At 65.7% G+C, this 55,439-nt stretch carries 53 protein-coding genes and 1 pseudogene; 12 read left to right on the plus strand and 42 right to left on the minus strand.

Annotated features, from left to right (window positions below):
- The 4 genes and pseudogenes from V9K97_RS21700 to V9K97_RS21715 form a co-directional block, all read right to left on the minus strand.
- Positions 1-272, minus strand: a pseudogene (locus V9K97_RS21700) (hypothetical protein); the annotation flags it as partial.
- A gap of 294 nt (positions 273-566) precedes the next feature.
- Positions 567-1,544, minus strand: a complete 978-nt coding sequence (locus tag V9K97_RS21705) for a Bug family tripartite tricarboxylate transporter substrate binding protein (RefSeq protein WP_337320593.1) — start codon at positions 1,542-1,544, stop codon at positions 567-569.
- Positions 1,545-1,593: 49 nt separating this feature from the next.
- A complete protein-coding gene (locus V9K97_RS21710; RefSeq protein ID WP_443303922.1) occupies positions 1,594-2,577 on the minus strand; it encodes a Bug family tripartite tricarboxylate transporter substrate binding protein in 984 nt (327 codons plus the stop codon).
- 64 nt (positions 2,578-2,641) lie between these two features.
- The gene (locus tag V9K97_RS21715) at positions 2,642-3,595 is read right to left on the minus strand and encodes a 2-hydroxyacid dehydrogenase (protein ID WP_337320595.1); all 954 of its coding nucleotides are present in this window, start codon (positions 3,593-3,595) and stop codon (positions 2,642-2,644) included.
- A 122-nt stretch (positions 3,596-3,717) separates the two neighbouring features.
- Between V9K97_RS21715 and V9K97_RS21720 the strand changes: the two genes are divergently transcribed.
- The gene (locus V9K97_RS21720; protein WP_337320597.1) at positions 3,718-4,875 is read left to right on the plus strand and encodes a citrate synthase family protein; all 1,158 of its coding nucleotides are present in this window, start codon (positions 3,718-3,720) and stop codon (positions 4,873-4,875) included.
- A 334-nt stretch (positions 4,876-5,209) separates the two neighbouring features.
- Here the strand turns inward: V9K97_RS21720 and V9K97_RS21725 are convergent, their stop codons facing one another.
- Positions 5,210-6,280 (minus strand): alpha/beta fold hydrolase, encoded by a 1,071-nt coding sequence (locus tag V9K97_RS21725; protein ID WP_337320599.1) that lies wholly within the window; start codon positions 6,278-6,280, stop codon positions 5,210-5,212.
- A 233-nt stretch (positions 6,281-6,513) separates the two neighbouring features.
- Between V9K97_RS21725 and V9K97_RS21730 the strand changes: the two genes are divergently transcribed.
- Entirely contained in the window at positions 6,514-8,397 is a 1,884-nt protein-coding gene (locus V9K97_RS21730) for a CocE/NonD family hydrolase (RefSeq protein WP_337320601.1), read from the plus strand.
- A 17-nt stretch (positions 8,398-8,414) separates the two neighbouring features.
- Positions 8,415-9,410 carry an acyltransferase family protein gene (locus tag V9K97_RS21735; RefSeq protein WP_337320603.1) on the plus strand — a complete coding sequence of 332 codons (996 nt, stop codon included), beginning with the start codon at positions 8,415-8,417 and terminating at the stop codon, positions 9,408-9,410.
- 402 nt (positions 9,411-9,812) lie between these two features.
- Here the strand turns inward: V9K97_RS21735 and V9K97_RS21740 are convergent, their stop codons facing one another.
- The 6 genes from V9K97_RS21740 to V9K97_RS21765 form a co-directional block, all read right to left on the minus strand.
- Complete coding sequence (locus tag V9K97_RS21740) at positions 9,813-10,562, minus strand: SDR family NAD(P)-dependent oxidoreductase (RefSeq protein WP_337320605.1); 750 nt, start codon at positions 10,560-10,562, stop codon at positions 9,813-9,815.
- Positions 10,563-10,577: 15 nt separating this feature from the next.
- A complete protein-coding gene (locus V9K97_RS21745) occupies positions 10,578-12,071 on the minus strand; it encodes a catalase (protein WP_337320607.1) in 1,494 nt (497 codons plus the stop codon).
- A gap of 62 nt (positions 12,072-12,133) precedes the next feature.
- The gene (locus tag V9K97_RS21750; RefSeq protein ID WP_337320609.1) at positions 12,134-12,679 is read right to left on the minus strand and encodes an Ohr family peroxiredoxin; all 546 of its coding nucleotides are present in this window, start codon (positions 12,677-12,679) and stop codon (positions 12,134-12,136) included.
- 36 nt (positions 12,680-12,715) lie between these two features.
- The gene (locus V9K97_RS21755; protein ID WP_337320611.1) at positions 12,716-13,297 is read right to left on the minus strand and encodes a YceI family protein; all 582 of its coding nucleotides are present in this window, start codon (positions 13,295-13,297) and stop codon (positions 12,716-12,718) included.
- Positions 13,298-13,377: 80 nt separating this feature from the next.
- Complete coding sequence (locus V9K97_RS21760; protein ID WP_337320613.1) at positions 13,378-14,133, minus strand: SDR family oxidoreductase; 756 nt, start codon at positions 14,131-14,133, stop codon at positions 13,378-13,380.
- A gap of 67 nt (positions 14,134-14,200) precedes the next feature.
- Positions 14,201-14,680 (minus strand): carboxymuconolactone decarboxylase family protein, encoded by a 480-nt coding sequence (locus tag V9K97_RS21765; RefSeq protein ID WP_145747635.1) that lies wholly within the window; start codon positions 14,678-14,680, stop codon positions 14,201-14,203.
- A gap of 287 nt (positions 14,681-14,967) precedes the next feature.
- Here V9K97_RS21765 and V9K97_RS21770 point away from each other — a divergent pair, with 287 nt between their 5' ends.
- Entirely contained in the window at positions 14,968-15,264 is a 297-nt protein-coding gene (locus V9K97_RS21770) for a hypothetical protein (RefSeq protein ID WP_337320617.1), read from the plus strand.
- Positions 15,265-15,339: 75 nt separating this feature from the next.
- Here V9K97_RS21770 and V9K97_RS21775 read toward each other — a convergent pair whose 3' ends face one another.
- The 11 genes from V9K97_RS21775 to V9K97_RS21825 form a co-directional block, all read right to left on the minus strand.
- Positions 15,340-15,975 (minus strand): peroxiredoxin-like family protein, encoded by a 636-nt coding sequence (locus V9K97_RS21775; protein WP_337320619.1) that lies wholly within the window; start codon positions 15,973-15,975, stop codon positions 15,340-15,342.
- Positions 15,976-16,038: 63 nt separating this feature from the next.
- Entirely contained in the window at positions 16,039-16,296 is a 258-nt protein-coding gene (locus V9K97_RS21780) for a ubiquitin carboxyl-terminal hydrolase 14 (protein WP_337320621.1), read from the minus strand.
- Positions 16,297-16,394: 98 nt separating this feature from the next.
- Positions 16,395-18,077 (minus strand): electron transfer flavoprotein-ubiquinone oxidoreductase, encoded by a 1,683-nt coding sequence (locus tag V9K97_RS21785; protein ID WP_337320623.1) that lies wholly within the window; start codon positions 18,075-18,077, stop codon positions 16,395-16,397.
- A 12-nt stretch (positions 18,078-18,089) separates the two neighbouring features.
- A complete protein-coding gene (locus tag V9K97_RS21790; RefSeq protein ID WP_337320625.1) occupies positions 18,090-18,989 on the minus strand; it encodes a glutathione S-transferase family protein in 900 nt (299 codons plus the stop codon).
- 222 nt (positions 18,990-19,211) lie between these two features.
- Positions 19,212-19,631: a cupin domain-containing protein gene (locus tag V9K97_RS21795; RefSeq protein ID WP_337320627.1), complete on the minus strand. Its 420-nt coding sequence runs from the start codon at positions 19,629-19,631 to the stop codon at positions 19,212-19,214.
- Positions 19,632-19,769: 138 nt separating this feature from the next.
- Positions 19,770-20,963 carry a bifunctional alpha/beta hydrolase/OsmC family protein gene (locus V9K97_RS21800; RefSeq protein WP_337320628.1) on the minus strand — a complete coding sequence of 398 codons (1,194 nt, stop codon included), beginning with the start codon at positions 20,961-20,963 and terminating at the stop codon, positions 19,770-19,772.
- Between the two features lie 16 nt (positions 20,964-20,979).
- Complete coding sequence (locus V9K97_RS21805) at positions 20,980-21,366, minus strand: OsmC family protein (protein ID WP_337320630.1); 387 nt, start codon at positions 21,364-21,366, stop codon at positions 20,980-20,982.
- Positions 21,367-21,382: 16 nt separating this feature from the next.
- Positions 21,383-22,354 carry a pirin family protein gene (locus tag V9K97_RS21810; RefSeq protein ID WP_337320632.1) on the minus strand — a complete coding sequence of 324 codons (972 nt, stop codon included), beginning with the start codon at positions 22,352-22,354 and terminating at the stop codon, positions 21,383-21,385.
- A gap of 42 nt (positions 22,355-22,396) precedes the next feature.
- Positions 22,397-22,756, minus strand: coding sequence for a hypothetical protein (locus tag V9K97_RS21815; RefSeq protein WP_145747625.1), 360 nt, complete (start codon positions 22,754-22,756; stop codon positions 22,397-22,399).
- Positions 22,757-22,770: 14 nt separating this feature from the next.
- Complete coding sequence (locus tag V9K97_RS21820) at positions 22,771-23,388, minus strand: glutathione S-transferase N-terminal domain-containing protein (RefSeq protein WP_337320635.1); 618 nt, start codon at positions 23,386-23,388, stop codon at positions 22,771-22,773.
- 319 nt (positions 23,389-23,707) lie between these two features.
- Complete coding sequence (locus tag V9K97_RS21825; protein WP_337320637.1) at positions 23,708-24,910, minus strand: MFS transporter; 1,203 nt, start codon at positions 24,908-24,910, stop codon at positions 23,708-23,710.
- Positions 24,911-24,924: 14 nt separating this feature from the next.
- Here V9K97_RS21825 and V9K97_RS21830 point away from each other — a divergent pair, with 14 nt between their 5' ends.
- Positions 24,925-25,803 carry an AraC family transcriptional regulator gene (locus V9K97_RS21830; protein WP_337320639.1) on the plus strand — a complete coding sequence of 293 codons (879 nt, stop codon included), beginning with the start codon at positions 24,925-24,927 and terminating at the stop codon, positions 25,801-25,803.
- Here V9K97_RS21830 and V9K97_RS21835 read toward each other — a convergent pair.
- The 15 genes from V9K97_RS21835 to V9K97_RS21905 form a co-directional block, all read right to left on the minus strand.
- The gene (locus V9K97_RS21835; RefSeq protein WP_337320640.1) at positions 25,800-26,255 is read right to left on the minus strand and encodes an acyloxyacyl hydrolase; all 456 of its coding nucleotides are present in this window, start codon (positions 26,253-26,255) and stop codon (positions 25,800-25,802) included. The two genes, V9K97_RS21830 and V9K97_RS21835, sit on opposite strands and share 4 nt — an antisense overlap.
- A gap of 232 nt (positions 26,256-26,487) precedes the next feature.
- Complete coding sequence (locus V9K97_RS21840) at positions 26,488-27,606, minus strand: iron-containing alcohol dehydrogenase (protein ID WP_337320642.1); 1,119 nt, start codon at positions 27,604-27,606, stop codon at positions 26,488-26,490.
- Between the two features lie 123 nt (positions 27,607-27,729).
- Positions 27,730-28,653: a LysR substrate-binding domain-containing protein gene (locus V9K97_RS21845; RefSeq protein WP_337320644.1), complete on the minus strand. Its 924-nt coding sequence runs from the start codon at positions 28,651-28,653 to the stop codon at positions 27,730-27,732.
- Between the two features lie 90 nt (positions 28,654-28,743).
- Positions 28,744-29,373: an NAD(P)H:quinone oxidoreductase gene (gene wrbA / locus V9K97_RS21850; protein ID WP_145747619.1), complete on the minus strand. Its 630-nt coding sequence runs from the start codon at positions 29,371-29,373 to the stop codon at positions 28,744-28,746.
- A 50-nt stretch (positions 29,374-29,423) separates the two neighbouring features.
- Positions 29,424-30,374, minus strand: coding sequence for a ring-cleaving dioxygenase (locus V9K97_RS21855; RefSeq protein ID WP_337320647.1), 951 nt, complete (start codon positions 30,372-30,374; stop codon positions 29,424-29,426).
- Positions 30,375-30,408: 34 nt separating this feature from the next.
- Positions 30,409-31,089 carry a nitroreductase gene (locus V9K97_RS21860; protein ID WP_337320760.1) on the minus strand — a complete coding sequence of 227 codons (681 nt, stop codon included), beginning with the start codon at positions 31,087-31,089 and terminating at the stop codon, positions 30,409-30,411.
- Positions 31,090-31,257: 168 nt separating this feature from the next.
- Positions 31,258-32,145: a tryptophan 2,3-dioxygenase gene (locus V9K97_RS21865; protein WP_337320649.1), complete on the minus strand. Its 888-nt coding sequence runs from the start codon at positions 32,143-32,145 to the stop codon at positions 31,258-31,260.
- Between the two features lie 26 nt (positions 32,146-32,171).
- On the minus strand, positions 32,172-33,542 hold the full coding sequence (locus tag V9K97_RS21870) for an amidase (RefSeq protein ID WP_337320651.1): 1,371 nt from the start codon (positions 33,540-33,542) through the stop codon (positions 32,172-32,174).
- Positions 33,539-34,573 carry a glutathione S-transferase family protein gene (locus V9K97_RS21875; RefSeq protein WP_337320653.1) on the minus strand — a complete coding sequence of 345 codons (1,035 nt, stop codon included), beginning with the start codon at positions 34,571-34,573 and terminating at the stop codon, positions 33,539-33,541. Before V9K97_RS21875 ends, V9K97_RS21870 begins: the two co-directional genes overlap by 4 nt.
- Before the next feature lie 241 nt (positions 34,574-34,814).
- Entirely contained in the window at positions 34,815-35,435 is a 621-nt protein-coding gene (locus V9K97_RS21880; protein WP_337320655.1) for a glutathione S-transferase family protein, read from the minus strand.
- A gap of 141 nt (positions 35,436-35,576) precedes the next feature.
- Entirely contained in the window at positions 35,577-36,278 is a 702-nt protein-coding gene (locus V9K97_RS21885; RefSeq protein ID WP_337320657.1) for a dienelactone hydrolase family protein, read from the minus strand.
- 18 nt (positions 36,279-36,296) lie between these two features.
- Positions 36,297-37,160, minus strand: a complete 864-nt coding sequence (locus tag V9K97_RS21890) for a hypothetical protein (RefSeq protein ID WP_337320659.1) — start codon at positions 37,158-37,160, stop codon at positions 36,297-36,299.
- Between the two features lie 36 nt (positions 37,161-37,196).
- Positions 37,197-38,165 (minus strand): alpha/beta fold hydrolase, encoded by a 969-nt coding sequence (locus V9K97_RS21895; protein ID WP_337320661.1) that lies wholly within the window; start codon positions 38,163-38,165, stop codon positions 37,197-37,199.
- Between the two features lie 119 nt (positions 38,166-38,284).
- A complete protein-coding gene (locus tag V9K97_RS21900; RefSeq protein WP_337320663.1) occupies positions 38,285-39,328 on the minus strand; it encodes a LysR family transcriptional regulator in 1,044 nt (347 codons plus the stop codon).
- 165 nt (positions 39,329-39,493) lie between these two features.
- A complete protein-coding gene (locus V9K97_RS21905; RefSeq protein ID WP_337320665.1) occupies positions 39,494-42,364 on the minus strand; it encodes an ATP-binding protein in 2,871 nt (956 codons plus the stop codon).
- 474 nt (positions 42,365-42,838) lie between these two features.
- On the opposite strand from V9K97_RS21905, the gene V9K97_RS21910 reads away from it, so the two are divergent.
- The 7 genes from V9K97_RS21910 (at position 42,839) to V9K97_RS21940 (ending at position 49,274) form a co-directional block, all read left to right on the plus strand.
- Positions 42,839-43,591, plus strand: coding sequence for a sensor histidine kinase (locus tag V9K97_RS21910; RefSeq protein ID WP_337320761.1), 753 nt, complete (start codon positions 42,839-42,841; stop codon positions 43,589-43,591).
- 161 nt (positions 43,592-43,752) lie between these two features.
- Positions 43,753-44,139 carry a hypothetical protein gene (locus V9K97_RS21915; RefSeq protein WP_337320666.1) on the plus strand — a complete coding sequence of 129 codons (387 nt, stop codon included), beginning with the start codon at positions 43,753-43,755 and terminating at the stop codon, positions 44,137-44,139.
- The gene (locus tag V9K97_RS21920) at positions 44,136-44,957 is read left to right on the plus strand and encodes an alpha/beta fold hydrolase (RefSeq protein WP_337320668.1); all 822 of its coding nucleotides are present in this window, start codon (positions 44,136-44,138) and stop codon (positions 44,955-44,957) included. The genes V9K97_RS21915 and V9K97_RS21920 overlap by 4 nt, the downstream gene beginning before the upstream one ends.
- Positions 44,958-44,992: 35 nt before the next feature.
- Positions 44,993-45,241, plus strand: coding sequence for a hypothetical protein (locus V9K97_RS21925; protein WP_337320670.1), 249 nt, complete (start codon positions 44,993-44,995; stop codon positions 45,239-45,241).
- Positions 45,242-45,323: 82 nt separating this feature from the next.
- Positions 45,324-45,959 carry a response regulator transcription factor gene (locus tag V9K97_RS21930; RefSeq protein WP_337320671.1) on the plus strand — a complete coding sequence of 212 codons (636 nt, stop codon included), beginning with the start codon at positions 45,324-45,326 and terminating at the stop codon, positions 45,957-45,959.
- The gene (locus tag V9K97_RS21935) at positions 45,956-46,576 is read left to right on the plus strand and encodes a response regulator transcription factor (RefSeq protein ID WP_337320674.1); all 621 of its coding nucleotides are present in this window, start codon (positions 45,956-45,958) and stop codon (positions 46,574-46,576) included. The genes V9K97_RS21930 and V9K97_RS21935 overlap by 4 nt, the downstream gene beginning before the upstream one ends.
- On the plus strand, positions 46,569-49,274 hold the full coding sequence (locus V9K97_RS21940; protein ID WP_337320676.1) for an ATP-binding protein: 2,706 nt from the start codon (positions 46,569-46,571) through the stop codon (positions 49,272-49,274). The genes V9K97_RS21935 and V9K97_RS21940 overlap by 8 nt, the downstream gene beginning before the upstream one ends.
- Here the strand turns inward: V9K97_RS21940 and V9K97_RS21945 are convergent.
- From V9K97_RS21945 to V9K97_RS21965, 5 genes are all read right to left on the minus strand, one after another.
- Entirely contained in the window at positions 49,265-52,006 is a 2,742-nt protein-coding gene (locus V9K97_RS21945; RefSeq protein ID WP_337320678.1) for an ATP-binding protein, read from the minus strand. The genes V9K97_RS21940 and V9K97_RS21945 overlap by 10 nt on opposite strands.
- Before the next feature lie 224 nt (positions 52,007-52,230).
- Positions 52,231-52,587, minus strand: coding sequence for a c-type cytochrome (locus tag V9K97_RS21950; protein WP_337320679.1), 357 nt, complete (start codon positions 52,585-52,587; stop codon positions 52,231-52,233).
- 10 nt (positions 52,588-52,597) lie between these two features.
- On the minus strand, positions 52,598-54,358 hold the full coding sequence (locus tag V9K97_RS21955) for a GMC family oxidoreductase (RefSeq protein WP_337320681.1): 1,761 nt from the start codon (positions 54,356-54,358) through the stop codon (positions 52,598-52,600).
- Positions 54,359-54,371: 13 nt separating this feature from the next.
- Positions 54,372-55,121: a gluconate 2-dehydrogenase subunit 3 family protein gene (locus tag V9K97_RS21960; protein WP_337320683.1), complete on the minus strand. Its 750-nt coding sequence runs from the start codon at positions 55,119-55,121 to the stop codon at positions 54,372-54,374.
- Between the two features lie 73 nt (positions 55,122-55,194).
- A complete protein-coding gene (locus V9K97_RS21965) occupies positions 55,195-55,428 on the minus strand; it encodes a hypothetical protein (RefSeq protein ID WP_337320685.1) in 234 nt (77 codons plus the stop codon).
- Positions 55,429-55,439: the final 11 nt, after the last annotated feature.

Here is a 55,439-nt window from a genome sequence, read left to right on the forward strand (position 1 = left end):
GCACCCAGCGCACCGAACACCAGGCCGGCCGTCAGGCTGCCGCCCTGGGTCTGCGTGTAGACGATGGTCTTCGCTTCGTCGAGGTGGCGGGTGGCGTGCCGCGGCTCCTCCACGATCGCCGAATGCGCGAGCACGAATGTCGACGGTGCGCCCGTTGCGACGGGGCGATTTCTGTAGCTCGGCGGCGCCACGCAAGCTGTCAGGCCAGCCAGCGCCAGCAGCGCGAACACTCCCAGGGCGCGACGATGCGCGCGGGCCTCGAAACCGATCATGGGTTTTTCTCCTCGCTCCGTGGTCTGACAGGCCGCTCTTCGGCGGCGGGCGGATCATAGCCGCCAGATCGTGCGCAACCGTTGCCGGCCGCGCCAGCGTTCTAAGACCGCCGACCATATTCGCATCAGCGCGCATCCGAACGGTGCCGCCCGGTGCCGCCCGGTGCTCGTATCTAGCGGCCGCATGTCGGGTGTCGTACTTGGTAAACGGCGCACCAGCGCGTCTACGCAAATTCGTCTCGAGTTCGTGGGCGATCCCTCAGTGACCACGCTGTGAGCGTATCGCTTCCGGGTTTATTCCGGCTGGATCCCCGCTTCCTTCACCACCTTGCCCCACTTGGCCAGGTCGGCCTTGATTACCGCGGCGTATTCCTGCGGTGTTCCGCCTTGGATCTCGATGCCGGCAGCTTCCAGCTTGGTGCGTACGTCGGGCAACTTCAGCGCCGCATTGATTTCGGCGTTGAGCTTGGCGACGATCGCCTTGGGCGTGCCCGCGGGTGCCAGGAACCCGCCGTTCGTGTTGGCGTCGTAGCCCTTGAATCCCTGTTCGTCCGCGGTCGGCACGTCGGGTAGCGACTGCGTCCGCTTGCGCGTGGACACGGCCACCGCGCGCACATTGCCGGCCTTCACTTGCGGCTGGATGGCGCTGATGGTGTCGATGAAGAGCGCGGTGCGTCCGGCCAGCAAGTCGGGATGCGCAGCGGAGGAGCCCTTGTAGGGCACCAGCAGCATCGGTGAGCCGCTTGCCATGCGGAACATCTCGGCCGCCATCTCTTGCGCGCTGCCGCGGCCGGAGGTGGCGACCTTGGCCTCGTCCGGATGGGCCTTCATCCATGCCACGAGCTCGGGCAGCGTCTTGGCGGGGAGCTGCGGGTAAATGGCGAACACCAGCGGAACCTCGTGCGTGTAGACGATGGGCTCGAAGCTTTTCTCAGGGTCCCAGCCGAGGTTCTTGAACAGGAACTTGTTCGTGTTGTGGCTGCCGCCCACGATGCCGATGGTGTAGCCGTCGGGCGCCGATTTGGCGAGCGCATCGGTGCCGAGGTTGTTGGAGGCGCCGGGCCGGTTGTCGACGATCACCGGCTGCCCCATCGACACCGCGAGCTTGTCCCCGACCACGCGGGCAATGGTGTCGATGGCGCCGCCGGGCGGAGCGGGCACGATGATCTTGATCGCGCGGGCCGGGTAGGCGGCCTGCGCCAACGCCACGGCGGGCACTGCGGCCAGCGACGCCGAGACGGCAAGGATCTTGAACAGGGAAGCGAGCTGCATGAATGTCTCCTTATCGGGGGTCTCTTGTTGTGAAAGGCGGCTCGCGCGCTCACTCGACGGTGATCTTGCGGCTGCGGATGATCTGGGCGTAGCGGCTTCTGTCGTCGCCGATGAGCCTGGCGAACTCCTGCGGCGTGGTGGCGCGCGGCACGCCGCCCAGGCCGATGAAACGTGCCTTGACCGATTCGTCCGCGAGCACGGCGCGCACATCGGCTGCAATGCGGTCGACCACGTCCTGTGGCGTGCCCGCGGGGGCCAGCAGGCCGATCCAGGAGATCGCGTTGAAGCCCGGCGCTGCGCCTTCGGCCAGCGTGGGAACGTCGGGGAACGCGGGCACGCGCTTGTCGCCGGTGACGGCCAGTGCACGCAGCTTGCCCGCCTTGATGTGGCCGGAGGCCTCCAGCACGGTCATGAACGACAGCTGCACATGGCCGGCGAGCAGGTCGGCAATGGCCGGGCCGCCGCCGCGGTAGGGCACATGCAGGATGAAGGAGCCCGTCTGGTCCTTGAACATCTCGGCGGCCAGGTGCGGTGCGCCCCCGGCGCCCGAGCTGCTGTAGCTCATCTGGCCCGGCTTCGACTTGGCCAGCGCCACGAACTCGGCCGCGGTCTTCGCAGGCACCGACGGATGCACCATCATCGCGAGCGGCAGCTCGGCCACCAGGGACACCGGCGCGAAGGCCTTGTCGGCGTCGTAGGGCAGCTTGGCATACAGCAGGGGATTGATCGCCTGCGTGCCGATGTTGCCCAGGAGCAGCGTGTAGCCGTCCGGTTTGGCCTTGGCGACGTAGTCGGCGCCGATCTGCCCGGCGGCACCGCCCCTGTTCTCGACTATGACGGGCTGGTTCCAGCGCCGGCCCAGTTGCTCGGCAATGACGCGGCCACCGGTGTCCGTGCCGCCGCCCGGCGGGAACGGAACCACGAGCGTCACGGGGCGCAAAGGGAAGGTCTGCGCAAAGCCGGGCAGGTGCATCGCGCAGAGCGCGAGGGCGAAGGGGAGGGCGAGGGGGATCGCAAGGCGTCGAGTGAACAAGGGTGTGTCTCCTTCATTTGTTTTGAATGCGGTCGCTTTGCCGCGAGTGCAGGTGCTCGGGCGCTCAGGTGGTCAGGCTCATGGCCGGGCGCTCGCCCGAGAGGGCCTGGGCAATGCTTGCCAGCACCATCTCGCCCATGGCGGTGCGGGTCTCCCACGTGGCGCTGGCGCGGTGCGCCTGCAGCGTGGTGCGGTCTGACTGGCGCAGCGCCTGCGGCACGCGCGGTTCGTCGACGAAAACGTCCAGGCCCGCACCCGCGATGCGGCCCTCGGCCAGGGCTTGCGTCAGGTCGGCTTCGTTGACGAGGCGGCCGCGAGCCACGTTCACCAGGAAGCCGCGCGGCCCCAGTGCATCGAGCACGGCCGCATCGACAATGCCTTCGGCCTGGTCCGCGGCAGCGCACAGCACCAGCGCGTCGGATTCGCGGGCCAGGTCCGGCAAGCTCGGAATGAAGCGATGCACGACATCGTCCATCGCGCGCAGGTCGGTGTAGGCAATGGCGCAACCGAAGGCAGCCGCCCGCACGGCCACGGCGCGGCCCACGCGGCCCATCCCGACGATGCCGACGCGCATGCCGCTGAAGCGCCGCGCGAGCGGAATGGCACTGGGCTGGGGATGAAGCTCCCACTGGCCGTCCCGCACAAAACGGTCGCCCGCGCACAGGTTCCGGCACGCCGCAATGAGCAGCCCGATGGCCAGGTCGGCCACGTCTTGCGTGAGCGCGCCCAGCGTGGCCGTGACGGGCAGCGCGCGTTCGCGGCAGTACGCCAGGTCGACCGCGTCGGTGCCGACGCCGTTGATGGCCACCACCTTCAGGCTGGGCAGCTGCTCCAGCATGGCCCGCGAGATGCCTGTGTGCCCGCCAGTGATCACGGCATCGATCGCTGCGCCGTGTTGACGCAGCCAGCCCTCGGGGTCTGGCAGTTCGAAGTGCTTGTGCACGGCATAGAGCGACGCGAGCTTGTCGTTGATCGCGGGAATGAGGATCGGATTGAGTTGGAGGACTTGGGGTTTCATTTCGCTGTTCGTTTCACGCCGGCCGAAAGGGCCGGGCGTCGGACGCATGCTATTAATGGATTGATATATGCGTCAATATTGATCTATATAATCAATGTAAATTGACTCGGAACGGCACCGCGATGGCTTCCTGGATTTCGATGAACGAGGCGTGCAACCTCCTGGGTGTGCAGGCCCAGACGCTCTACGCGTACGTGAGCCGCGGCAAGCTGGAAGTCATGCCCGACCCCGCCGATACGCGGCGCCGGCTCTACCGCGCCGAAGACGTGGCTGCGTTGGCCAAGCGCAAGCAGGCCGGGCGCAAGCACGAGACGCTGGCCGCCAACACGCTGTTCGGCTCGGAGCCGAGCATTCCGACGGCGCTTTGTTCGTTCTTCCGCGGGCGGCCGTACTACAGGGGGCGCGATGCCGTGGCGCTGGCCCGCACGGCCACGCTCGAAGATGCGGCCCAGCTGTTGTGGGACGCCGGGCGCGCGGTCGATTTCTCGTGCCCGGCGCCGGTGCGCGCCGGAAAGCCGGGCCGCGATGCAGCCTTTACGGCGCTGGCAGGCCTGGCGGCCGCAGGCCATTCCACCGGGGGACGCCTCACGCGGGTGCTGCATGCCGAGGCGCAAGGCCTCGTGGGCCGGCTGGCCCATGCGTTCGGCGCCACTTCAGGCACCGAACCGCTGCATCTGCGCTTTGCGAAAGGATGGAAGCAGCCGGCCAAGGTGGCCGAATTGCTGAGAACCGCGCTGGTGCTGCTCGCCGATCACGAGCTCACCAGCTCGGCGTTTGCCGCGCGCATAGCCGCTTCGACCGGCGCATCATTGCCCGCATGCCTGCTTGCGGGATTGACCACGCTCTCCGGCCCCTTGCATGGCGATGCCTCGGGGCGCGTCCGGGCGCTGTTCAGCGAGGTGGAGCGACTGGGGGAAGACCATGTGCTGGCGCACTACCTGGCGAACGGGCTGTCGCCGGCGGGGTTCGGCCACCATCTCTATCCCGACGGCGATCCGCGCGCGGCCGCGTTGCTGGCCCTGTTCGATCCGCCGAAGGTCATCGCGCGCTTCATCGACAAGGTGACCAAGCTGACCGGGCTGCAGCCCAACATCGACGTGGCGCTGGCCGCGCTTGCGGCGCACCACCGGCTGCCGGCCGATGCGGCCTTCGGCCTGTTCGCAACGGCACGCAGCGTGGGGCTGCTGGCGCACAGCCTCGAGCAGTTGGGCGTGGGGCAAGTCATTCGCCCGCGCGGGCGCTATGTAGGCCAGATGCCCGAATCGCATGAGGGTACCTAGAGGAACAGCCAGGAGACGGACTGCGGTCCTCTGCTTGGCCAACCGACGGTAATAGGGTGTTTACGTGCCTTTGGTTATCGTAGGTTGGCGTCATGGGAAACGCTCAGAGTTCAAGCGACACGGCCGGGAGCGATCGTCGAAGCCCAAGGTTTTCCCCCTCGCGCCCGAGACCACACGCCTCTCCCCCAATCATCCGGACCTTTTTCGTCGATCCGGTGGCTTTCGTCGAGGGCTCGAGCGCTAGCGCGCCGACGTATTCTTCAAGTGCAGCTTCCGCGTGCCGTGCGAAGTCGCAAGCGGGAGGCGGGCGCGGCCGCCGCCGAGTTTTGCAAGCTCAATTCGCACGACCGCCCGCGCGAACGAGCTCGAGCACCGCATCTGCAAAAGCGCGCGGCGCTTCTTGAGGCAGGTTGTGTCCCGCTCCCGGTATCACACGGTGTGTGCGTGGCCCCGTGAACTTCGCCGCCTGCGCCGAACCGTCGGTCGGTCCATGGGCGCCATCATCGCCACCGTCCAGGGTCACCGTCCGCACCGGTATGGCGGGTAGCGACGCAAGCTTGCGATCGATCTCGGCGTAGGCCGGGTCTCCTTTGACCGCGCCGAATCGATGGCGGAACGAATGGATGGAGACGTCGACATGGTCCGGGTTGTCGAACGATGCGGCGGTGCGGGCAAAAGTCGCGTCGTCAAAGCGCCAGGTCGGTGACCATTGCTTCCAGAAAAGCCGGTTGAACTCGCGGCGGTACTTTGCGTAGCCGGCGCGTCCTTTCTCGGTCTGGAAGTAGAACTGCCACCAGAGCGGAATTTCGCTTTCGGGTTTTGCCGGAATCAATGCCGCGGCCGGGTCGGCAAACGCATAGCCGTTGCCCGACACCAACCCCGCGCACCGCTCGGGCCAGAGGGCGGCGACAGCGCTGGCGGCCTTGCCGCCCCAGTCATATCCCGCCAGCACTGCGCGCGGCAACGCCAATGCATCGAGCAGCGCCAGCAGATCCGCGCCGAACGCCGCAAACTCGCCCGAACGCAGCGTGCCTGCATTCAGGAAGCGCGTAGGGCCGAAGCCGCGCAGATAGGGGACGATCACCCGGCAGCCCGCAGCAGTCAGGATAGGGGCGACTTCCGCGTACGCCTCGATGTCGTACGGGAACCCGTGCAGCAGCACCGCCGCGGGACCATCCGCCGGACCTGCTTCGTAGTAAGCGATGTTCAGGACACCTGCATCGACGTTCTTCAAGCGTGTCTGGGCGAGGGCGGGTGACCCGATGCCCCGCGCGGATGCCACCCGGCCACCCAGCGCCAGATTCAGTCCGACGATGCCCGCACCCGCCGCGGCGCCGCGCAGCAGTCCGCGCCGCACGAAGTCCACGGGACCGTTCATGCCGGTTGGGGTTGCTGAATCCGTCATCTGAATCTTTCCGTGCGTGTTTGTGAATCCTGAAAGCCGCGTCGATCGTAGGTTCGTGCGGGGTCGCCCACTAGCCACGCGCGAGGCTGTACCGTGTTGAGCAACGGGCATCAATCGGTTCGCGGCTGCATGTACTTTTTGGCGCCAAGGTTGTCTTGCTCCGCCATCCCAACAGTGCAGCGATGCCCTAACATCCCTCCCGCCGATTCAGCAAGCACCCGAATACAAGAACCATGAAGAAGTTCATCGCCGCCGCCATCACGTTCACCACGGTGTTCGTCGCGTCGCTCGCGGCGCATGGGCAGGATGCCCCGCTGGATCCCGACACAGGCCTGCCGGCGTCGCGGCCTTTCGATTTCCCCGCGCAGGGACCGGCCGCTCCGTTCTGGGCGAAGCGTCTCACCGGCTATGTCACGACGTCCGACGGCGCCAGGCTGCGCTACAGCGTGCTCTTGCCAAAGGCATCGGGCAGGTTCCCTGTCATCTTGAGCATCAACGGCTATGACGCCGGCTCGATCGGGGGTACGCCCTATCTCCAGTACAAGACATCGATGTCGGTGGAGCTCGACAAGCGGCTCGTCGAGGCCGGATATGCGGTGATGGGCGTCAACGCCGCGGGCAGCGGATGCTCCACCGGCCCGCTCGAGTACACGCGGCCGCAACTCGGAAGGCACGGCGCCGAGGCCGTCGAATTCGCGGCCTCGCAAGCCTGGTCCGACGCCAAGGTCGGCATGGTCAACTGGTCATACGGTGGCTCTTCCCAATTGGCGACGGCGCAGCACCGGCCGCCGCATCTTCGGGCGATCGTGCCCGGCATGGTGTTGACGGACTTCCGCGATGCATTGATGCCCGGTGGCGTGCCGGCGCCCGGGTTCATCACGCCGCTGCGAGGCTCCATGCGCGCCTACTGGGAGAAGGTCGTCGCGCAGACCGCGAAGGAAGAGGGCGACGCTGCTTGCCTGGCGCAGATCCCGAAGAACCTCGCGGCCGAAGACACGAACTCCGTGATGCACCTGTTCCTGGCGCATCCCCTGCGGGACGATCACATGAAGAGCTACGACCTGGCGCCGCATGCCGACCGGGTGCAGGTTCCCGTGCTGTCGCTCGAAGCGTTCCAGGACCAGGCCATCACGCCGCGCAGCGGCTACTACCAGTCGAAGCTCGATCCGGCCAAGCTGTGGTCGGTGCAGACCAACGGCCGCCACGACATGTACCTGGCTGCGGATTTCCAGGCGATGGCGGTGCGTTTTCTCGACCGCTTCGTCAAGGGCGAGAACAACGGATTCGAACGCGATACACCGCACACCACCGTATGGATGGAGGCCGCCGAAGCAAACGCAAGCGGCAATGCGCTGGAGCGGCGCGTTTCTCCCAAGCCTCGCTGGGTCGTACAGAGGGGACCTATCCGTAGCGACGATTTGGCCGTCAAGGCGTTCCACCTGGGGGCGGGCCAGACGCTCGCCGATGCGCCTGGCTCCGGAGCCGCGGACGGCTTCGACTATCCCGGCGCGGGGGTGGCCGTCAACGACATTGCGGGACGGAGCTTCTGGGGCCCGCTGCCTGGTGACTGGAAGACCGCGGGCGTCGCCTACACATCGCCGCCGCTGGGTGAAGACTTGATGGTCTACGGGCCTGGCAGCGCCGATCTCTGGGTCACGGCCGGCGCGGGCGACGCAGACCTGCAGGTCACCGTGACCGAACTCCGGCCGGACGGGCAAGAGACCTATGTCCAGCGCGGCTGGCTGCGCTTGTCGAACCGCGCCCTGGACACCGCGCGCTCGACGCCGTTGTTGCCCGTTCGGCTCGAGCGGCCCGAGCACCCCATGCCGTTGCTGCCGGGCCGGCCGGTCCTCGCCAGAGTCGAGATCCACAAGATGGGCCATTACTTCCGCAGCGGGTCGCGGCTGCGAATCTGGATCGACACACCCGCCCAGACCGGCGGCCTGGTGTTCGATACCTTCACGCAGAAGCAGCGCATCCATGTGCTGCACAACGCGAGGTATGACTCCGCGGTGCGGCTCGGCGTGCTGAAGGACGTCAAAGGGCCGGCAAGCTACCCGGCGTGCGGCGAGACGATCCTGCAGCCGTGCCGGCCGGATCCGCTGGCCACCCGCTGAACGTCGGACAGATGCGCATGCCCTACAACCCGGCGCTTGACGGTGTTCGCGCGCTGTCCATCCTCGCGGTGGTCCTGTTCCATTGCGAACTCCCCGGTGCGCGCGGCGGCTTCGTCGGGCTCGATGTCTTCTTCGTTCTTTCAGGCTATCTCATCACTTCGCTGCTGGCGGCGGAATACCGCCATGGCAGCATCGATATCGGCCGCTTCTACGCGCGCCGGGCGTTGCGCTTGTACCCGACGCTGCTGCTCATGATCGCGGTCTACGTGGGGCTGGCCCCCATCCTCTGGCCGGCGGACGACCGCTGGCTGTCCGCCGTTCTTGCCGCACTCTACATCTACGACTATGCGCTGGCGTTCTGGGAGCTGGCCTACACCATCGGCCACACATGGTCCCTCGGCGTGGAGGAAAAGTTCTACCTGCTGTGGCCTCTCGTCCTGCCGCTGCTTCTGCGAACGCCGCGTCCTGTGGGCTGGCTGGTATTTGCGTTCGTTGCCGTGAGTGCATGGCGGTACTTCGTGGCCATGGACGGGACCTGGTCGCAGGCATATTTCCGCTTCGACACGCGAATGAGCGGCATCTTGCTAGGGGCGATTGCGGCGCTGATTCGTTTCAAGGTATCCAAGCATGCGCTCGCCATCGCGTGCATGGTGCTGCTGGTCCTCCTGGCCTTGCCTTCTCTGCCAACGAGCAACCAGACCGCAGCGGTCACGCTCCGCATCACATTGGCGGAGGTGTCGGCCTTCGTACTGATCTGCTATGCCGCAGAGCACGGAAGAGCGACCTTCCTCGCCTCGCGTCCCATGGTCTACATCGGCAGGCTGTCCTATGGCATCTATCTCTGGCACTTCCCGTTGGCGCTGCTGTTACGCGATACGCAGCCGCTGTGGATCACGCTGAGCGCGACCCTTGCGTTCTCGTTCACGATGGCGGCAATCTGCCTGCATCTGGTGGACATGCCGCTGAAGAGGTGGCGCCAGAAAGCATGGCCGGAGGTCCGCAGCACCGCGTGATCGCGCGGCATTGGTGCCGAAACTGAACCAGCGCGCGTCATCGTGCGGACCTACCGAAATGGGGGCGCTCTACCTACGATGAAAGTCTTCGAGCTTCCATCGCAAGGAACGGCGCAACGAATGAACGCTGCCGGTGCGCCAGGCCGATATGCCGGCACTTGCGCTGATGCTCTTGTCGCTTGTCGCACCCCAGCCCAAGGAGCCTCTCATGCCTTCGTCTCGCAACCCCGTTGCACATCGAGGAGCAGGGCGATGAGGCTAACGCGATACGGCAAGTGGCCGGTCTCCAGGGAAACCGTGCTTCAGTGGCCCGATCTCGCCAACGCGAAGGGATTTCTCCCTCCGCGCGCGGTGGCTCAGGCCTGACAACCAACGCCAGCGACGCAGATGCGGTGCGGCCTTTCAGGTCAGCGCCATACCGCCATCGACCTTCAGGTTGACGCCCGTGACGAACACGCTGTCGTCGCTCGCCAGGAACAGCGCTGCTTGCGCCAGATCATTCGGCTGGCCCAAGCGACCCAGCGGGATCGCTGCAGCCATGCTCTTGTCGAAATCAGGCCGTGCGGATTCCGTGATGCCCAGCTTTGCGAGGATTGGCGTGTCCACTGGGCCGGGACTCAGCACGTTGACCCGGATGCGGCGGTCCTTCAGCTCGAGTGCCCAGTTGCGAGCAAAGGCCTCGATGGCGGCCTTGCTGCCCGCGTAAACAGCGTGGTTGTCCATCACCTTGCTGCCGGCGATCGAACTTGTGAGGATGACCGATCCGCCATCGCGCATGAGCGCCAGTGCCCGGGTCACGCCGAAGAACACCGCACGTGTGTTGGTGGCGAACTGCAGGTCGTAGTTACCCACGGTAACGGCAGGAGACGGCTCGAGAATGGCCGTTCCCGCGTTCGCTACATAAATGTCGATGGCGCCGAACCGTGTCTTCACCGCAGCGACCAGGCGGTCGTGCATTGCCAGGTCGGCCACGTCGCCGACGAAGCCCATCGCGTCGGGGCCGATGGTTGCCAACGCAGTATCCACCGCGTCCTGTCGACGCCCCACGATGACGACGCGGGCACCTTCCGCCGCGAAAGCCTGTGCGCAGGCCAGGCCAATGCCGCTGTTGCCGCCGGTGATCACGGCCACTTTGCCTGAGAGTTTTTGCATGTTTCTTTTCCTTGTTCAACGCGAGAGAGAAGTCTTCAATCTAGGTCGCCCACGTGCATCCAGGGCCTCTGCCACACCCGCCCCATACGCCGGATCCGCCTTTGCGCAGTTCTCGATGTGGCGGCGCTTGATGAACTCCGGCGCATCGCCCATGGCGCGCGCGGTGTTGTCGAATAGAACCTGCTGCTGCGCCGGCGTCATCAGCCGGAACAGATCGCCGGGCTGTTTGAAGTAGTCCGCGTCGTCTTCGCGGAAGTTCCAGAAGTCCGCATCACCGCGGAGCCTGAGCGGCGGCTCACGGTAGCCGGGCTGCTCCTGCCATTGGCCGAAGCTGTTGGGCTCGTAGTGCGGCGTGCCGCCGTAGTTGCCATCTACGCGCATCGCGCCGTCGCGGTGGTTGCTGTGCACCGGGCAGCGCGCGGCGTTCACCGGGATCTGGTGGTGGTTCACGCCCAGGCGGTAGCGCTGCGCATCCGAATACGCGAACATGCGTGCCTGCAGCATTTTGTCGGGCGACACGCCGATGCCGGGCACCAGGTTGTTGGGCGCGAACGCGCTCTGCTCCACATCGGCAAAGAAGTTTCCGGGGTTTCGGTTGAGCTCCATCACGCCCACTTCGATCAGCGGGTAGTCCTTCTTGGGCCAGACCTTGGTCAGGTCGAAGGGGTGGTAGGGCAGCGCCTCGGCCTCGGCCTCTGGCATCACCTGAACGTACAGCGTCCATCTGGGGAAGTCGCCTCGCTCGACCGCCTCGAACAGGTCACGCTGGTGGCTTTCGCGGTCGCTGCCCACAATGGCCGCGGCCTCGGCATCCGTGAGGTTCCTGATGCCCTGCTGCGTCTTGAAGTGGAACTTGACCCAGAAGCGCTCGTCCTGTGCATTGACGAAGCTGTAGGTGTGCGAGCCGAAGCCGTGCATGTGGCGATAGCTGGCCGGAATGCCGCGGTCGCTCATCACAATGGTGACCTGGTGCAGCGCCTCGGGCAGCAGCGTCCAGAAGTCCCAATTGTTGGTGGCGCTGCGCAGGTTGGTGCGGGGGTCGCGCTTGACCGCCTTGTTGAGGTCAGGGAATTTGCGCGGATCTCGCACGAAGAAGACCGGCGTGTTGTTGCCCACCAGGTCCCAGTTGCCTTCTTCCGTATAGAACTTGAGCGCGAAGCCGCGGATGTCGCGTTCGGCATCGGCCGCGCCGCGTTCGCCCGCCACCGTGGTGAAGCGCGCGAACATCTCGGTCTTCTTGCCCACGGCACTGAAGAGCTTGGCGCGCGTGAACCGGCTGATGTCATGCGTGACGGTGAAGGTGCCAAAAGCGCCGGAGCCCTTGGCGTGCATGCGGCGCTCCGGAATGATCTCGCGGTTCAGGTTGGCGAGCTTTTCGATCAGCCATACGTCCTGCATCAGCAGCGGACCGCGCGGGCCGGCCGTCAGGCTGTTCTGGTTGTCGGGCACGGGAGCGCCGAAGGCTGTGGTCAGCGGCGTCTTGCGGGGGGTGTCGGATGAGTCGCTCATAAAAGGCCTTTTTCAGCGCAGGGGAGAGGCGCCGACGGAGCGTGGCGCAGGTGTGGGGATTTCTAGGCCGCCAGTGCCACGACGCTGGTGATGCCGTTGCGCGCCATCTTTGCGTAGGGGCAGAACCGTTCCGTGCTCCGCACCAGCTCTTCGGCCACGCTTTTTTCGACATCGGGCAAATGAATCCGTACATCGGCCGTGAGCATGAAAAGCCCGTCGACCGGATCGCGCCCGAAAGCGACGGACATCTGAACGTTGGCATCGTGAACCGGAATCTTCTTTTTCGCCGCCAGCAGGTTCAACGCCCCATGGAAGCACGCGGCATAGGCCGCTGCGAACAGCTGCTCCGGGTTGGTGCCGCCACCGCCGCCGCCGAGGGCGGCGGGGAGCCGCAGCTGCACGTTCAGGTTGCCGTCATCGGAGCGCGCCACGCCCGAGGCCCGTCCGTGTTCTGCTTCGCCGCCGCTCACCGTGACGACGGTCGAATAGATCGGTTCGAATTCTTGCCCCTTGTACTTGTCGAGCAGCGCAAGGGATGGCGGCTGCAATGGGCTTGGCTGCGCGGCTTCGGCCGCGGAGGCGGTGGCTGTATCTCTTTGCGTGGGCATTCCAGGCTTCCGCTCGATGGTGGGAATACGGTGCGTTCAGGCGGCCGAAGCTTCGAGTTCGAAGGCGGCGCTGATGATCAGGCCGAGTTCGTCGCCGATCATCGGGAGCGCAGCGGTAACTCCATACTCGCTACGGCGGATGCGGCCCCGAATATCAAAGCCGATCGTGTAGACCTGTTTGGCCGGGTTCATGCCAGCGCCGACGAAGCTCACGTCGAAAGTGACATCGCGCGTCACGCCGTGCAAGGCCAGTGTGCCGCTCACCTGAAACGAATTCGCGGCAAGGGAAAGGGGCGCAGCGAAGTCGAAGGTGATCAACGGAAACCGCTCGCCGTCCAGCCAGCCGGGGCTTTTGAGTTCGTCATCCAGGACCCGGCTCGTCGTTTTCACGTTCGCGACCGGTACAGACACCGCGAGTCGCGCGGGGCTTTCGTTTGCTGAAAGTGGAATGTCGAGCGTGCCGCCAGGCATGGTGAACTCGCCGTAGTAGGTCGAGATGCCGAAGTGCGACACGCTGAACAGCACATGCGAATGCACAGGGTCGATGACGTAGCGGCCACGGCTGACGTCGGCCAGGTTCGACGAAGCGAGGGTGGAAAGTTGGGAGGTGTCGGGCATGGAGTCACCAGGATCGAGAGAGCGGTCTTCGGGCGTAAGCCCCCCGCCGCATCAGGGTGCGGCCGGGGGCGGGCGTCGTGTCAGCGTGCCGGCTTGGGCAGTGCGAACCAGGCCTCGAAGCTGAGGGCGCCGATGCGCGGATTGGCGCCCGGCACCAGCGTGTCGTCCTTCAGCTCCGCGCCGAAATAGCGTGCGTGCACGTCCTGGACGACCTTGCGCGGATCGTTGGTCTTGGCAAGAAAACGCTGCACGAGATCGGAGAGGCGAACGCGCTCGGGTCCGGCAATTTCGACCACGCCGTTCACCGGGTTGCCCAGGGTGTAGTCCGCCACGGCGGCTGCGACATCGTCCGATGCGATCGGCTGTACGAAGGCCGGCGAAAGGTGCACGGTGTCACCGTCGGTGCCCGATTGCGCAATGCCGCCGAGGAACTCGAAGAACTGCGTCGAATGGACAATGGTGTACGGAATCTTCGATTCTCGGATCAGCTTTTCCTGCGCGATTTTGCCGCGGAAGTAGCCGCTCTCGGAAAGGCGGTCGGTGCCGACCACCGACAGTGCCACGTGGTGCTTCACGCCGGCCACGGCTTCCGCCGCCAACAGGTTGCGCCCCGAGGTCTCGAAGAACTCGAGCACGGCCTTGTCCTCGAACGAGGGCGAGTTGGCCACGTCCAGCACCACCTGCGTACCCTGGAGGGCTTCGGCCAGGCCTTCGCCGGTGATGGTGTTGACGCCCGAGGCGGGCGATGCGGCAACGACCTCGTGGTCGGCGTCGCGCAGCTTGCTGACGACCTTCGAGCCAATGAGGCCCGAGCCGCCGATGACAACGATCTTCATGATGATTTTTTCCTTGTGGCCCGCGAGGGGCCGTGTGGATGACGGATGGCGGTTTGTGCAGCGTGGGTCAGGCGAGCTTGGCCTTGTCCAAACCGAAGACCTTGTCGGAGCTGCCGGGCACGCTCTTGAAAGCAATGTTCAGCCGGCTCCATGCATTGGTCGACATGACGAGGAACGTGAGGTCGGAGATTTCCTTTTCCGACAGCTGCGTGCGCACGCGCTCGTAGATATCGTCGGGCACGCCTTGCTCGGGCAGCTTGGTCAGCGCTTCGGTCCAGGCCAGTGCCGCGCGCTCGCGCGGAATGAACAGCGTCGACTCGCGCCATGCGGCCAGGTGGTACAGGCGCAGTTCTCGCTCACCCTGGATCTTGGCCTGCTTGACGTGCATGTCCAGGCAGAAGGTGCAGCCATTGAGCTGCGCCGTGCGGATCGACACGAGGTTGCGGATCGGCTCTTCGATCGCGCCTTCCTTGATGGCGTTGAGGAACTCGACGAACTTCTTGAAGAGTTCGGGCGATTGCTCGACATAGTTGACACGCTGGGTCATGACTAGCTCCTGGAATGGGTGGCGGATGCCTGGACTCAGAATCGGCTGAGTCGTCCGTTTGCGAAGATCGCGTAGACAGGACGTAGCGTAGATTTGGGGAGTCGACCGCGGTAGCCATGCACAAGGCTTCACGGTGTTGCCCAACGCGCACCAATCGAATCGGGACTCGGCATGTTTCCGAAATGGCACCAGTCGAAAGTGAAAACCGGCGAAGCCGCGTCCTAGAATTTTTTTGGCCGCCGGCGGCAACGCGGTGCCATCCCATTCACTTTCGGAAAGCCAATCCCATGTTCAAGCACATCACCGTCATGACCGCCGCCTTCCTGGCCGCGACCAGCGTCTTCGCACAATCGGCGGAGAACCAGGCCATCACCGACAGCAAGCCTCAGGTGCGAGCAGAGGCCAAGGTGGCGGCGAAATCGCAGGGCGAGGTTGCCGCCCCCTCGGGCGATACGGTCAAGACCGCCGAGGGCGGCGCGATCGGAACCGACACGGCCGCTGTTGCCGGTGAAAAACGCCACCAGACGCGCGACGCGCGCAAGCCAAATCGCCGCAAGCCCGTTCCCGGCGGCACGCCCAACTGAGCAGCGAGCTCTCAAGGTCCATCGCACGAAGCCCGCCGCTCTGGCGGGCTTCGTCGCATGGAGCCACTGCAGGCGTCAGCCGCCGCCGGGCGCCGCAAGCGCACGGCCACGGACCAGGCCCTCGATCACGCGCAGCACATCGGCCGGCTCAGCGCGCTTTCGGATGTCTTCTTCGATGTGGGCGAAACGAATGCGGCCTTCCTCGTCTATCACATAGGTCGCCGGAACCGGCAACACCCACAGCCCGTTACCGTTCAGGACGGGAATGTCGGTGCCCACCGAACCGTAGAAGCTCACGAGCTCGGGAGGAAGCGTGAAGGCCAGTTCGAAGCCGTTGGCTGCTTCGAGATTGGAGTCGCTGAGCACTGTGAAACTCAATTGGTTGTCCTCGGCCGTGCGCATCGAGCGGTCGGGCGTCTGCGGCGAGATCGCCAGGAGCGTGGCACCGAGCCGTGCCAGGTCATCCGCTCGCTGGTGCCAGGCTCGCAACTGGAGGCTGCAATAGCCGCACCAGCCGCCACGGTAGAAGACCAGCACGAGCGGTCCCTTGCGCCACACGTCCGACAGACGAACCGGCTGGCCGAGACCGTCCGGCAACGTCGCGTCGGGCGCGAGGTCACCCACGCGCTTGGCCCGGGCAGCGATGCCTGTGGCATCGAACACCGCATCGGCGGCGTCGTTATGGTCAAAAGGGGAAAGTTGCGGGCTCATGGCAGGGCTTCGAAAAGTAGGGGGGCGATCGTCTGGTGCACGCCGCTGCGTCGCATCCGGGTCTCAAACGAGCGTCTTGTCGACATAGCACCACCGCCAGGATTCGCCGGGCTCCGCAGACTGCACGACCGGATGGCCGGTCTCGTGGAAGTGGCCGGTCGCGTGCTTTCCCTGCGACGAGTCGCAACATCCGACGTGGCCGCAGGTGAGGCACAGGCGCAGGTGAACCCAGCGGCCGCCGGACCGCAGGCATTCCTCGCAACCATTGGTGTTCGGCGTGACCGGGCGGACCTGGTCCAGGTGCGTGCAGCCGGCCGTCATACGCGCACCTGTGCGTGGGACAGTGACAGTGAAAGCGAGGGCATGGGAATTTTCATGGCATGGGTTCCTTGGCGTCCGCCAGCGGCGAACAGGTCGATCTACATGGCTTCATAGGTGGGACCGTCGCCGCCTTCGGGGGCGATCCACACAATGTTCTGGGTCGGGTCCTTGATGTCGCAGGTCTTGCAATGGATGCAGTTTTGCCCATTGATCTGCAGCTTGTCTTCGCCCTTGTCGTTGCGGAGGAACTCGTACACGCCGGCGGGGCAGTAGCGGCTTTCAGGGCCCGCGTAGACCCGCAGGTTGACGTCGACCGGCACCGCCGCATCGTGCAGCGTCAGGTGCACCGGCTGGTCTTCCGCGTGGTGCGTGTTGCTCAGGTAGACCGAGCTCAGACGGTCGAAGCTGCAAACGCCGTCCGGCTTCGGATAGGCGATGGGCTCGCAGCGGTCCGCGGGCTGCAGGCTCGCATGGTCAGGGCGCGTGTTGTGCAGTGTCCAGGGCGGCGCGGCGATGCCCAGCTTGGGCATCAGCCATTGCTCGACGCCAGTCATGAGCGTGCCGGCAAGCGAGCCCTTCTTGAACCACAACTTGAAATTGCGGGATTGGTGTAGCTCCGTGTGCAGCCAGCTGGCCTCGAAGGCGCGCGGATAGTCCGTGAGCTCGTCGCCCGAACGCCCTGCATGCAGCGCCGCGCAGGCGGCTTCGGCGGCCAGCATGCCGGTCTTGATGGCCGCATGGCTGCCCTTGATGCGCGCGGTGTTCAGGTAGCCCGCCTCGCACCCGACCAGGGCCCCGCCTGGGAACACAGTGCGCGGCAAGCTCTGCGGCAAGCCGTTGTTGATGGCCCGTGCACCGTAGCCAATGCGCTTGCCGCCATCGAGATGCCTGCGAATCGCGGGATGCGTTTTCCAGCGCTGGAACTCTTCGAACGGACTCAGCCAGGGATTGCGGTAGTCGAGCCCGACGACAAAGCCCAGCGCCACCTGGTCGCCATCGAGGTGATAGAGAAAGCCGCCGCCGAACGTCTCGCGGTCCATGGGCCAGCCCGCGGTGTGCACGACCAAGCCCGGTTCCGCCCGCGAGGGGTCGACGCTCCACAGCTCCTTGAGGCCGATGGCATAGCTGGCCGCATCTCGCCCGGCGTCGAGCCCGAACCTCGCGATCAGTTGCCGCCCGAGCTGCCCGCGCGCGCCCTCGGCAAAAACCGTGTATTTGCCGCGAAGCTCGACACCGGGCTGGAACGCGGCCGTCGGCTTGCCGTTGCGGCCCACACCCACGTTGCCGGTGGCCACGCCCGAGACGCGTCCTTGCGGGTCGTAGAGGATCTCGGTCGCGGCAAAGCCCGCGAAGATCTCGACGCCAAGACTCTCCGCATGCGCGCCCAGCCACTTGACCAGCAGGCCGAGGCGCACGACGTAGTTGCCTTTGTTGCGAAAGCACTGCGGTACTAGAAAGCCGGGGGTTCGCATCGCGCGCTGCTTGCCGAGAAACAGGAATTCATCCCGCGTGACGGGTTGGCTCAAGGGTGCCCCCAGCGTGCGCCAGTCAGGCAGCAGTTCGTCGATGGCGCGAGGGTCCATGACTGCACCTGAGAGCGTGTGGGCGCCGGACTCGCTGCCTTTTTCGAGCACCGCGACCGAGAGGTTCGCATCGATCTGCTTGATCCGGATGGCCGCCGCCAGTCCAGCGGGGCCCGCGCCAACGATGACGACGTCGTAGTCCATCGACTCGCGCGGCACGGGGAAGGGCGGCGTGGCTTGGGCGGGGGCAACGCTCATGGGCGACGGCGCCTAAAGATCGATCCGGATCGCGCCGTTGCTGACATAGCGCGAGAAGTTCTGGAACGGAATGGCCGCCTGTGCGCGATAGTTCTCGTCTTTCCAGCTGAATACCGTGTCCATACGGGAGACTTCTATCTCCACGAGACCGCGGCGCACTTCGAGCTCGGCGCCGTCGCCTTCGCTGTATTCCACCGTCCCGACCACTTCGGCGTGCAACGTGGTGGCCAGGTTGTCGCGGATTCGTTCGTTCAGGCGCATCAACTGATCGGAGACGCTGTGCGCGGGCTCGGTACGCGGCGCCAGGTCTTCCTCCATCACGAGAGCCGCATGCACGCCTTCGTCGGCATGCATGCGGCGAACGAAGGCCGTCAGGTGGTCGAAGCCGTGCAGGCCGACCTTCGTTCCGATGGCCCAGCGCAGCATCACAAAGAGGTAGGCATCGGCGATGGAACGCTGCCCCGTGAGCCATTCGCGCCCTTCGAGCTGGGCATTCAGCCGCCCGAGGTACTCGCGCACGTGGCCGCGCGCAATGGCCGCAAGTTGCGCCGCCAGCCCGTCGTCCGGCAGGTAGCGTTCGGGAAAGAAGATTGGCCTGAACGCCTTGTGCACATCGGAGTTCAGGAAGCCGAGCCAGCGCATCACCTCGGCCCGCGAGCGCGGCGAGCCGTCACCCACCAATTGCAGATGCGGATGCAGATCGGCGAGGTAACCGAGGATGGCGACGTTCTCGGTCAGCGTGAAGTCGCCGTGCACCAGCAGCGGCACCACGCCGGTCGGGTTGAGCGCCAGGTACTCCGGCGCCTTGATGCTGAGGCGGTCCATGCGGACAGCCTCATACGGCTGACGGGACCACTCGAGCACGATGTGGTCGGCCAGTGCGCTGGCACCGGGCATGTAGAAGAGTTTCATCGCAGGAGTCCTGTGTGCTTGTGCCGCCTTCCTGTTGCAGGAGGCAAGAGATGCCTTCCACCCGCCGCGTCGCCGTGTTGCTGGTCGGATTTACGCGGGGACACCGCGCCGACGTGAGTCTGTCCCGTGCACGAACGGGTGGAAAGTGCACGCCTCATTACAGCCGCCTCGGCGATCTGACACCCGTCATCTTCGTTGTGGCGGGTGGAATGCAACCGTGGGTTATTTCACTGGAATGAAGAACTCGGCACCCTTGTTCTTCACGAGCATGACCACGAACTTCGCGGGCTTGGTCTTGCTCGCGTTGCGGCCGACGGTGTGAATGTCATCGGGGCCTTCATAGAAGGTGTCGCCGGCCTTGAGAGTCACTTCCTTGCCGCCTTTCACGCCCATCACGATCGAGCCTTCGAGCACGTAGACGTAGCTGTGGGCGTCGTGGCGATGCACGGGGTCGGCGGCGCCCGGCGGATAGTCCACCGTGATCATCAGCACTTCCTTGCCGGGGATGTCCTTCATCTCCTGGGTCAAGAGCGGCGTCACCTTCGCGTCTTTGGGGGTGCCGTGCGCGGCGGCGTGTTGCGTCATCGCTGCGCTTGCGGCGAACAACAGCGCCAGCCCGGTATTTCGTGCAGTCTTGATCATGGTCTTGCCTTCGTTGATGTGATGGATGAATCGTAGGAGGGGGCGGCGCGGTGGGGTAGGCCTGTGAGACGGATCACGGTGTTGTCTGCAAGGCACCAATCGCGAAACGCCTGCGCACGCGGCCCCCCCCCTGCGGGCTCATGCCGGTGGGTCTTCTTCCACAGGATCGAAACGCGCGCCTCCTTCGAGGGTGCGGTGAACGGGGCATCGCTGCGCGATCTCCAGCAGTTGCTCGCGTTGCACCTGCGTAATGGCTCCGTCTATCGATACTCGTCGACTGAAGACATCGGGCGGGGAAGCCGCCTTGTCCTTTTGGTGGTTCACCGCGGTGCGGATGCGTGCGACCGGCCAGCCCTTGCTGTCGGCGTAGTGGCGCAGCGTCATGGTGGTGCAGGCGGCGAGCGCGGACGACAAAAGGTTGTAGGGCGTGGGGCCCGAGCCGAGTCCTCCCGCCGTCGCGGGTTCGTCCGCGAGCCAGCGCGAGCCACCCGAGCGCAGCGCGAGCTGGAACTTTCCGAGGCCCGTTTCTTCCGCTTCTGCATCAGCTGCGACCGGGTGGCCGCCGGGAGGCTCGGGCAGGTAGCGGGCTGCCCAGGTCGCGATGAGGCGCGCGACGCGTTCGGCGTCTTCGCGCTTCGACAGCAGGTGGTCCGCGTCATCGAGCGAGACAAAGCTCTTGGGATGCCTCGCTGCCAGGAAGATGCGGGTGGCGTTCTCGATGTCGACTGTGCGGTCTTGCGGCGCATGAAGCAGCAGCAGTGGCCGGCGCAGAGCTGCGATGCGCGCCCCCGAATCGTGTTTGCGCAAGTCGTCCACGAAGGCCTTGCCGACCGACATCGGCCGTCCGACCACCTGGACCATCGCCTGTCCCTCTGTGTCGAGCCGCGCAAGACCAGCGGGATCCAGCAGATGCAGCACCTGTGCCACGTCGAAGGGCGCGGCAATGGTCGCGATCGCATGCGCGCTGGCAATCCGGCCCGCAGCAGCCAGCATCGCAGCGCCACCGAGGCTGTGGCCGACGAGCAAGCGGGGCGGCATTCCGGCAGCCTCCATGGCCTCGGCGGCAGACACCAGATCCTGCACGTTCAGCGAGAAACTCGCGTCGGCGAAGCTGCCCTCGCTGTCGCCCAGCCCTGTGAAGTCGAATCGAAGCACCCCGATGCCCACACTGGCCAGCTCCCGCGCGATGCGCACGGCGGCGAGGTTGTTCTTGCCACAGGTGAAGCAGTGCGCGAAGAGCGCCCAGCCCCGCTGGATGCCCTCTGGCATTTCGAGGCTGCCTGACAGGCGGAGTCCGTTCTGGTTGAGAAACTCGAAGGAGCGAGTGGGCACGGGCGTGTTCCTGTGTCTAGAGCAGATGCGTACGAATCGGGATGCCCGACTTCAGCGTCAGGGTCACCGGGGTTCGCTCGGCGACGTCGGCCAGGCACGCCTTCTGCGCGTCGTCCAGGCCGAAGATGCGCAACGATCTTTCGATCACCATGGCGTTGTCTTCCCGCGCAAGATGAAGGTCGACCTGCACCGATTCGAGGGGCCAGCTTTTGAGGTCCGCATACATGCGGAGCGTGATGGCGGTGCACGCCCCCAGGCCGGCAATCACCAACTCGTAGGGCGTGGCCCCTGCGCCTTCGCCGCCGAGGACGGAGGGCTCGTCCGAGACGAGCGCGTGCCCGCTGGCGAGGTCAATGTGCGTGTGATAGTGGTCTCGTCCGATGCGGGCGGTGCCTTGGGCCATGGCCTGGACTCTTTCTTTATGCGGAAGCGGGGCGTGCGGCTGGCGTGTCCGCAGGCAGGGGAATGAACTCGCTGTCGCCGGGAACGCCCGCAAATCGCTGCGCGCGCCAGTCGTCCTTGGCCTGCGCGATACGCTCGGCGGACGATGAGACGAAGTTCCAATAGATATGCCGTGGCTCGGCAAGCGGTTCGCCACCGATCAGCATTAGGCGGGTCGCCCCGGCCCCGCGCAGCACGAGTTCGGCGCCGGGCTTGAACACCACGAGTTCGCCGGCTTCGAAGCGGCCGGCCTGGCCAAGCACCTCGAGCGCCCCAGACACCACGTAGACCGCACGTTCGACGTGCTCCGCCTTCACCTGGTAGCGCGCGGCGTCTTCGAGCACGATGTCTGCGTAGACCATGTCCGAGTACGTGCGCACTGGTGACACCAGTCCATCGCTTCGCCCCGCGATCAGCGTCAATGCAGCGCCGTCCGAATCGGTCTTGGGAATGGCCGCCGCGGCGTGATGGAAGAAGCCCGGTTCGGCCTCTTCATGCGTCTTCGGCAGCGCCACCCAGGCCTGAATGCCGAACAGCGACGCCCCGGGCCGGCGCTCGGCCTCGGGCGTTCGCTCGGAGTGCACGATGCCCGAACCGGCGGTCATCCAGTTGACCTCGCCGGGACGGATCGCCTGCACGTTGCCCAAGCCATCGCGATGCATGATCTCGCCAGCGATCAGGTAGGTGACCGTGGCCAGGCCGATGTGCGGATGCGGCCTCACGTCGAAAGCCTGGCCGGCCGTGAAGGTCGCGGGCCCTATGTGGTCGAAGAAGATGAACGGCCCGACCATCCGCCGGTGCGCAGACGGCAACGCCCTTCGAACCTTGAAGCCGTCTCCGAGGTCGCGCGTCGGCGGCAGGATGACGGTCTCGACACCAGCGACCCCGCTCTGGCGAGTGGTCGTGGCGGGACTCAGTGCGCCGTGCGCCCGAACGAGGACTTTGCTCATGTGATGGTCAAGGGAGTTGGGGGAAGACGATCGCTGGTGCGCTCACGCTTGGGGCGCGGTCGAGTCGCGCCAGCACAGCGCGGAGAGCACGGTGCCTTCGCCGTCGATCTCGAACTCTTCGGGCAGGGGCCCATCGATGCGTTCCAGTTGCACGGTACCGGACAGCCGTTCGCGCAGATCGCGCGCCCATCGGCTGCCGTGCGCCATCCAGGCGGGACTGATCTCATCGCCGTCTAGCGAGGGTTCAAGCATCACGATGACCCGCAGCGCGGGCCCGTCCGTCGCCTGGATCGCCCACAGCCGCCGAACCGCGGGCTGTTCGGCGTACCAGCGGGCCAGTGCAGTCGACGTGGCGCAGATGGGTTCGAGGGCTTCGAGAGCAGAGGTTAAGGACAGTCTCATGGCATGCCCGGGGGTTACTGCGGCATGCCGCTCTCGGCACGCAGGGCGGCTTGCACTCCGGGGTCGCCGTCCATCATCCGTACGAATCGCGCGAGGTTGTCCAGGCCTTGCATGTCGACCTTCCTGGCTGCCGACCAGCGCGAGAGCACGAAGAGGTACGGGTCCGCGATGGAGCGTTCGCCGGTCAGCCAGTCCCGGCCGTCGAGCTGGTCGTCCAGCCGCGCGAGGTAATCGCGCACATGGCCGCGCGCGTTGTCCGCAAGGACCGGCGCCATCGCCGCGTCTTTCAGGAAGCGCTGCGGCACGAAGATCGGCTTGAACGCCTTGTGCACATCCGAGTTGAGAAAGCCGAGCCAGCGCATGACCTCGGCGCGGGCGCGCGGCGACCCGTCGCCCAGCAGGCGCGCTTCGGGGTACAGGTCGGCTAGGTAGCCGAGGATGGCGACGTTCTCGGTGAGCGACAGGTCGCCGTGAGCCAGCAGCGGCACCGTGCCGCCCGCATTGATGGCAAGGTAGTCGGGCGACTTGATGCTTTCCAGGCTCATGCGCACCGGTTCGTGGTCTGCGCCGATCCACTGGAGGACGATCAGGTCGGCGAGGGAGCATGCGCCGGGCATGTGATAGAGCTTCATGGGGTATCCGTTGGGTTGAGGCGACCCGTTCGCTTTTTGGCGGACGGTCGGCATCGCGTTGTGCAGGAGAGGCTTTGCGAACGAATCAATGCTAGGCAGGCGTGCGCGGCGGCGGAAGGCATGTGTCGGGGTGCACCGTGTTGTCACCGGCGCACCAATCGCGGTGCCGGTGCATCGACGCATTGGTGCATTGGTGCGGACAGGGAAACACCGTGGTCACGCCGTGGCACCTACCGCCGCCCGCTGGGCGCGCCTACCATCCTCGCGAACCTGATACACGAAGCACGCATGCCTCGAGCCGCTCGGACATCTGCACCATTCATTTGCCAATGTGCACGGCGCGGCCCACCGACAGCCCAAGCGCACACATCGCCAGGCACAGGACCAGGCAGGCCGCCAGCGGCATTGTCCAGTTGCCTGCGGCCTCGTGCAGGTAGCCCACCAGCGTGGGACCGACAGCTGCCAGCAGGTAGCCGATGCATTGCGACATGCCGGAAAGCGACGCGGCGATCTGTTGGCTGCCCGCGCGCAGCCCGACGAAGGCCAGGCTCAGGATCAACGCCGACCCCATTCCCATGCCCAAGGCAAAGAGCCACAGCGGCGTCCACATGGGCAGGGCCAGCAGGCCTACCAGGCCACAGGCACTCAGCGCCGGCGAAGCGAAGGCAATCCAGCGCTGATCGGTCATGCGATGCAGGAGCGGCATCAGCAGCAGCGCGGGCACGGCCCCTGCGAGCTGCATCCACCCATGCAGTGTGCCGGCGCGTGCACTCGAGAAGCCGGCCTCCTGGAGAATCGAAGGCAGCCATGCAATCGCCGCAAAGTAGATGAAGCAGGTGAGGCCCAGGTACCCGGCCACCTGCCAGGCCAGTGAGGCCTTCCACACCGAGGCCCCCACCGAGGCTCTGTCCGCACCCGCGGCAAGGCCCGGTGCCGAGACGGTTCGAAAGCGCAGTTGCGGCAGCCACAGCAATGCAGCAGCGAGCGGCAGCACGGCGACGGCGCCCAGCGAGGCCGGCCATCCGGCGCCAAGCGCGTGGTCCAGCGGCACCGCCACGGCCGAAGCGAGGCCCGCGGCAGAGATCATCGCGAGTGCATACGCGACCGTGAGCTTCGCCACATGATGAGGAAAGTCCCTTTTCAGCAAGCTCGGCAACAAGACATTGGCAATGGCAATCGCGCCGCCGATCACGCAGGTTCCCGCATAGAGCGCCGAAGCTGTGCCGCCCGAGCGCACGGCGATGCCCGCGACGAGCAGGACCAGCGATGCAAAGAGCACGCGCTCCAGGCCGAATCGGTGTGCAATGGGTGCAGCAAGCGGAGACACCAAGGCGAACGCGAGAAGTGGCAGTGTCGTCAGCAGGCCGGCCTGCGAGGCGTTGAGCGCGAAGCTCTCGCGCACGGGTTCAAGCAAGGGCCCCAGCGCGGTGATGGGTGCCCTGAGGCTGGCCGCGATGAGCAGGATGCCAGCGATGAGAACCGCGGCGCGGGGCGAAGAATCTGCCGGTTGTGAAGAATGCATGGAGGTCCGAAGTGATGCGGGATGCCACGGAAGAATCTAGTGACGAAGCGCGGATTCGAATGCCTGCGGACGGGCTGAATATGAGCAAATCCGGTCAAGATGAACCGGGAGGAACACGCCGCCAAGCCCCTTGGACTTTCGACTTCGAAAAGATGGATGCCCGCGTGGCCGCCGTGCGGATCCGCACCCAGGTGCTAGCCGAGGAATTGCCGACGCACCAGCATCCGCAAGGTCAGCTGGCGATGCTGCTGCGCGGCACCGTGACCTGTGAAGTGCCCGGTGCGCTGTGGATGGTGCCGTTGCACGGTGGTTTCTGGATTCCCGGGGGCGTGCCGCACAGCCTGCGCGTTTCGGCGGACGGAAATGCCTGTTTTCTTTTTGTGGATGACGCCGCCACCGTCATGCCGCAGACCTGCTGCTCGTTGAGCATCAGCCCCTTGCTGCGCGAACTCATTCTTCACGTGGCCGCTTTGTCAGAGGGCGCGCAGCGCGACCAGCAGGCGCAACGGCTGCACGCCGTGCTGCTCGACCAACTGGTGCGCATGCCAACCGAGGCCATGCACTTGCCGGTGTCGGAGGAGCCGCGTCTGCGCCGGCTGATCAATGCTCTGATGCGCGATCCGGCAGACCGGACTACGGCAGCGCAATGGGCGTCGCGCCTGGCCATGAGCGAGCGGACCCTGACCCGCCTCGTGCAACTCGAAACGGGCATGTCCTTCGGACGCTGGAGCCAGCGCCTGCGCCTGATCGTGGCGCTGCAAAGGCTGAACTCGGGCCTCTCGGTGCAACGGGTGGCCGATGAGCTGGGCTACGACTCGGTGAGCGCCTTCATCGCGATGTTCAGGAAGGCCGTGGGCCAGCCACCGGCACGCTACCTTGCGCAGCGGCGCTAGAACCGGCGGGCGTATCGGATCTGGACGAAGTTCTCTCCGGGGTTCGGATGCTTGATGCCTGCGTTCGAGAAATGTTCGAGACGCAGCGCGATCTCGTGCCGGCGCTGCTCGCCGAAGCTTCGACCCACGGCCAGATGGGTGCTGAAGTTGAAGCTCGTCGAAAAGCTCTTCTGCCGGGTCTTGTAGACCGACGAAGTGGCGGTCACCCCCAGGCCCGTTTCGAAGAACCAAGGCGAGGCGCCATCTGCAGGGCGGTAGCGCAGCACCGGAACCAACGCGAGCTGCGAGAGGTGCGAAAGCCCGGCACGGTCGGCCGACTGGATCTGCCAGTACGCGTAAGAAGCCTCCAGGTAGCTGCTCAGCTCGCCCGGTCCCAGCTGCCATCGATAAGGCAGGTCCCAGCTGAGTCCGACGGTCAGCGTTCGTGTGCCATGGGAAGAGCCGGCTTGCACGAACGCGGAATCAGGAGGGGCAAATGCCTGCGCAGCGGTATCGCCTGCATGAGAGAGGCAGAGTCCGAGGCAGAGCCATGTGGCGGCTTTGAGGCTGCGGCGCCAAGGCGCGGAAAAGTTCGGGGAAGAAAGGGCGTTTGACATCGCCACAAGCGTAGGAAGACGGGGGCGCGATTGCATGCCCCAAAAGAGAGAGCTGGCGTCCTCCCTTTGGTCTTGCCGGGCGTGTGGGTCACCAGACGCTGTCTAGCAAGGCGTCGAGCTTGATGCTTGCGTTGTTGCCCAGGTCGGCCACTTCGTTGGGGTAGTTCTTCTTTAGCAGCTTGGCCACTTCCGGCAGCTTTGCCTTGTCGAGGTCGAAGGCACCGATGCGATTCGGCAGGCCGAGTGAGGTAACCACGGCTTCGATCCGGCCGGCCAGTTGGGCGGCGGCATCGGCGTGCGCGGAAGGGGCGCTGAAGATCTCGAGCTTGTCGCCATAGAAATCCGCGCAGGCGCGAATGACGGGCGCGAGGGTGATGCAGGAGGTCGCGCTGTGCGGCAAGCCGAAGGTGCCGCCCAGGATATGGCCGATGCGGTGGCTCAGGCCATAGATGACCGATGCAGGCGAGAAGTAGCACTGCCAGGCCGCCAGCTGCAGTTGCAGCAGATCGTCGGGTGTCACCAGTCCCTTGTCCATCGCTTCGCGCGTCGGCATGGCCTGCGGCCACTTCTGCAGGACTGTCAGGAACCGCTCCAGTCCGCTTGCCGCCATGATCGCGTGCGGGTGTTCCTTCGTCACCTTGCGCATGCCCTCCACCGCGTGGTCCATGCCCTTGATGGCCGATGACAGGAGCAGCGCACGCGGCGTGTCGAACACCAGTACCGGGTCGATCACGACCACCTTGGGCACCGTCTCGCGCACCGCGTAGCTGCGCTTGAATTTTTCGGAACCATCCGTCTCGGTGATGCCGAAATAGTGGGAGAACTCGGAACCCGAAAGCGTCGTAGGCAATGCCGCGATGGGAAGGTAGCGGCCCGTCTTTTCATGATGCAGATGGGACACGGCCTTGGCCGCGTCGAGCACTGAACCGCCCCCCAGCGCCACGATCGACTGGGCCCGGGCCTGAAGACAGGCATCGAGTCCGGCCTGCACTGCCACGTCCGGCACATGCGGCGGCAGCGCCATGAAGCTGCCCACGGCCTGCTTCAGGTTGGGCCGCACGCAATCTTCGTAGAGCTTTGTCAGCGGTTCGACGGTGAACACCATCGGCCGATGGATGCCGTGCTCGCCGAGCCGTGCCACTGCGGCTTGCAAGATGTGCTGGCCCCAAAAAATGCCGTCTTGCGGCAAGCAATTCAAATGATTCATCTCGATCGGCCTCGTGAAAGTCAAGGCCGAAAAGATAGGTCCTTCACCCGGAGCTCACAAGCCGCTCTTTGCCGGACGCAGCGTTCGTATTCGTGGACGACAGGGCTTTGCCGCCCGGTCGGTTCACTCGAAGCTGCGGGGGTGGTCGAAAGCCGTGACCACCGGCATTTCCACGGCGAGGAAGTCGACCAGTGAACGCACCGCGGGAAGCAGTCCGGTGCGGAACGGGATCAGCGCCGAGATTCGGGCATCCGCCGCCGACCAGTCGGGCAGGAGTTGCCGCAAGGTTCCGTCCCTCAGCTCCGACCTGCAGATATAGCCCGGGAGCGCAACGATGCCCAGGCTGGCGCATGCCGCCTCCTTGAGCGCGACCATGTTGTTGCTCTGAAAGCACGGGTCGATGGGCATGACGAGTTCTTCGTCGTCCGGCCCCTTCAGCTGCCACTGCTGCGGCCCGTTGCGCACCATCGCGACCGTGGCGTGCTGCGCAAGGTCCGCGGGGCTTTCAGGCACCCCCCTTTGCGCGAGGTAGCCGGGGCTGGCGAACAGGTACCAGGGAACGTTGGCAAGGGCGCGCTGCACCAGCGTGGAGTTCTGCAGCGACGCCGTGTGCCCGCGTATCGCAAGATCGAAGCCTTCGCCCACGATGTCCACATACCGATCGGTCGCAATCTCCACGACGCGCACCTTCGGATACCGGTTCATGAAGACGGGAAGAATCTCGCGAAGAGCGAACTGCGCGATCTCGACCGCCGTGGTCAGCCGGATCACGCCGCTGGGTTCGGCCAGGCGCTGGCGCACTGCTTCTTCGGCAACGTTGGAGCTGTGCAGCATCGCGACCGCGTATTGGTAGAACTCCTTGCCGATGTCGGTCATGCCGAACTGGCGCGACGTTCGGTTGAGGAGCCGTACCCCGAGGTAACCCTCGAGCTCCTGGACGCGGTGGCTCAGTGTCGACTTGGGAAGGCGAAGCGCGGACCCGGCGGCGGTGAAACCTCCGCGGTCGACGACTTGCACGAAATAGAAGACATCCTTCAGGTCCAGCATCGCAATCCTGGTGAGAGAGCAGGGAGGCCGCGCAGCAGCGGCGGCCGCCACCGAGGATAGCGCTGCAACTCCCCGCCCGCTATCCCTGCCTCAGGCCGCTTCGGCCACGGGCTGCGCTGCGCGCAGCGACCGAGCCACCGAGGCGACGCGGCGGCCCTGGTAGGTCGCGACGGCGAGGTCTTCGGCACCGGGCATCACCGAGTCACGGTTGGAGACATGGGTTGCGCCATAGGGCGTACCTGCCGCGAACATTGCCGGATCGGCATAGCCGAGCGGCACGATGATCAAGCCCAGGTGCGCCATTGGGCCGTAGAGCGACAGCAGCGTCGCCTCGTTGCCGCCATGCCTGGAAGAGGTCGAGCCGAAAACCGAGCCGGCCTTGCCGTTCAGCTTGCCCTGGAACCAGAGGCCGCCGAGCGAATCGATGTAGGCCTTGAGTTCGGCGGAAACGGAACCGAAGCGCGTCGGCGTGCCGAAGACGATCGCGTCTGCCCAGTCGGCGTCCGCCTCGGTGGGGGCCTCGTACTTGGCGTTCATTTCGCTGGCCCGCTCGGACCAATCGGGCACCTGGCGCATAACCTCCGGTGCAACGAATTCCCGCGCGCGGCGGAGCCGGACTTCCGCGCCTTCCGCCATTGCGCCCTGTGCGACAGCCTTGGCTAGAAGCTCGGTCGAGCTGTTGCGGGAATAAAAAGCGATGAGGACCTTGGGTTTGGACATGGATTACCTGTGTTGGAAAGCAAAGAAAAAAGTGGATGCCCTGCGCGCTCTCAGACGGCAATAGGCTCCAGTCGCGCAAGGAGTTCGTCCTTGCGCTCGCGCAGCCACGGCGGCAGCTGGAACTCGGCGCCGAAATGGCCGGGTTCTTCGTCGATGGCAAAGCCGATGTCGGTGGTCGCAGCCTCGAACATGACGCCGCCCGGCATCTTGAAATACATCGAACGGAAGTAGTTGCGATTGACCGATTCAGAGGTGTCGATATGCCCCATCGACATCAACTTTTCCTTGATCTGCATTTGCTGATCGACGTTGTCCACCGCAAAGGCGACGTGGTGGATCGTGCCTTCGCCGTAGATTGACGAGCCCTGCAGGCGATCCGGCTCGTGCACGAATTCGACGATGGTTCCAGGCTTGCCGTCGGCGGTTTCAAAGCGGTGGTGGGGGCCGGATTGGCCGGCGTAGTGGAAGTCCAGCGCTTCTTTCATGAAGATGATCGATTCATCGACCTCGCGCAAAGACAGCGTGATGCTGTGAACGCCGCGAATCGCGAACTGCGCCGGAATGTCGTCCGCAGTACAGGGCGGGCGCGTGTCCTTCCCGGAGGCCACCAAGTCGAACTCGATGCCGCAGGGGTGCTGGAAGCGCTGGCGCTGCTCTTCGAAGCGTTCGACGACGGCATCGTCGAAAATCACGCCGCGGGCACTGAAGCGTTCGCGCCAGAAATCCAGCGAACCCGCCGGCACCGAGTAGTTGATGACCTTGATCTGGCCGGAGCCGCGGCGTCCCTTGACGCCCTTCTGCTTGAAGGGAAACGAGGTGACCAGCGTACCGGCGTCGCCCTGTGCGTTGCCGTAGTAGAGGTGATAGACCGGCTCCTCGCCGTCCAGCAGTACCGTTTTCTTGACCAAGCTCTGTCCGAGCAGCTTGACGTAGAAGTCCACGTCTTCCTGTGCGCCGCTGACGCACGCGGTCAGGTGATGAAAGCCCTTGATGATCGACATGTGAGTGCCCTTGTGTGAATGCAGTTGGTAGTGGCTAGTGGGTGAACGAGGCGAATTGCTCGACCGGCGTTTTCTGCAGGGTCATGCAGTTCTCCGGCAAGCCGTTGTTGGCCCAGCCCATCGACATGCCGGCAATCACCATCTCGTCTTGTGGAATGCCCAGCTCCGCGCGCAGCACATGGTGTTGCAGCGACCAGATCTGCTGGGGGCAGGTGTCCAGGCCCCGGCCCTTGGCGGCCAGCATGATGTTCTGAAGAAAGCATCCATAGCAGAGAAAGCTGGCCCATTCGAGACGGCGGTCCATCGTGAAGATGATCCCGACCGGCGCATCGAAGAACAGGAACTGGCGCTCCACGTCGCGCAGGCGCCCGGTCTTATCGCTGCGGTGCACGCCTTGTGCATCGCCGAGCTGGCCGCGAAAGGTGTTGAAGCGGCTCGCGTACGGGTCATGCAGCGGCTGGGGAAAGAAGGGGTATTCCGGCGCCAGCGTCGCATGGTTGGCACGAAACTCCGCAACTGCTGCCTTGGTCACGCGGTCGCGCGCTTCGCCGGTCACGACATAGCAGCGCCACGGCTGTGTGTTGCTGGAGCTGGGGGCATGGCTCGCGGTCGACAGGATGTCTTTCACCGTGTCGAGCGGAACAGGCCGCTCCAGAAAGCCGCGCTTGCTGCGCCGCTCGCGGATGAGGTCGTCGATGGCCGGTGTTGCATTCATTTCCAGAATCTCCATCAGTAGGTTGGCTGACATGGTCGTCTCCGAAAGTTTGGGTTTGTTGTGAACTGGATGCCGCGAGGTCGAGGGAAATCGTAGGTGCGCCCCGGACGCCTGAGAAGACCTTGCTTCTTGCACGCTCGGTCCGGGAATCGCGAACGATCGGGGTCTTCATGTCCCTTGCCTGCTCATGTGCGGGCACACGGGCGGCGGGTTTCCGATGAAGGTGCGCGACGACCAAAGCTCGGGAAACGGAATCTCTTCCATCGTTGGTGCGAGCCATGCGACGCCCTCGGTACCGAAGTAGGCAGGCCGCGCGCCGAAGGTCCGCCGCGTAGCCATCAGGTGCCGGAATTTCCAGTTGCAGAAGCCCTGGGCAATGTCGGCCAGGGTCTCGCCGAGCTGCTGGAGTTCGACGTTTGCGTCGGGGTCGGCGTAGATCTGGCGCCAGACCTGCTCGACTTCCTTGCTGGGGTTGTAGGGAGCGCTCAGATCGCGCGCGAGCACCTCCGCCGGCACGTTCATTCCCTGGCGCCGGAGAAACGCAAGCACGTCGTCATAGAGGCTGGGTTCGGCGAGCGCCTTGCCGAGCTGTTCCCGGCGATGGGGCTGAGGCTCGAAGTGCTGCAGGTGCTCTGCCTGCTTGATGCCGAGCAGGTAGACCATGTGCCGATAGGTCCACCCCTGCAGCGCTGTGTCCTTGCCGTGCGTGGCGACGGCGCGCGAAAGTATCGCGAGCAGGTCGTTCGGCGTCATCCAGTCGATCGAACGCCAGATGGCGTCCAGCGGCGCGTGGTGCGCAACGACTCGCAGCAGCGTGCGCCAGGCCTGCGGCAGGTTGTCCGCACGCAGGAATGCCTGGGCCGACTGGATCTCCTTGATGATGAGCATCCAGTAGAGCTCCGACACCTGCACGTGAACGATCCAGGCCTGCTCTCCGGGATGGTCGCTGACGGTGCGCTGCAGCGAGTGCAACGTGTCGGTCTGCATCCACGCGCTGTAGGGCGTCTGGCCAGTTGGAGGACGTTCGATGGTGCCAAGGGTTGGGGTGTCGCTCATGGTGTGCTCCTGGTAGTGGGATATGTCTATGCGCCGTCGTGCAATAGGCATTCAATCTGCCGTGCGATCTGCAGAAGGGCGCCGTCGAAGCCCGGCTTCGCCACGATCTGCAGCCCGGCGGGCAACCGGCCGTCGCGTACGACGAGGGGAATCGAGATGGCGGGGAATCCCGCGACGTTGAATGGCGCCGTGTAGGTCATCAGCGCCTCGCGCACGGTGCCCGACCAATGGCCGATGTCGATCGATGACTGGCCCACATGAGGTGCGGTACAGGGGCAGGTCGGCAACACGAGATAGTCGACCGCAGACATCGCGTCATGCAGCCGGGCGGTGAAGTCGCGCCGCGTCTGCTGTGCGCGTGCGTAGTCGCCCAGCGTCATGGTCCTGGCGCGTTCCAGCCTGTCGATGGTCTCCCGGCCGTAGTAGGCTGCGATGCGATCGGCGTCGTTGCGCCGGAAGTGCTCGACGCCGCCTTCGGTGAGGACGATGTACGCAAAGGCCTCGAAGACACCAACGAACAGTCCAGGCTCATCGAGCGTCGTGCTGGCAAAGGACTTTGCGAGTGTTGCGACGGCGGCGTCGAACGCGACTGCGACTTCGGCATCCAGCGGTACAGGCGCAATGTCGCGCACCACTCCGAAGCGCACGGATGCTGGCGCGGTGCGATCCGGCATGTCGATGCGGAAGGCGCCCGCGAGCATCGCGACGTCGTCGACCGTTGCGCCAAGGAAGCCGGGATGGTCCAGCGTCGGCGCCAATGGAAAGATGCCGCGCGTGGGCAATGCACCGAAGCTCGGCTTGAAGCCAACAACTCCGCACAGCGCCGCCGGTATCCGTACCGATCCGCCGGTGTCGGTGCCGAGGCCCGCCGCCAAGGCTCTGCAGGCGATGGCCGCGGCGGCTCCGCCGCTGGAGCCGCCGGGAATGCGCGTGCGGTCCAGCGGGTTCAACGCGTCGCCGAAGGTGGCACTGGCCGTGGTCACGCCCCATGCAAATTCATGCGTGGTCGTCTTTCCGATAGGAATGGCGCCTTGCGCGATCAACGCGCTCACGACGTCGGCGTCGACGGTCGGAAGGTGCCCCAGATAGGCTGCCGAGCCGTAGCTGGTCTCGATGCCCTGGGTGTCGATCAGGTCCTTGACGCCGATGGCCATCCCCTCCAGCGCGCGTTGCCGGCCTTGCGCATAGCGTCGTTCGCTTTCCGCCGCGGCGCTGAGCGCACCGTCGCGGTCGATGGCGGCGAACGCGTGCAACTCGCGCTTGCTGGCTTCGGCCGCGTCGAGCGCCTGCCCGATCAGGCCGGAGACCGTGACGCGTCCCCCGGCAAGGGCTTCGAGCGCGAGGCGAAGACCGGGTGCGCGAGGAACCGCGCTGGGCGGGTGGCTAACGGCGTTCAAGCGCAGTTCGCCATGGCGTCCATGTAGCGGGAATGCGGCAGCGAATCGAGCGACGCCTGGATGGCTTCCTTGCACAAGGAGGGCCGCCTCGCCAGCAGGTCGAAATAGCGGGTGACGCGAGGCAGCGCGTCCCACATCGATGCCAACCCGAGATAGTTCAGGCGCACGAGGTTCACGCCCCAGAACACGTCCGCGAGCGAGAAGGCGTGTCCATTGGTGTAGGCGAAAGAGCCCGCGGCCAGGTCGCGCTCCAGATCGTTCAGCAGTTGCCCTGTCTTCCGGCGCGCAGCACGCTGAAACTCCGGATCGCGGCACACCTTCTTGCCGCCGCTTTCCTTCACGATCTTGGCGCGGTAGGCCGCTACCAGCTCGGGCTCACCGGCGTTGTCGGACACCAGACGCCGAAGCACCATGACCTTGTAGTCATAGACGGTCTGCATCGATGCCTTAAGCGCTTCGGGCCGCAGATCCGCATCCGGATGAAAGCCGTAGAGCAGGGCGCCATTGGGAACCCGGTCGACGATGTCGACCTGGCGCATTACCTCGGCGCGTGCATCGGGCGCCTCGGGAATGAGTTGGGTCGGCTCGCGCGACAAGCCATCGAGGTAGATGCAGATGCGCTTCGAATCGGCAATCACACGGCCGGCCTCGTGGTCGACGAGCAGTGGCACGACGCAGGGGTCGAAGCCCTCCGTCTCGACCGAGGTCCGTCCGCTGTAACCGCTGATGAATTCCGGGTTCAACTCTCGCGCGGCGACCAGGCGCAAGCGGATGTAGGCGGGGCTGTAATGTTCGGCCGGAACCAACCCGTCGCTTGCCATGGTGCTCAGGATCAGCATGTCGTTGGAGCGATATGAAAACGCTTTCTCATGCAGCACCGTGCGCACCTTCTGCGAGCACAGCGAACTCGCCGCATGAAAGAGGTCGAACCTGGGTTCCGCCCGTCCGCCCACGATGGCGATGCGGGTGGGGTCCGCAATGGCGGCGCGCGCGGCGGCGGTCATCTCGATCAGGGAAGCACGACTCGTCATCACATTCCTCATCAGCCTGCACGGCAGGCACATCAACCAACAATCAATGAGCGGGTTTGCGTCCGATCCGGTTCAGGATGAACGCAGGCAAATCGTAGGGAGCCCACTGGGGGTTGAGAAGGCGTCGGAGCTCGGACGCACGGTCCCGGAATTTCGAACGATCGATGGCGTGGCGATCGCGGGCGCCGCAGCCATGGCGGTTGCCACGGCCGTCACACTCGAAGCTCGATGCAGGCGCGTCTCAGGCGTCGGCCGCAGGGCCGTCTTCGGGAATCAGGCGCACCCAGCCGCGCTGCTCCTGCACGCGCACCAGCCAATCGCGGATGCCGGCGAAGCGCGCCATGTCGTAGCCGCCTTGCCCGGCCAACGCAACATAGGCCGAGAGTGCGAGGTCTGCGATGGTGTAGCTCTCGCCAACGAGCCATGTGTGCGAGAGCAGCCAATGGTCCAGCTTTTCGAGGCCTGGGTATCCCTCGGCATGCAGCCGTTCGATGTCTTGCTTCTTCGCATGGGCAAGGCCGCGCAAGTGGAGCACGCGCGGGATGGCGATGGCTTTCTGGAGGTCGGCCTGCTCAAAGAAAAGCCAACCCATGACCTCGGCCCGGAGGTACAGGTCGTCGGGCAAATAGGGCGTGCCCTCGGCCAGATGCAGCAGGATTGCGCCCGACTCGACAATCGGACGACCGTCCAGCACGAGAACCGGCACGCGAGCGAACCGGCTGATCTGGAGAAATGAAGGTTCGCGGGTCTCGCCTTTCTGCAGGTCCAGCGTGATGCGTTCGTAAGCCAACCCCAACTGGCTCAGGAGGATGCGGATCTTCCATGAGTTGCCCGATAGACGACTGTCATAGAGACGCAGCATGGTTGACTCCATCAAGTGAGGCCCGCAGGACCGGAATGTCGGCTCCGACCCTGCAGACTTGCCGCTGCGGCGATGCCGCCTTCGGGCCGTCCGCCGATTTTCCCCGTAGAAAGCAGTTGCTGTCGACGGCGCGCGGGAGCCTCAACTGCCTTGCAGATGTCGTGCCAGGAAGCTGGCGGTCCTGCCGTTGGCCAGCGCGGCTGCTTCGGCGTCGTAGCTCATGCCGCCATGGCGTGCAAAGGCGTGGCCGCAACCGGGGTAGCTGTAGGCTTGCACTTGGGGATGGTCCGCCAGGGCGGACGAAATTTTCCGCTGGGCATCGACCGGGATGTATTCGTCTTTTTCCGCGAGATGAACGATGAGCGGGCTTGCGATGCGGCTCGCCTCCTCGGCGTACTTGTCCGCGTCGCCCGGGTAGTAGGCCACCACCGCGTCGGCGCCGGCACGCGCGGCGGTGAGGAAGGCCAGCAGGCCACCGAGGCAGTAGCCGACGACACCGACCCTGCCCGTGGCACCCGCCATGCCGCGGGCGGCCTCGACGGCAGCGGCGATGTCGTTCAGACCGGTATCGATGTCGAAGGCGTTGTAAAGCGTCAAGGCGCGCGCGCGTTCAGCCTCCGTCCGGTCGGAGAGTTCGAGGCCCGGTGCGATCCGCCAGAACAGGTCGGGGCAGACAGCCAGGTAGCCCTGCGCAGCGAGTTCATCGCACGACTGGCGCATGTCGGCATTGACGCCGAAGACTTCGTGGACGACGACGATGGCCGGCGCGGGGAGCTTCTGCGGACGTGCGACGTACGCGGGAAAGCTCCCACCGGAGGTCGTGATTTGAAGTGGGTCGTGCATTTTTCCCTGCGAGCCTGCTCAGGCGTTGAGCCAGAAGGCAATGTTGCGAACGTACTGTTTGGTCGAGCGAAGCGCCTCCGAGAACCGGACGATTCCGTCCCCTGCGGGCTCCGTCACGAAGGAAGGACAGCCCGCCGACGGGTCCCAGTTGTAGTCCGCAAAGTGATGAAAGGTCGATTGGGCGATGGCCCTGCCGCCCTGTTCGGAGCGCTCGAACGCGACGGCGATGTTGTAGCGCCTGCCGGAGATGGAGCTCTGTCCTTCCATCACGACCCGGCAACTCGAATCCCCCGGGGGTACGCTGACCGTGCCTTCATGCGGATGCGCAGGCAGGTACTGGATCACCCCGGTGGCCGAGCGCCTGTCGCGCATCACCGGGTGGATGCTGCCGACCGAGCGGATGCGCTGGTAGTCGCCGTTGGCGCCCGAGTGGTAATTGGGCCACGAGATGTGACCCGAGAAAGGGTTGTCGACACTTTGGCGGCCCGCATCGGGCTCGCAGTTGCGGCTATGGAAGTGATGCGCGGCGCCGATCCCGCTCAGGTTGCAGATCGAACTGCCCAGGTCCATGTGGTCGCGCGTGACCATGAGGCCGCCGCCGCGATGCCGGAACCGGCTGATGCTCGCGCAATCCTCCGGCGTCAGGCCATCGCCTGTGTCGACGGCAAAGAGCCAGAGCTGGTCGAAGTCCGATTCGTCCAGCGTGGACAGCACGGGGTCGGGGTTCGAGCGCGGCGCGCGGTCGCGCGCCGTTACGCGGAACGCAGGCCGACCCTCGTCGTCCTGTAACTGAGAGAGAAACGAACCGAGCTGACTGAAGCGTGAAATGTTCCAGTCGTCCGGGTCTCCTTCGATCGTGGTTTGCAGCAATAGATTCAGCATGGTGCAAGGTCGGGGTCGGTCGGTCCTGTTTGCGGTTCAGCTTTTCAGGAATGCGAGCAGGTCCGCATTGATCTTGTCTTGCGACGTGGTGGTGAGCCCGTGTGGCGCGCCGGGGTAGTAGATCGCCTTGGCGCCCTTGACGAGCTGCGCGGCCTTTTTCCCCGAATGCTGGATGGGAACGATCTGGTCGTCCTCGCCGTGCATGACGAGTGTGGGCACGTTGATCTTCTTCAGGTCTTCGGTGAAGTCGGTCTCGGAGAAGGCCTTGATGCACTCATAGGCGTTCTTCTGGCCGCTCTGCATGGCCCAGAGCCAGAACTGGTCGAGCACGCCCTGCGACACTTTCGCCCCCTGGCGGTTGGCGCCGTAGAACGGAATGGCGAAGTCCTTGTAGAACTGCGAGCGGTCGCCGGCCAAGCCGGCGCGGAGGCCGTCGAACACTTCGATCGGCAGGCCTTCCGGATTCGCCGGAGACTTCACCATGATCGGCGGCACCGCGCCGATGAGCACGGCCTTGGCCACGCGCTGGCTGCCGTGACGGGTGATGTAGCGCACCACCTCGCCGCCGCCGGTGGAGTGGCCGACCATCGTGACCTTCTTCAGATCGAGTGCGTTGAATAGCACCGCCAGGTCGTCGGCGTAGCCGTTCATGTCGTTGCCCGACGACGACTGGGTCGAGCGGCCATGCCCGCGCCGGTCGTGTGCGATGACGCGGAAGCCGTTGCGGGCCAGGAAATGCATCTGTCCGTCCCATGCGTCGGCGTTGAGCGGCCAGCCGTGGGAGAAGGTGACAACGGGGCCGTCGCCCCAGTCCTTGTAGTAGATCTGCGTGCCATCCGGGGTGGTGATGGTGCTGCTCGTCATGGAAGGGCTCCGCGATGCCGTCGAACGGTTGCGGGTTGCTGCGCCGGCAGTGTCTTGCATGCCGAACGCGAGGGTTCCGGTGGCAACGGCGGCGCCTGTTGCGATCAGGTGTCGGCGCGAAGGATTCTGTGTGGTGTTCATGGTTTCTTGCGGTTGAAATTAAAACGGCGGGCCACGGTGCGCGAGTGCTGCGGAAGAGGCCGTGGAACGGTTCAGATGCTAGGTTTGGCCAGGGCGCGGGGGTAGGCCCGCGCAGGGACTCACGCTGTTGTCGCGTCGGCACCAATACCGGTGCCGGCCTGCGGCTTCGAGCCGAGATTGGAGAGGCAGTCCAGGTCTGCGGCCCGGATCTTCAGCGTCATGAAGTCGATGAACACGCGCATGCGCGAAGGCAGGTGCTGGCGGCTCAGGTAGCAGATGTAATGGCCACTGTCGTCGGGTGCGTACTGGGTCAGGCACGAGACCAGCGCGCCCGTTCTCAGCGACTCGCAGGCCATGTATCCCGGCAACTGGGCGATGCCATGGCCGTCGAGCACGGCCTGCAGCACCAGGTCCGCGTCGTTGTAGGTGAGCTTGGCCTGTGGCACGAGCTTGCGTGGCTGGCCTGCGACCTTGAACTCCCATTCGAAGATGCGACCGGATGAAAAGCGGAAGTTGATGCACTCGTGCTGGGCCAGCGCTTCCACCGTGGCGGGCAGCCCATGGGCTTCCTGGTAGGCGGGGGAGGCGCACAGCAGCAACTGCATGGGGATGATCTGCTTGGCGATGATCTGGGCGTCTTCCATGCGGCCATTACGAAATGCGATGTCCACCCGGTCCGAGGTGAAGTCGGTCGGCTTGTCGTTCAGCAGCAGGTCGATGGTGACGTCCGGGTAGGCGGCGCGAAATTCACCGAGCAGGGGGGCGACAACCCGGCGGCCGAATCCGACTGCCGCGCTGATGCGCAGATGTCCGCGCGGCGGACCCTGGCGCAGGTCGCGCATTTCTTCCACGGCCTGGACGATCCGGTCGACCCCGGTGTGGCAGTTGGCATAGAAGAGGTCGCCTTCGCGTGTGAGCGTGGTGCTTCGGGTGGTGCGCAGGAAGAGCCGGACGTTCAACTGGTCTTCCAGCTTCTGGACGCTGCGGCTCACGGCGGAGCGGCCGATACCCAAGCGGTCGGCGGCCCGGGCGAAGCTGCCCTCCGTGACCACGGCAATGAAGGCGACCACCCCCGCATAGCTGGTGGCGAAGCTGGAGGCCAGCGGGTCCGCGCGCGGCGCAAGAGGAGTGGAGGGGGGCGTAGGGAGGGCAGAGGTTGTCATGAGGCGGCTTCTCTGTTCGAGGGATCAGGCGTCCTGAATCCCCCATGAAAGCGAAGCGGCCACTCTGCGCGCAAAGCACTGCCGGGGCCAGTTAAGCCCTGTCAAGGTTTGTTATGGGCCGGCCATCCGGCACTGTGCGGCGCGCCTGATGCGGCGCGGAGTCTTTCAGTTCCGGGAGATCTCGTTGCGCAGCGCGCGGGCTTGCGCAAAGCCGGGGTGCTCGCCGCGAGGTGCCGCGCGCCCGCAGACTTCGTCCAGCAGTTCGATGGCGGCCTTCGCCTTGCCCAGGCGAGCCCACAGCCTGGCGGTGCTGGCCGCCGCACGAAACTCCCACCCCAACGCGCCTTGCTGCCTGGCGGTGTCGATGGCACGCCGGTAGAACGCCTCGGCTTCATCGTCGAGACCGCGCTGCTCGCAACGCCGGCCCGCAGCGCGCCAGGTCTCCGCTGCGCTCCATTGCCCGTGCCCGGCGCCGGCCCGCGCGATCGTCTCGTCGTCGATCCAGTCGGCGCAGAAGGTCACGAGCATCTCCTTGCGTGGCGCGTCGAAGTCGTCGAGTTGCTGCGCGACCTGGCGGATATGTCGGCCCGGGTCTTCCGCGGTGCGCGCCTGCAGGCCCAGCGCATAGCAGTGCGCCCACTGGTGCCAGTACACCAGGCCTCGGCGCTGGGCCTCGTCCAGCAGCATGCGAACCCATTTGCGTGCCAGTTCGAGCTCGCCTGACCACAGGGCGACGGGGCATGTGCCGAAGAGTGCGAAGCACAGCGACAGCGCATTGCCTCCTGCCTCGGCAAGAGCCACCGCACGGGTGGCGGTGGCCATGGCCTTCGCCGCATCGCCCTGGAGCCAGAGCGTTCGGGCCAGCAAGGCGTTCGATGCGACGGCGGCATCGACCTGGAACAGGTTGACCGGCGTCTGGCGCACGCTGCCGCCGACAAGGATCGCCGCTTCGGCGCCCGCACTCGCGGCGGAAAAATTGCCGCAGAAGTGGCTCGCCAGCGCGGTCATCCGATAGGCCAGGTTGAGAGCGGCGGCGTCCGCCGTCGATTGCGCGAACTCGAACAGCACTTGCGAGTGGTGCAGCGCGGCAGCGTACTCGCCGCGAATCGCATGCAGCACGCAAATGCCCCAGCGGGCCTGAAGCTCCAGCACGACCGACCCGGCCGAAATGGCGACAGCAAGCGCCCGATCGTAGGCGGCGCCCATTTCGGGCACCGGTCCCCGGGTGTGCCATAGCGCGTTGCCCAGTGCGATCTGCAGCCAGGCCTCTGTCTCTGTGTCCGTGCCCGGCTGTTGCGCGAGACAGGCGAGCGCGGCGATGACCCGATCGCGGTACTCCTCCACCTGGGAGACGTGAAACCACAAAGGCGCCGAGGCGATGGTGAGCGCGGCGCCGGTCTCCCAGTCGTCCTGCTGCGCCAGGCAGGCGTCAAGCGCGCTGCGCACGTCGTCCAACCGGTGCGCGTAGCGCGCGTTCCAGGCCTGCACGGTGAGTTCGCCTGAATCCGATGCCGCGGTGCTCATCAGCTCGCGCATGAAATGCGCATGGCGTCGCCGCAGCGCCGGGCCTTCATCGGTTTGCGCCAAGCGTGCGGCGGCGTAGCTTCGCGTCGTTTCGAGCAGCCGGTAGGGCGCGATGGCGTCGCTGTTGTCGAACGACACCAGCGACTTGTTGGCCAGCGAAATCAGTGCATCGAACGCTACTTCGGGGTCCATGTCCGCCTGGGTGACGCTCAGCGCCGACTCGACATCGAAACGCCCGCGGAACACGGAGAGCCGGCGAAAAAGCCGCAGTTCCGCGTCGTCCAGCAGCGCGATGCTCCAGTCCAGCGCCGCCGCGAGGGTGCTGTGCCGAGGCACAGCAGCCCTGCTGCCTGCGGAGTAAAGCCGCATGTGATCATTCAGCCTGAATGCAAGATCGCCGACTGGCTGCACGCCCAGGCGTGCGGCCACCAGTTCGATGGCCAGTGGGACGCCGTCCACCTGCCGTGCGATGGCCGCGAGCAATGGGCCGTCGGAGTCGTCGAACGCGCGAGCACCCACGGCCTTTGCACGCTCGACCAGGAGTTCGACCGCGGGCGATGCCATTGCTTCGGCGAGGTCGGCGCAATCCGCGCCGGGCACCGCGAGCGGCGACAACCGCTCGACGTGTTCTCCCTCGATTCGAATGGCCTCCCGGCTGGTTGCCAGGATGCGCAAGCCGGGCAGGGCGGCGAGCAGATCGGTGACCAGCAGTGCCAGCGCGTCCAGCATGTGCTCGCAGTTGTCGATCAGCAGGAGCACATCGCGGTCCGCCAGCCGCTGGAGGATGGCCTGCGTCGTGTCGGTGGTGTCCGCCGGTGCGCCAAGCGAGCGCGCGACCGTGCTTGCCACATGAGCCGGCGAGACCAGAGGCGAGAGGTCGACAAAGGCCAGCTGCATGGCCGTGCGTTCCGCATGGCATTCGGCCGCGCGGATCGCGGCGCGGGTCTTCCCGATGCCGCCGGTGCCGACGATGGTGACCAGCCGGCATGTGGCGAGCGCCGCCAGCACGCGCTCCATGTCGGCGTCGCGGCCAACGAGCCGCGTCAGGCGCTCCGGCAGCTTGGCGAAGGAGGCCGCGGGAAGGGCCGACGCGAGGGGCCGGTCTTCGGCCGGCATGCCGACCTGCTCGCGGAAAACCGTTCCATTGAACCGATAGCCGCGCAGCGGGATGTTCGAGATCCATTCCTTGCAGTTGTCCCCGTCTTGAGGGTCGCCCAAGGCCTTCCGTAGCGCGGAGATGTGGACCCGGACACTGGACTCCTCGACCACCACGCCGGCCCAGACCGTGGCGAGCAGTTCGTCCTTGCCCACGACTTCGCCCACGCGCCTGAGCAGTTGCAGCAGCAGCTCGAACGAGCGGGAGCCCAGGCGCACGCTTTGCCCGAGCCTTTCGAGGCGGCGCTGGGCCTCCCAAAGGATGAACGCGCCGAATCGCCAGCGGACCTCACCTGGTCCCTGTGCGGCGCCGGCATGCGCTTCCGATGAAATCAGGCGAGCTGTGATGTCGTACATGTCACCCACTCGACGGGTCCAGTAAAAAATGAAGGCCGCAACCATTCGGGTTGCGCGATGCGGGAGAAGAACTGCCTGCCGGTCGGAAGACTCGCCCCTTTGAGATGCAAGACGGCCCGACCTGGGTTTTTGTGACAGGGATCTCGATCTGCGCCTTGCATGCGCAGCGCCGCCGCTGTCGGCGATGCCGGTTATTGGATGCGATACAGGGCCATTCAGGAACCCGGCTCGCGTGAACGAAGAGTCCGCAGATCGCGAACGATGCTTCGCCAGCGGCGCTCGGCGATTGGTGTTTGTGCGGCAACACCGTGCGCTACCGCAGCGGGCTTCTGGCGCGGAATGCGGCTGCCTACGATCGGTTGCGTCGCGAGAGCCAAAGAACAACTTCGTTCATCACCGGGCCCCCTGTCGCGATGAATCCGGGGTGGCCGCATCAAGAAGCACGGATTCCTCGTGGAGCTTTATCACACCGGGGTGGCGCAAGCAGCCCTTCAGACCCCGCGCGACATTCGCGCTGCAACGAACTTGCGCTGCGCGACCCGAGACAGGGCACTGGCCGTCATCTCGCACGAACTCAGGCAGCCCCTGAGCATCATTCAGATGAACATCAGCCTGCTCCAGCGCCTGCCCGCGTCCGCGGTGCCCTTGCAACTGCAAGGCATCGCCGAGGCGATGCAGCGCGCCATCGAAAGCCAGAAGCGGCTTATTGACGACCTGCTCGATTTCTCGCGCGTACGAACCGGCAAGCTGGCGCTGCGCCGCACCGAGGTCGACTTCGGCGCGCTTGCGCTCGGCCTTGTCGCCGCGTTCGATGCGCGCTGGCCTTCGGGGCGCATCCGTGCGCAGATGCAGGCGGACTATCCGTTGATCTGCCATGCCGATGCGGTGCGGCTGGAGCAGATCGTCGGCAACCTGCTGGACAACGCAATCAAGTTCTCGCCGGCCGGCGCGGAGATTCGGGTACGCCTTTCCTCGGAGGACGGCTTTGCACGGTTCGAGGTGGCTGACAGCGGCTGCGGCATAGCGCACGAGTTTCTGCCGCATGTCTTCGGCCTGTTCAGCCAGGGCGGCAGCGGGGAGGGCGGCTCGCGCGGTGGGCTGGGCATCGGCCTCGCGCTGGTTCACGGTCTTGCGGTGGCTCACGGCGGTTTCGTGAAGGCGACCTCGGCCGGACCGGGCCGCGGCGCCGAGTTCAACGTATGGCTTCCTCTTCATCGTCGCGCCTGAGGGTGCGCTGCGCATTGATGCCGGGCATGCAACACGGAAGTACCTGCTGCATGCCTACCGCAACCGAGATGCGAAACCTAGCATTCGAACCGTACCGCGATGTTCGCGAACCGGAGCCCAGCCGTCCTGAGGCCGGGCCTTGGCGCCCTGGAGGAATCACCATGACGCAGCGCATTCAATCCCTCGCGCAATCGGGCGCACCACGCCGCACCCTCAAGGGACGCGAGCAGGCCCTGCAGGCGGCCGCCGACGCCGCGCCGCGAGGTGCGATGGACCGCGTCTTTAGCGCGGGATACATGACCGTCTCGCTGCTGGCCATTGCGGCGGCCGGTGCGATCGCAGGCGGTGAAGCGGCCAACGCAGAGCTCCGCTTTGCCACCGTGGCCACCGGTGCGACGCCGCTTGTGCAAGACACCTGCTCTGCAGGCGGTGTCCCGCGCGCCCAGCCGATGGCGCAGGCGTGCGCGAGCACCCCTTTGCGATGCATCCCGCACGGGGTGCGAAATTTTCAAGTCAGACCATTTATTCATCAAAGGAAATCAGCATGAAAAATCTCCCCAGTCTCGTACGCGCATTCACCGCCCTCGGCATCGCGGCGCTGCACCTCTCGGCGCCTGCGAGCGCGGCCACTTCGGGCGAGCCGCTGGCAAGGCCCACCGTCGTCCTGGTTCACGGCGCGTTCGCCGAATCGGCCAGCTGGAACGACGTGGCGCGCGACCTTCGTGCGCGCAGCTTTCCCGTTGTCGCGGCCGCCAATCCGTTGCGCGGCGTGAAGTCCGACGCGGACTATGTGGCGGCCATCGTGGGTTCGATCCCGGGGCCGGTCGTGCTGGTGGGCCATTCGTACGGAGGCTCGGTGATTTCCGCCGCGGCGGTTGGAAAGCCCAATGTCCAGGCGCTGGTCTTCGTTGCGGCGTTCGCTCCTGAGGTGGGCGAATCGGCCGCCGACCTGTCGGGCAAGTTTCCCGGCAGCACGCTCGGGCCTGCGCTGGCCGCGCCGGTGCTCCTTCCTGACGGCGCCAAGGACCTCTACATCCAACAGGACAAGTTCGCCAAGCAATTCGCCGACGATGTTGCACCGGCGCTTGCCCACCTGATGGCTGTGTCGCAGCGCCCCATCACCGAGAGCGCGCTGGGCGAGCCGGCGCCTGCCTCCGCGTGGAAGAACCTTCCCTCCTGGTTCATCTACGGCGATCGCGACAAGAACATCCCGCCTGCCGTGCAGGCTTTCATGGCCGAGCGCGCGAAGTCGATGAAGACGGTCGTGGTCAAGGGCGCTTCGCACGTGGTCATGATCTCGCGGCCGAAGCTCGTGGCCCGGATGATCGCGGAGGCCGCTGACGCGGTCGCGACGGCAAAGCCCTGAGTTGCGCCTCCTCGCGTTCCGACGCCCTGCACCCCATGAAGATCTCGCTGCCTCCTCGCGGCGTCTGGCTGGAATGGATCAAGAACGTTGCCTGTGCCGTGGCCGTGACAGGCGCGGCCGGTGCCGGCGCGGTGATTGCCGCCTCCGAGTCGCTGCGGCCCACGCCAGGGAATGCCATCGTCGTGCTCTGCGGCGCCATCGGACGTTGCAGGGGCGCGGTGAATCCGGCGACACCCGTTCCCGAGGGAGCGGTAGTGCAGTCCCTGGCGCATCCAGCACCTTAACAAGGCTTGACACGGCTTAACTGGCAACGGTTTTGCCGAATGAGCAGACTTCCACCCATGACTCCCAGAAGGACTTGAGCCCATGACCGCGCCGACCCAGGCCAGGCAGATCCATGTGGCAGTCGCACATCGCGACCCCTACGTAGCCGCCGGTATCGCATCGCTGCTGCGCTCCCGCGCCGACTTCGTCGTTCAATCCGGTTTTTCCAACGCCGACATCGAGAATGGCGACGACACCGTCGACGTGCTCGTCACGGACTACGCAACCGGCGTTCACAAGGCGACGGTTGTCCCGCCCGGCCGGGGCGGGCCCGCATCGAGACCTTTCCTCGTGGTCACGGACCAGAGCACCGGGTGGCAGATACGCCGCGCCGTGGACGCCGGCGTGCGCGGCTACCTTCTGCACGATTGCTCTGCCGAGGAACTGTCGGATGCGGTGCGCTGCGTTGCAGCGGGCCGCAGGTATCTCTCTTGCCCGGTGGCCGACCAGTTGCTGGACAACCTCTCGTCTGCCGCGCCAACCGCCCGCGAACTCGAAGTGCTCCAGCTCATGGCGGAGGGCTTGGCCAACAAGGACATCGGGCGGCGACTCGACATAGGTGAAGGCACCGTCAAGGCCCATGTGAAGGCGATTTTGCGCAAGCTCCGAAAGCCGACGCGAGTTGCCGCGATCAGCGAAGCCTTTCGCCGAGGACTGCTTCTGGAGGCATCGCCATGACCGGTTCCCTCGATCTGCACGTGCGTGTGTGCCACGGCGACCCGCTCGCCATGGCCGGTCTCGTCTCTCTCCTCGGCCAGGAACCCGGCTTCCACCTGCAGGCGGGGGAGGGGCCCGACGAGGCCATCGTGGACGTGGTGGTGGCGGATCACGCCCGCGCGCTGAGCCTGCTCGCTTCGGCTCAGCCACTGGATTTGCCAGGCGGAGCCGGCGGCTTTCGCGTGCCGTGCATCGTCGTATTGACCCGGCGATCCAAGGAGGGGGAGGTCATGCAGGCGATCGCCAGCGGGGTGCACGGCTATGTGTGCCAGGACGCGAATCCGGTCGAGCTGATGGATGCCATCCGCTGCGCCGCTCGAGGAGGCTCCGTCTATCTCTGCAAGCGCACGAAGACGCTTCTCAGACATGACGCGCCGCGCACAGGCTTCACCGCCCGGGAGGAAGACGTGCTGCGTTTCCTCGTGAAAGGCGATTGCAACAAGGGAATCGCCCGCAAGCTGGGCATTTCCGCCAGTACCGTCAAGACACACGTCTCCAGGATCTGCGAGAAGCTGCATGTCGGCTCGAGAGCGCAAGTGGCCGTCACGGCGAAGCAGCGCGGGCTGGTCCGTGTCTGAGATCCGCCGGTGGCGCTTCGGCGCCTTCGCGCTGTGGGAAGCCGAGCCCAGGCTCGAACGCGACGGGCAGCCCGTGCGGCTCGGATCGCGCGCACTCGGCCTGCTGGCTGCGCTCGTGGGCCGCGCCGGCGAAGTGATCAGCAAGGATGAGCTGCTCGCGGCGGTTTGGCCGGACACGGTGGTCGAGGAAGCGAGCGTTCGGGTCCATATGTCGATCCTGCGCAAGGCCCTGGGGCCGCCCGGCGCGCAGGACGGGTGCCTGGAATGGATCGCCAACATTCCGCTGCGAGGCTATCGCTTTCTGGGGCGGGTGCGCTGCGAATTCGTGCCGTCCGCTGCCGCCGCACAAGCGGCGCATGCATCCCTGCGGGATGCTCCCGCCGGCTTGCCCGCGCGCTTCTCCAGTCTCGTGGGGCGCGAGGTGGAGGTCGAGCGCCTGCTCGGCATGCTTGCGGAGAGCCGGCTGGTCACCGTCGCGGGGCCCGGTGGCGTGGGAAAGACCAGCGTTTCCATCTACGTCGCCGCGCGATACCGCGAACGGCCGCACGCCCAGGTCTGCTTCGTCGATCTCGCGCCCTTGACCTCGCAAGACCACGTGCTGACGACGATGGCGCGCGCCGTCGGTGTGCGAGGCGGCGTAACGGACATTGAAGAAGCCATCGTCCAGCGCCTCGAAGGCCAGGCGATGCTGCTGCTCGTGGATAACTGCGAGCATGTGATCGAGAGGCTTTCGCCACTCCTGGGAAGGTTGCTGGCGGCGTTGCCCAGGTTGCAGGTTCTTGCAACCAGCCGCGAGGTGCTGCGCGTGGGCGGCGAGCATGTCTTTCGTCTGGCGCCCCTGGCGGTTCGGCAGTCTCAGCCCGGATCCCTGGCGTATGCGTTGCGCTCGCCGGCGGTGCAATTGCTCGTCGAGAGAGCCTTGGCCGCGGGCGCTAGCGCATTCGACGACGCGAGCAGCGGTCCGCTCACCAGGATCTGCCAGCAGGTCGACGGAATCCCGCTGGCGATTGAGCTGGTCGCGGCACGCCTGGGGGTACAACCGGCGGGCGACCTGGCCTTTCGGCTCGACGATCACATGCGCCTGCATTCCGCCGCGAGGCGGGCCGCGCTGCCAAGACATCGCACGCTCGCTGCGACGCTGGACTGGAGCATCGGCCTGCTGGGTGATGCCGAGTTGCTGCTGTTTCGCAGGCTGTCGGTGTTCCGCGCTTATTTCGGCATTGAGGCGGCGCTCAGCGTGGCGGCCAGCGCGCTGGACCCGGACGTGGCCTCCGACGCATTGCTGAACCTGGCCAGAAAGTCGCTCGTCGTGTACGACACCGACCAGGCCGCGGAATCACCATACCGCCTGCTCGATACCACTCGCAGCTACGCGCATGCCCTGCTCGTGCGGGCAGGGGAGAGAGACGCGGTATCGAAAAGCCATGCCCTTTTCATGCTGGACCTCATGGGCATTGCCACCGCGGACCTGGCCTTGCTGGATGCCGAGGCCTGGACGCAGCGGTACCGCGGCTACCTGGACGACGTACGCGCGGCACTGGATGCCTGCATCGGCCACCATGACGACATGACGATCGGGGGCGCGCTTACCGTCGCATCGGCGCCGCTCTGGTTCCGCTTGTCCGAAGTCAGCGAATACCGGGATCGCGTTCGCGCGGCGCTGGACCACCTTGACGCGCTGAAGGTACCCGACCGCCTGACAGCCGGACGGCTGGAGATCGCTCTCTACAACGCGTTGTGGCACACCGGCGGCACGGTGCCGGAGATGACACTGGCGTGCGAGCGTGCGTTGGCCTGCGCACTGGAGTTCAAGGTGAAGACGCTTGAATTCCAGGCGAGGTGGGGCCTTTGCGCGCTGAACATCACCCGCGGCGCATACACACCGGCGTTGCGGCATGCCGAAATCCTGAGCGAGTTTGCAAGCCACTCGACCAGCGCCGTGACGCGCAACCTGTCGCACCGGATGCTGGCGCTTGCCAGTCACTTCTGCGGCGCGCTCGCCGAGGCCAGGGTGCACGCCGAAGCGGCGGCGGACGTGGACGACGCGACGCGGCGCAATCATGTCAACGCGTTTCAGCCCGACGCGCGCACCACCGCAATGGCCATTCTTGCGAGGACGCTGTGGATCCAGGGCGAGAGCCGTCTTGCCATGGCCACCGCCGTCCGATGCATGGAGGAGGCCGAGGCGATGGGGCACGCGTTGTCCCTTTGCGTTGCGCTTTTCTGGATTTGTCCCATGGCCATCTGGGCCGGCGAACAGAAGGCAGCCCGCGCATGGATCGACACGATGCTGCAGCAGACACGGTCCAAGGGCTTTGCCTACTGGCATGACTGGGCCCTTTGCTACGACGACGCCATGAAGCTCGGCGAGGTCGATGATGCCGGCGCGCACATCGATGCTGTCGCGGCAAAGGTCCTGGCCATGGATGAGCCCCGCAGGGAAATGATGGTCACGTTTTGCGACCGGTGGGTGGACGATGACCTGCTTGCCCGCGCGATGCGGGGCGAAGGGCAGTGGAGTGCCGCCGAGGTTTACCGCGCTGCCGGCCGGCGCAAGCAGCTGCAAGGCAACGACTCCGAAGCCGAGGCGTTTTATCTGCAGGCCCATGGCCTGGCGCGCGCGCAAGGCGCAGTTGCCTGGGAACTGCGTGCAGCGGGTGCGCTGGAAGAGTTGCGCGCCAGCGCGAGTCAGCGATGAACCGGCTGCGCACCCGGCAGGCGGACCCGCACCAGTGCCAGTGCGGCGCGCTTTTCCCAGGCAACAGCCCCTTGTTGCCTGGCGGCCTCGATTGCCCGAAGGTAGAAGGCGTCTGCCTCATCGGTGGCAGCGTTTTGCTCCGCGCGCCAGCCGGCGGCGCGCCAGACCTCGGCGGCAACCCATGGACTGCCTCCGCACGAGACGCGCTCGATCATCTCGTCGTCGACCCAGTCGATGCAGAAAGTCGCGAGCATCTCCCTGTGGGGTGCGTCGTAGCTTGAAAGCTGGCTTGCCACTTCACGGACATAGAGGTCCCGGTCCGGCGCGATGCTCAATTGGAGGCCTTGGGAGAACCACTCCGCATAGCGCAGCCAACCCACCAGTCCCCTGCGTTGTGCTTCGTCCGTCATCAGGTGGATCCATTGGGCGGCAAGCTCGAGCTCGCCGGCCCACAGCGCGACCGGGCAGGCGCCATACAGCGCGGAACACAGAGAGACCGACTTTCCGGCTGCCTGCGCTCGGCCCACCGCATCGCTGGCCTCTTCGAGGGCCTTGGCCGTCTCACCTTGCACCCAGAGGGTTCGGCTCAGCATGGCCTTGGCCGCGACGATGGCGTTGACGCCGACCATGTTGGCCCGGGCATGGCCCAGGCCGCCGCCCACGCGCACCGATGCTTCGCTGTGCATCCTCGCTACATCGAAGTGGCCGCAAAAGTGGTTGGCCATCGCCATCACGCGGTGAGCGAGATTGAGCGCGGCAGGGTCGGACCATGACTGCGCGGCCGCCATCAGCGTGTGCGCCTGTTCCAAGGCCGCCGCATACTCGCCGCGGAACATGTCGTGCGTGCACCGCCCCCAGCGGGCTTGCAGTTCCAGCACAGGGATCTTGACGGCAAGCGCGCCGGCCAGGGCCTGGTCCGCGGCGGCACCCAACTCGGGTGTGGACCTGCCGGTGTGGAGCAGGGCGCTTACCAGTGCCGTGTTCAGCCAGGTCGCGGTTTCCATGTCGCGCACGGGTTGGCGATCGACCAGCGCCAGGGCCGCGGCGACCCGGTCGCGGTATTCGACGACCTGGGCCAGGTGAAACCACAATGGTGCTGAGGCCGTCAGCAGCGAGGCAGCCATCTTCGCGTCCGGCTGCTGCGTCAGGCAGACTTCGAGTGCAAAGCGCACGTCGTCCAGGCGGTGTGCGTAACGGTCGGCCCAGGCCTGCTCCGTCAGGTCGGAGAGTTCCGCTGCCGCCGCCTTCATGAGATCGCACATGAGCACTGCATGGCGCCGCAGCAATGCCGGTCGTTCATCGCTCTGTGCGAGAAGTGCAGCGGCATAGCTTCGCGTCGTGTCCAGCAGCCGGTAGGGCGCGACAGCGTCGTTGCTGTCGAAGAAGACAAGCGACTTGTTGACCAGCGAGATCAGTGCGTCGAATGCCACCTCGTTGTCCATGCTGCCGGCGCTCACGCCGAGTGCGGATTCCACATCGAAGCGCCCACGAAACACCGACAACCAGCGAAAGAGCCGCAGTTCTGTATCGCCCAGCAGCGCGATGCTCCAGTCGAGCGCCGCGGCCAGCGTTCGGTGCCGTGGGAGCGCGGCGCGGCTGAAGGCATAGAGGCGCATGTGGTCGTCGAGCCTTCGCGCCAGGTCGACGACCGGCTGCACACCCAGGCGCGCGGCCACCAGTTCGATCGCCAAGGGAATGCCGTCGACCTGCCTGGTGATCTGGGCCAGCAGCGGCCCATGCGATTCGTCGAACGCACCCGCACCTGCAGCCTTGGCCCGCTCGACGAGCAATTCCACCGACGGCCAGTTCAGCGCTTGCGTGAGCGAGATCTGCTCGGCGTTCGGGATGGCAAGCGCCGGCAAGCGGAAGACATACTCGCCCGCCACGCGAAGCGCCTCGCGGCTGGTCGCCAGGATGCGCAGGTCGGGTAGCACGGAAAGCAAGCCGGCGAGCGGCGGCGCCAAGGAATCGACCACGTGCTCGCAGTTGTCGATCAACAGGAGCACGGTTCGCCCCATCAGGCGTTGCGAGATGGCCCCGATGGTGTCGGGCAGGTCTGCGGGCACTCCCACGGCGCGCGCCAGGGTGCCGAGCACGTGATCCTCGGAGATCAGCGATGACAGATCGATGAAGGCGATCTCGGTGCCGTGCGTATGCTGATGGCTCTCGGCGGCGTGGATCGCGAGACGGGTCTTGCCGATGCCACCCGTGCCTACGATCGTGACCAGCCGGTGCGATTCGAGCGCTTCGAGAACGCTCGCCACATCGGCTTCGCGGCCGACGAGCTCTGTCAGCCGAACCGGCAGCGGAGTGAAGCCGGGGTTGGGCAGTGGTTCCGGTGCCAAGAGCCTGGCCGCGGTGCCTGTCGCCTCGCGCCGGACACGTCCGTTGAAGCGGTAGCCGCGCAGCGGAACGTTGGAAATCCACTCCTTGCATTCGTCGCTGTCGCCGGGCTCGCCCAGCGCCTTGCGAAGCGTCGACATGTGGACGCGCACGCTGGCCTCTTCGACCACGACGCCGGCCCAGACCGCTGCGAGCAGGTCGTTCTTGCTCACGAATTCGCCGGCCCGCTTGATCAGCTGCAGCAGCAGATCGAAAGAGCGTGGCCCCAGCCGCACGGCGTTGCCCAAGCGCTCGAACCGGCGCTGCGCCTCCCAGACAACGAAATCGCCGAAGTACCACCGGACTTCCGCCGACGCCGGGTCAGGTGACTTCTCGGACTGCGCTTGCATGGTCAGTTCGCCTATCAGCCTTCTCACGTCGCCGGGAGCTGGGCACGGGCCACGCAAGGCTGTTGACCGGATAGGCGGATCGGGCGGGCGGTTTCCATGCGTTGAGACTTAAGTTTCTGTTCGAGATCGTAGCGCGGCATCGCGCGACGTCGGGCTCTAGTCCCTGAAATCCATAAGTCATAGGGGCATGCAGCCCGAGGCCGTCAGTGAACGAAGGTAGCCTGCTATCGCAGCGTCTTCAGGTACTTGACGAGTTCCGCAACTTCACCGGGATCGGTAACGCCCGCGAAAGGCATTCTGTTGCCCGGCACGGCTTGCTGCGGGTCGCTCAGGAAGGCCGCCAGGGATTTGTCGTCCCAGGTGATCTGTGCATTCTTCATGGCTCGGCTGTAGCCAAACCCCGGCGATGAGCCGGCCTTTCGGCCCACTACGCCGGCGAGCGGCGGCCCGATGGAGGCAGCGCCTTGCGCCGCGTGGCATGCCGCGCAGGTTGTCCATGTCTTGGGCGGCTGCACGGCCGATTGCCCGTGTGCCAGGTTCACGAATGCCGCGGCGCAGGCTGAGAGAAGGAGTGTTCGCATTTCGGGCTCCTCAAAGCATGCGCGGTTGCTTGGCATAGCGCACCAGGTCGTCGCCAAGCCGCAGTGCCAATGCCGCGAGCGGACCGGTCGGGTTGTAGCCCGCGTTGTGTGCGTACACGGATGCGCCGACCACGAAGAGGTTTTGCGCATCCCAGTGCTGCAGGCGGGGTGACACCACGCTCGTCGACGGGTCGGCGCCCATGACGGTGCCGCCCGTGGTGTGCGTCGTCTGATACTGCCGGGCGTCGAAGTCGCCGCGCCGGGGTTGCGGTGCGCCGACTGCCGTGGCACCCATGGCGCGCGCGATACCGGCGGCCTTGTTCGTGACGTACTCGCTCATCCGATGGTCGTTCTCGTGGAAATTGAACGTCATGCGCAGCAGCGGCGAGCCGTAGGCATCGCGGTACGTCGGATCGAGGTCGAGGTAGTTCTGGCTGTGCGGGTAGTTGCTGCCATGCACCGCGACGTTGAAGGCGTGCGCATACCAGTCGGCGTTGGCCTGTTTCCACGCGGACCCCCAGCGCGGCGTTCCGGCCGGATGAAGCCGGGCATTGATCGGGCGGCCGTTCGTCACGTTCGAGTAGATGTAGCCGCCGCCGAAGAAGCCGAGCCCTGCGTGGTCGAAGTTGTCGCCGTTGAATTCGTCCACCACCATCTGAGAGGCGCCCGACGCCATGAAGGGGTTGATCCAGCGGTCCTTGAAGAACACCGGCACCGAAGACATCACCTGGTAGCAGAAGTTCTTGCCGACCACGCCCTTGCCGGTCTTCGGGTCGTAGGGGCGTCCGATGCCGCTCGTGAGCAGCAGCTTGGTGTTTGTCATGGTGAAACCGGACAGCACGACGACATCGGCCGGTTGCTCGTACGTTTGGGCGGTCTGCAGATCGATGAACCGCACGGCCGTCACGCGCCGCGCGCGCTTGTCATAGACGAGGCCGGTCACCTGCGAGTGAAGACGGATCTCGAAATTCCGCTGTTTCAGCAGCTGGGGGTACAGCAGCACCGCCGGACTGGCCTTGGCATTGGCCTCGCAGATGAAGCGCTCGCAGTGGCCGCAGTACTGGCACGGCGCAAGGCTCGCGCCGTCGGGGTTGGTGTAGGCGCGCGGAGAGTTGGCCGCGGGCAGCGGGAACGGTTTGTAGCCGAGGGTTTGCGCGGCGGCCTTGAAGATCCGCCCCGACTCGAGGATTTCGAGCGGCGGCTGCGGAAAGCCGCGCTTTCGGGGCGCCTCGAAGGGGTTGCCGCCTTCGATCAGTTGCCCGCCGATATTGCCGGCCTGGCCCGCGATGCCGAAGAGCCGCTCGAACAGGTCGTGGTACGGCTCCATCTCTGCATAGCTGACGCCCCAGTCTTGCACCGTCATTTCGCGGGGAATCGCGGCCTTGCCGTAGCGGGACTCCAGGCGTGTGCGTAGAGCCGGGTCGTACTCGGCCCACCGCCAGGTCTGGCCGTTCCAGTGATTGGCCGCGCCGCCCATGCCTTCGCCTGGAAGGAAGGCTTCCATTCGGCGTATGGGCAGCGCGCTTTCGTTGGCGGCATGACGCAGCGTGTAGGTTTCGTTGGCCCAGTTCTGCACCAGGCTGTTACGCACGCCCCAACGCAATTCGTCGCGTTGGTTGGGCAGTGTGGCAGCCGCACTGCCGGCAAGATCGCTACCGCGCTCGAGCACCAGCACGTCGATGCCGGAGTTCATCATCTGCCGCGCAGCCAGACCGGCGGTGAGGCCGCCGCCGACGAAGACCACGGCGCGTTTGGGAAGTTTGTGAGTCATGGGTGTTGGGCCTTCAGCTAAAGTCCTCGATTGACTGCGGCTTGGCCGCACCGGGAAAGGGCAGGCCGCGGTACTGGACCACGTTGCGGCCGTGAAAGGCGGGCAGGCCGGGGAAGCCCACAGCGCGCCAGAAGGCCTTGTCGCGATTGCCGCCGTACATCGGATCGGCAAAGCAGGCCTGAACGAACAGCGGATAGAAAAAGTCGTTGAACCACGCACCGAGCGCATAGCGCTCGCCGTCCATCCGGCCGGCAGCGACCTCCTGCAGCATGGCGTCGAGCGGACCAGCCTCGAGCTGCTCGATCGCCTTGCCCGTACGTTGTTGAGCCTCGCGGCGCACCACTGCAAGGCCGGCCTTGAAGTGCTGCTCGGGTGTGAGGGGCGACTGGTAGCCGTGCTGCGGCTTGCCAGGACGCCAGGGGCCCTGTCGATAGAGCTGGTCGCCGCGCCCCCAGGCGCCGGCCAGCTGACGATCGATGTACAGGTGCAAGCCGCAATCCACGCCGTTCGGTGTCACTGCATCGGCCGGGCACATGACGTTGACGAGGGCCTCGGCGCAGGCGGCCTCCTGCGGGCCCAGCGACAAGTAAGCCGAAGAGTGAGCGTTGTCGGCAGGGCGGGTAGCGGCGTCCTGCGCCGAAGCGAGCGGACTGGCGAGGCCACCCAGCAGTGCGGGCCCCGCGAGCGCTGCAGCACCGGAGGCGCTGCCGATCTGGCGCAGGAAGAGACGCCGCGGAGGCGGTTCTCGGTCATTGAGGGACATGGGTATCTTTCTTCGAGGGACAAGAATCGCGCAAAGAGGTTGCGCGAAGGACGCGTGCCTTTCAGCGCTTCGATCAGAAGGGCTCGAATTTCGCGGCGCCCACTGTTTCGGTCGGTGTGATTGGCGTGAGGTCCAACGGCTCCTGGGGCGTCGGATAGGAGAGATCGGGCGAGGGGAACGGGACTGCGACCGAGGCATCGCTCGTTGCCTGGGGAATGGCGACAGCACCGGCCGGCTGGATCGCATAGATCGAGACCGAGGCCGTGAGACTGACCAGCAGTGCCGCAAAGAAGACTCTTTTCGTCATCAACTACTCCT

It is taken from the genome of Variovorax sp. CCNWLW186 (assembly GCF_037203865.1).
GTDB lineage: Bacteria > Pseudomonadota > Gammaproteobacteria > Burkholderiales > Burkholderiaceae_C > Variovorax.

What these genes read in the sequence shown, in the direction of transcription:
- V9K97_RS21735 (WP_337320603.1), top strand. Translation starts at nt 8,415, where the DNA reads ATGCCCTACAACCCGGCGCTTGACGGTGTTCGCGCGCTGTCCATCCTC.
- V9K97_RS21865 (WP_337320649.1), bottom strand. Translation starts at nt 32,145, where the DNA reads ATGAGCGACACCCCAACCCTTGGCACCATCGAACGTCCTCCAACTGGC.
- V9K97_RS21790 (WP_337320625.1), bottom strand. Translation starts at nt 18,989, where the DNA reads ATGAAACTCTTCTACATGCCCGGTGCCAGCGCACTGGCCGACCACATC.
- V9K97_RS21855 (WP_337320647.1), bottom strand. Translation starts at nt 30,374, where the DNA reads ATGTCGATCATCAAGGGCTTTCATCACCTGACCGCGTGCGTCAGCGGC.
- V9K97_RS21765 (WP_145747635.1), bottom strand. Translation starts at nt 14,680, where the DNA reads ATGACCCAGCGTGTCAACTATGTCGAGCAATCGCCCGAACTCTTCAAG.
- V9K97_RS21815 (WP_145747625.1), bottom strand. Translation starts at nt 22,756, where the DNA reads ATGAGACTGTCCTTAACCTCTGCTCTCGAAGCCCTCGAACCCATCTGC.
- V9K97_RS21755 (WP_337320611.1), bottom strand. Translation starts at nt 13,297, where the DNA reads ATGCCCGACACCTCCCAACTTTCCACCCTCGCTTCGTCGAACCTGGCC.
- V9K97_RS21705 (WP_337320593.1), bottom strand. Translation starts at nt 1,544, where the DNA reads ATGCAGCTCGCTTCCCTGTTCAAGATCCTTGCCGTCTCGGCGTCGCTG.
- V9K97_RS21955 (WP_337320681.1), bottom strand. Translation starts at nt 54,358, where the DNA reads ATGACTCACAAACTTCCCAAACGCGCCGTGGTCTTCGTCGGCGGCGGC.
- V9K97_RS21845 (WP_337320644.1), bottom strand. Translation starts at nt 28,653, where the DNA reads ATGCTGGACCTGAAGGATGTCTTCTATTTCGTGCAAGTCGTCGACCGC.
- V9K97_RS21880 (WP_337320655.1), bottom strand. Translation starts at nt 35,435, where the DNA reads ATGCTGCGTCTCTATGACAGTCGTCTATCGGGCAACTCATGGAAGATC.
- V9K97_RS21960 (WP_337320683.1), bottom strand. Translation starts at nt 55,121, where the DNA reads ATGTCCCTCAATGACCGAGAACCGCCTCCGCGGCGTCTCTTCCTGCGC.
- V9K97_RS21965 (WP_337320685.1), bottom strand. Translation starts at nt 55,428, where the DNA reads ATGACGAAAAGAGTCTTCTTTGCGGCACTGCTGGTCAGTCTCACGGCC.
- V9K97_RS21795 (WP_337320627.1), bottom strand. Translation starts at nt 19,631, where the DNA reads ATGATCAAGACTGCACGAAATACCGGGCTGGCGCTGTTGTTCGCCGCA.
- V9K97_RS21930 (WP_337320671.1), top strand. Translation starts at nt 45,324, where the DNA reads ATGACCGCGCCGACCCAGGCCAGGCAGATCCATGTGGCAGTCGCACAT.
- V9K97_RS21920 (WP_337320668.1), top strand. Translation starts at nt 44,136, where the DNA reads ATGAAAAATCTCCCCAGTCTCGTACGCGCATTCACCGCCCTCGGCATC.
- V9K97_RS21915 (WP_337320666.1), top strand. Translation starts at nt 43,753, where the DNA reads ATGACGCAGCGCATTCAATCCCTCGCGCAATCGGGCGCACCACGCCGC.
- V9K97_RS21950 (WP_337320679.1), bottom strand. Translation starts at nt 52,587, where the DNA reads ATGCGAACACTCCTTCTCTCAGCCTGCGCCGCGGCATTCGTGAACCTG.
- V9K97_RS21840 (WP_337320642.1), bottom strand. Translation starts at nt 27,606, where the DNA reads ATGAATCATTTGAATTGCTTGCCGCAAGACGGCATTTTTTGGGGCCAG.
- V9K97_RS21885 (WP_337320657.1), bottom strand. Translation starts at nt 36,278, where the DNA reads ATGCACGACCCACTTCAAATCACGACCTCCGGTGGGAGCTTTCCCGCG.
- V9K97_RS21720 (WP_337320597.1), top strand. Translation starts at nt 3,718, where the DNA reads ATGGCTTCCTGGATTTCGATGAACGAGGCGTGCAACCTCCTGGGTGTG.
- V9K97_RS21730 (WP_337320601.1), top strand. Translation starts at nt 6,514, where the DNA reads ATGAAGAAGTTCATCGCCGCCGCCATCACGTTCACCACGGTGTTCGTC.
- V9K97_RS21785 (WP_337320623.1), bottom strand. Translation starts at nt 18,077, where the DNA reads ATGAGCGTTGCCCCCGCCCAAGCCACGCCGCCCTTCCCCGTGCCGCGC.
- V9K97_RS21935 (WP_337320674.1), top strand. Translation starts at nt 45,956, where the DNA reads ATGACCGGTTCCCTCGATCTGCACGTGCGTGTGTGCCACGGCGACCCG.
- V9K97_RS21715 (WP_337320595.1), bottom strand. Translation starts at nt 3,595, where the DNA reads ATGAAACCCCAAGTCCTCCAACTCAATCCGATCCTCATTCCCGCGATC.
- V9K97_RS21745 (WP_337320607.1), bottom strand. Translation starts at nt 12,071, where the DNA reads ATGAGCGACTCATCCGACACCCCCCGCAAGACGCCGCTGACCACAGCC.
- V9K97_RS21770 (WP_337320617.1), top strand. Translation starts at nt 14,968, where the DNA reads ATGTTCAAGCACATCACCGTCATGACCGCCGCCTTCCTGGCCGCGACC.
- V9K97_RS21760 (WP_337320613.1), bottom strand. Translation starts at nt 14,133, where the DNA reads ATGAAGATCGTTGTCATCGGCGGCTCGGGCCTCATTGGCTCGAAGGTC.
- V9K97_RS21860 (WP_337320760.1), bottom strand. Translation starts at nt 31,089, where the DNA reads ATGAATGCAACACCGGCCATCGACGACCTCATCCGCGAGCGGCGCAGC.
- V9K97_RS21810 (WP_337320632.1), bottom strand. Translation starts at nt 22,354, where the DNA reads ATGAGCAAAGTCCTCGTTCGGGCGCACGGCGCACTGAGTCCCGCCACG.
- V9K97_RS21820 (WP_337320635.1), bottom strand. Translation starts at nt 23,388, where the DNA reads ATGAAGCTCTATCACATGCCCGGCGCATGCTCCCTCGCCGACCTGATC.
- V9K97_RS21890 (WP_337320659.1), bottom strand. Translation starts at nt 37,160, where the DNA reads ATGCTGAATCTATTGCTGCAAACCACGATCGAAGGAGACCCGGACGAC.
- V9K97_RS21830 (WP_337320639.1), top strand. Translation starts at nt 24,925, where the DNA reads ATGCGGGATGCCACGGAAGAATCTAGTGACGAAGCGCGGATTCGAATG.
- V9K97_RS21750 (WP_337320609.1), bottom strand. Translation starts at nt 12,679, where the DNA reads ATGCCCACGCAAAGAGATACAGCCACCGCCTCCGCGGCCGAAGCCGCG.
- wrbA (WP_145747619.1), bottom strand. Translation starts at nt 29,373, where the DNA reads ATGTCCAAACCCAAGGTCCTCATCGCTTTTTATTCCCGCAACAGCTCG.
- V9K97_RS21925 (WP_337320670.1), top strand. Translation starts at nt 44,993, where the DNA reads ATGAAGATCTCGCTGCCTCCTCGCGGCGTCTGGCTGGAATGGATCAAG.
- V9K97_RS21905 (WP_337320665.1), bottom strand. Translation starts at nt 42,364, where the DNA reads ATGTACGACATCACAGCTCGCCTGATTTCATCGGAAGCGCATGCCGGC.
- V9K97_RS21900 (WP_337320663.1), bottom strand. Translation starts at nt 39,328, where the DNA reads ATGACAACCTCTGCCCTCCCTACGCCCCCCTCCACTCCTCTTGCGCCG.
- V9K97_RS21945 (WP_337320678.1), bottom strand. Translation starts at nt 52,006, where the DNA reads ATGCAAGCGCAGTCCGAGAAGTCACCTGACCCGGCGTCGGCGGAAGTC.
- V9K97_RS21725 (WP_337320599.1), bottom strand. Translation starts at nt 6,280, where the DNA reads ATGACGGATTCAGCAACCCCAACCGGCATGAACGGTCCCGTGGACTTC.
- V9K97_RS21775 (WP_337320619.1), bottom strand. Translation starts at nt 15,975, where the DNA reads ATGAGCCCGCAACTTTCCCCTTTTGACCATAACGACGCCGCCGATGCG.
- V9K97_RS21740 (WP_337320605.1), bottom strand. Translation starts at nt 10,562, where the DNA reads ATGCAAAAACTCTCAGGCAAAGTGGCCGTGATCACCGGCGGCAACAGC.
- V9K97_RS21805 (WP_337320630.1), bottom strand. Translation starts at nt 21,366, where the DNA reads ATGGCCCAAGGCACCGCCCGCATCGGACGAGACCACTATCACACGCAC.
- V9K97_RS21780 (WP_337320621.1), bottom strand. Translation starts at nt 16,296, where the DNA reads ATGACGGCCGGCTGCACGCACCTGGACCAGGTCCGCCCGGTCACGCCG.
- V9K97_RS21895 (WP_337320661.1), bottom strand. Translation starts at nt 38,165, where the DNA reads ATGAACACCACACAGAATCCTTCGCGCCGACACCTGATCGCAACAGGC.
- V9K97_RS21875 (WP_337320653.1), bottom strand. Translation starts at nt 34,573, where the DNA reads ATGACGAGTCGTGCTTCCCTGATCGAGATGACCGCCGCCGCGCGCGCC.
- V9K97_RS21825 (WP_337320637.1), bottom strand. Translation starts at nt 24,910, where the DNA reads ATGCATTCTTCACAACCGGCAGATTCTTCGCCCCGCGCCGCGGTTCTC.